This is a genomic window from Streptomyces sp. NPDC052107 (genome assembly GCF_040680215.1).
Lineage (GTDB): Bacteria > Actinomycetota > Actinomycetes > Streptomycetales > Streptomycetaceae > Streptomyces.
Genome location: NZ_JBFAWG010000049.1, coordinates 1 through 53,703, shown reverse-complemented (window position 1 = coordinate 53,703; position 53,703 = coordinate 1). Strand labels below are relative to the sequence as shown.

At 68.1% G+C, this 53,703-nt stretch carries 61 protein-coding genes, 3 tRNA genes and 2 pseudogenes (1 of these 66 only partly in view); 58 read left to right on the top strand and 8 right to left on the bottom strand.

The genetic code is table 11. From position 1 onward, the window contains the following. Both AB0M27_RS33445 and AB0M27_RS33440 read right to left on the bottom strand, forming a co-directional pair. Positions 1–574, bottom strand: the 5' portion of a protein-coding gene (locus tag AB0M27_RS33445; protein WP_365727314.1) for an SDR family oxidoreductase. Its footprint begins 83 nt before the window's first position; only the first 574 of its 657 coding nucleotides appear in the window; it begins with the start codon at positions 572–574; the stop codon falls past the left edge of the window. A gap of 181 nt (positions 575–755) precedes the next feature. Next, positions 756–2,021 carry an amidohydrolase family protein gene (locus tag AB0M27_RS33440; protein WP_365727312.1) on the bottom strand — a complete coding sequence of 422 codons (1,266 nt, stop codon included), beginning with the start codon at positions 2,019–2,021 and terminating at the stop codon, positions 756–758. A gap of 506 nt (positions 2,022–2,527) precedes the next feature. Here AB0M27_RS33440 and AB0M27_RS33435 point away from each other — a divergent pair. The 9 genes and pseudogenes from AB0M27_RS33435 (at position 2,528) to AB0M27_RS33395 (ending at position 8,011) form a co-directional block, all read left to right on the top strand. Continuing rightward, positions 2,528–2,600: transfer RNA gene (locus AB0M27_RS33435), tRNA-Thr, on the top strand. A gap of 46 nt (positions 2,601–2,646) precedes the next feature. Then, positions 2,647–2,719: transfer RNA gene (locus AB0M27_RS33430), tRNA-Met, on the top strand. Positions 2,720–2,809: 90 nt separating this feature from the next. Continuing rightward, positions 2,810–2,974: a 50S ribosomal protein L33 gene (gene rpmG, locus AB0M27_RS33425; RefSeq protein WP_003948671.1), complete on the top strand. Its 165-nt coding sequence runs from the start codon at positions 2,810–2,812 to the stop codon at positions 2,972–2,974. Between the two features lie 220 nt (positions 2,975–3,194). After that, a complete protein-coding gene (locus AB0M27_RS33420; protein WP_351802237.1) occupies positions 3,195–3,647 on the top strand; it encodes a MaoC family dehydratase N-terminal domain-containing protein in 453 nt (150 codons plus the stop codon). A 7-nt stretch (positions 3,648–3,654) separates the two neighbouring features. Next, positions 3,655–4,083: a MaoC family dehydratase gene (locus tag AB0M27_RS33415; protein ID WP_365727311.1), complete on the top strand. Its 429-nt coding sequence runs from the start codon at positions 3,655–3,657 to the stop codon at positions 4,081–4,083. 114 nt (positions 4,084–4,197) lie between these two features. Next, entirely contained in the window at positions 4,198–4,767 is a 570-nt protein-coding gene (locus AB0M27_RS33410; protein ID WP_365727309.1) for a helix-turn-helix domain-containing protein, read from the top strand. A gap of 84 nt (positions 4,768–4,851) precedes the next feature. Further along, a complete protein-coding gene (locus AB0M27_RS33405; RefSeq protein WP_365727307.1) occupies positions 4,852–6,348 on the top strand; it encodes a DHA2 family efflux MFS transporter permease subunit in 1,497 nt (498 codons plus the stop codon). 44 nt (positions 6,349–6,392) lie between these two features. Continuing rightward, positions 6,393–6,783: pseudogene (locus tag AB0M27_RS33400) on the top strand (DUF3291 domain-containing protein). Positions 6,784–6,925: 142 nt separating this feature from the next. Next, a complete protein-coding gene (locus AB0M27_RS33395; protein WP_365727320.1) occupies positions 6,926–8,011 on the top strand; it encodes a UDP-N-acetylmuramate dehydrogenase in 1,086 nt (361 codons plus the stop codon). 40 nt (positions 8,012–8,051) lie between these two features. On the opposite strand, the gene AB0M27_RS33390 is transcribed toward AB0M27_RS33395, so the two are convergent. Continuing rightward, complete coding sequence (locus tag AB0M27_RS33390) at positions 8,052–8,684, bottom strand: NAD(P)H-binding protein (protein WP_365727305.1); 633 nt, start codon at positions 8,682–8,684, stop codon at positions 8,052–8,054. A 103-nt stretch (positions 8,685–8,787) separates the two neighbouring features. On the opposite strand from AB0M27_RS33390, the gene AB0M27_RS33385 reads away from it, so the two are divergent. Together AB0M27_RS33385 and AB0M27_RS33380 are read left to right on the top strand one after the other, a co-directional pair. Beyond that, on the top strand, positions 8,788–9,399 hold the full coding sequence (locus tag AB0M27_RS33385; RefSeq protein WP_365727303.1) for a helix-turn-helix domain-containing protein: 612 nt from the start codon (positions 8,788–8,790) through the stop codon (positions 9,397–9,399). 45 nt (positions 9,400–9,444) lie between these two features. After that, on the top strand, positions 9,445–10,182 hold the full coding sequence (locus AB0M27_RS33380; protein ID WP_365727300.1) for a hypothetical protein: 738 nt from the start codon (positions 9,445–9,447) through the stop codon (positions 10,180–10,182). On the opposite strand, the gene AB0M27_RS33375 is transcribed toward AB0M27_RS33380, so the two are convergent. Further along, on the bottom strand, positions 10,127–11,167 hold the full coding sequence (locus tag AB0M27_RS33375) for an adenosine deaminase (RefSeq protein WP_365727298.1): 1,041 nt from the start codon (positions 11,165–11,167) through the stop codon (positions 10,127–10,129). The genes AB0M27_RS33380 and AB0M27_RS33375 overlap by 56 nt on opposite strands. Positions 11,168–11,314: 147 nt before the next feature. Continuing rightward, positions 11,315–12,541, bottom strand: coding sequence for a pyridoxal phosphate-dependent aminotransferase (locus AB0M27_RS33370; RefSeq protein WP_365727296.1), 1,227 nt, complete (start codon positions 12,539–12,541; stop codon positions 11,315–11,317). Between the two features lie 262 nt (positions 12,542–12,803). Between AB0M27_RS33370 and AB0M27_RS33365 the strand changes: the two genes are divergently transcribed. From AB0M27_RS33365 to AB0M27_RS33320, 10 genes are all read left to right on the top strand, one after another. Next, positions 12,804–12,876 (top strand) — tRNA-Trp (locus AB0M27_RS33365). Positions 12,877–12,982: 106 nt separating this feature from the next. After that, entirely contained in the window at positions 12,983–13,270 is a 288-nt protein-coding gene (gene secE, locus AB0M27_RS33360) for a preprotein translocase subunit SecE (RefSeq protein WP_023547417.1), read from the top strand. A gap of 80 nt (positions 13,271–13,350) precedes the next feature. Then, on the top strand, positions 13,351–14,205 hold the full coding sequence (nusG, locus tag AB0M27_RS33355) for a transcription termination/antitermination protein NusG (RefSeq protein ID WP_365727293.1): 855 nt from the start codon (positions 13,351–13,353) through the stop codon (positions 14,203–14,205). Positions 14,206–14,375: 170 nt separating this feature from the next. Then, positions 14,376–14,810, top strand: a complete 435-nt coding sequence (gene rplK, locus AB0M27_RS33350; RefSeq protein ID WP_023547415.1) for a 50S ribosomal protein L11 — start codon at positions 14,376–14,378, stop codon at positions 14,808–14,810. 102 nt (positions 14,811–14,912) lie between these two features. Next, entirely contained in the window at positions 14,913–15,638 is a 726-nt protein-coding gene (gene rplA, locus AB0M27_RS33345; RefSeq protein WP_365727291.1) for a 50S ribosomal protein L1, read from the top strand. 180 nt (positions 15,639–15,818) lie between these two features. Beyond that, positions 15,819–16,763, top strand: a complete 945-nt coding sequence (locus AB0M27_RS33340; RefSeq protein ID WP_365727290.1) for a hypothetical protein — start codon at positions 15,819–15,821, stop codon at positions 16,761–16,763. A 308-nt stretch (positions 16,764–17,071) separates the two neighbouring features. After that, positions 17,072–17,602 (top strand): 50S ribosomal protein L10, encoded by a 531-nt coding sequence (rplJ, locus tag AB0M27_RS33335; protein WP_055706208.1) that lies wholly within the window; start codon positions 17,072–17,074, stop codon positions 17,600–17,602. Between the two features lie 112 nt (positions 17,603–17,714). Next, entirely contained in the window at positions 17,715–18,101 is a 387-nt protein-coding gene (gene rplL / locus AB0M27_RS33330; protein ID WP_055706209.1) for a 50S ribosomal protein L7/L12, read from the top strand. Between the two features lie 569 nt (positions 18,102–18,670). Next, on the top strand, positions 18,671–22,156 hold the full coding sequence (gene rpoB / locus AB0M27_RS33325) for a DNA-directed RNA polymerase subunit beta (RefSeq protein ID WP_365727288.1): 3,486 nt from the start codon (positions 18,671–18,673) through the stop codon (positions 22,154–22,156). A 98-nt stretch (positions 22,157–22,254) separates the two neighbouring features. Further along, positions 22,255–26,154, top strand: a complete 3,900-nt coding sequence (locus AB0M27_RS33320; RefSeq protein ID WP_365727286.1) for a DNA-directed RNA polymerase subunit beta' — start codon at positions 22,255–22,257, stop codon at positions 26,152–26,154. 1,053 nt (positions 26,155–27,207) lie between these two features. On the opposite strand, the gene AB0M27_RS33315 is transcribed toward AB0M27_RS33320, so the two are convergent. Continuing rightward, a complete protein-coding gene (locus tag AB0M27_RS33315; protein WP_365727285.1) occupies positions 27,208–27,480 on the bottom strand; it encodes a hypothetical protein in 273 nt (90 codons plus the stop codon). A 570-nt stretch (positions 27,481–28,050) separates the two neighbouring features. Here AB0M27_RS33315 and rpsL point away from each other — a divergent pair. The 4 genes from rpsL (at position 28,051) to tuf (ending at position 32,411) form a co-directional block, all read left to right on the top strand. Beyond that, entirely contained in the window at positions 28,051–28,422 is a 372-nt protein-coding gene (rpsL, locus tag AB0M27_RS33310) for a 30S ribosomal protein S12 (protein WP_003948652.1), read from the top strand. Between the two features lie 2 nt (positions 28,423–28,424). Continuing rightward, a complete protein-coding gene (gene rpsG / locus AB0M27_RS33305; RefSeq protein ID WP_365727283.1) occupies positions 28,425–28,895 on the top strand; it encodes a 30S ribosomal protein S7 in 471 nt (156 codons plus the stop codon). Between the two features lie 39 nt (positions 28,896–28,934). After that, positions 28,935–31,061, top strand: a complete 2,127-nt coding sequence (gene fusA, locus AB0M27_RS33300) for an elongation factor G (RefSeq protein ID WP_365727281.1) — start codon at positions 28,935–28,937, stop codon at positions 31,059–31,061. A gap of 156 nt (positions 31,062–31,217) precedes the next feature. Next, positions 31,218–32,411 carry an elongation factor Tu gene (tuf, locus tag AB0M27_RS33295; RefSeq protein WP_225824999.1) on the top strand — a complete coding sequence of 398 codons (1,194 nt, stop codon included), beginning with the start codon at positions 31,218–31,220 and terminating at the stop codon, positions 32,409–32,411. Positions 32,412–32,500: 89 nt separating this feature from the next. Here tuf and AB0M27_RS33290 read toward each other — a convergent pair whose 3' ends face one another. Together AB0M27_RS33290 and AB0M27_RS33285 are read right to left on the bottom strand one after the other, a co-directional pair. Continuing rightward, positions 32,501–33,508 (bottom strand): hypothetical protein, encoded by a 1,008-nt coding sequence (locus AB0M27_RS33290; protein WP_365727279.1) that lies wholly within the window; start codon positions 33,506–33,508, stop codon positions 32,501–32,503. Between the two features lie 67 nt (positions 33,509–33,575). Further along, a complete protein-coding gene (locus AB0M27_RS33285; RefSeq protein WP_365727278.1) occupies positions 33,576–34,997 on the bottom strand; it encodes a cellulose binding domain-containing protein in 1,422 nt (473 codons plus the stop codon). Between the two features lie 387 nt (positions 34,998–35,384). Between AB0M27_RS33285 and AB0M27_RS33280 the strand changes: the two genes are divergently transcribed. The 33 genes and pseudogenes from AB0M27_RS33280 to AB0M27_RS33120 all read left to right on the top strand — a co-directional run. Next, positions 35,385–36,584 (top strand): glycosyltransferase family 2 protein, encoded by a 1,200-nt coding sequence (locus AB0M27_RS33280; RefSeq protein WP_365727276.1) that lies wholly within the window; start codon positions 35,385–35,387, stop codon positions 36,582–36,584. Positions 36,585–36,618: 34 nt separating this feature from the next. Beyond that, positions 36,619–36,834 carry a hypothetical protein gene (locus AB0M27_RS33275; protein WP_365727274.1) on the top strand — a complete coding sequence of 72 codons (216 nt, stop codon included), beginning with the start codon at positions 36,619–36,621 and terminating at the stop codon, positions 36,832–36,834. A 47-nt stretch (positions 36,835–36,881) separates the two neighbouring features. Further along, a complete protein-coding gene (locus AB0M27_RS33270) occupies positions 36,882–37,565 on the top strand; it encodes a serine/arginine repetitive matrix protein 2 (protein ID WP_365727273.1) in 684 nt (227 codons plus the stop codon). Positions 37,566–37,650: 85 nt separating this feature from the next. Continuing rightward, positions 37,651–38,412, top strand: coding sequence for a hypothetical protein (locus tag AB0M27_RS33265; RefSeq protein ID WP_365727271.1), 762 nt, complete (start codon positions 37,651–37,653; stop codon positions 38,410–38,412). A 465-nt stretch (positions 38,413–38,877) separates the two neighbouring features. Next, complete coding sequence (gene rpsJ, locus AB0M27_RS33260) at positions 38,878–39,186, top strand: 30S ribosomal protein S10 (RefSeq protein ID WP_003948644.1); 309 nt, start codon at positions 38,878–38,880, stop codon at positions 39,184–39,186. A gap of 16 nt (positions 39,187–39,202) precedes the next feature. Further along, positions 39,203–39,847 carry a 50S ribosomal protein L3 gene (rplC, locus tag AB0M27_RS33255; RefSeq protein WP_020135811.1) on the top strand — a complete coding sequence of 215 codons (645 nt, stop codon included), beginning with the start codon at positions 39,203–39,205 and terminating at the stop codon, positions 39,845–39,847. Between the two features lie 8 nt (positions 39,848–39,855). After that, entirely contained in the window at positions 39,856–40,509 is a 654-nt protein-coding gene (rplD, locus tag AB0M27_RS33250; RefSeq protein ID WP_030641187.1) for a 50S ribosomal protein L4, read from the top strand. Beyond that, complete coding sequence (gene rplW / locus AB0M27_RS33245) at positions 40,509–40,928, top strand: 50S ribosomal protein L23 (RefSeq protein ID WP_103812796.1); 420 nt, start codon at positions 40,509–40,511, stop codon at positions 40,926–40,928. Before rplD ends, rplW begins: the two co-directional genes overlap by 1 nt. Before the next feature lie 38 nt (positions 40,929–40,966). Next, positions 40,967–41,803, top strand: a complete 837-nt coding sequence (gene rplB / locus AB0M27_RS33240) for a 50S ribosomal protein L2 (RefSeq protein WP_153539282.1) — start codon at positions 40,967–40,969, stop codon at positions 41,801–41,803. A 12-nt stretch (positions 41,804–41,815) separates the two neighbouring features. Then, complete coding sequence (gene rpsS / locus AB0M27_RS33235; protein WP_009190133.1) at positions 41,816–42,097, top strand: 30S ribosomal protein S19; 282 nt, start codon at positions 41,816–41,818, stop codon at positions 42,095–42,097. A 43-nt stretch (positions 42,098–42,140) separates the two neighbouring features. Then, on the top strand, positions 42,141–42,488 hold the full coding sequence (rplV, locus tag AB0M27_RS33230; protein WP_019329637.1) for a 50S ribosomal protein L22: 348 nt from the start codon (positions 42,141–42,143) through the stop codon (positions 42,486–42,488). Next, complete coding sequence (gene rpsC, locus AB0M27_RS33225) at positions 42,488–43,306, top strand: 30S ribosomal protein S3 (RefSeq protein WP_055706471.1); 819 nt, start codon at positions 42,488–42,490, stop codon at positions 43,304–43,306. The genes rplV and rpsC overlap by 1 nt, the downstream gene beginning before the upstream one ends. A gap of 5 nt (positions 43,307–43,311) precedes the next feature. After that, a complete protein-coding gene (gene rplP / locus AB0M27_RS33220) occupies positions 43,312–43,731 on the top strand; it encodes a 50S ribosomal protein L16 (protein ID WP_004927269.1) in 420 nt (139 codons plus the stop codon). Beyond that, positions 43,731–43,955, top strand: a complete 225-nt coding sequence (rpmC, locus tag AB0M27_RS33215) for a 50S ribosomal protein L29 (protein WP_007494763.1) — start codon at positions 43,731–43,733, stop codon at positions 43,953–43,955. The genes rplP and rpmC overlap by 1 nt, the downstream gene beginning before the upstream one ends. Further along, a complete protein-coding gene (gene rpsQ, locus AB0M27_RS33210; protein WP_153539280.1) occupies positions 43,955–44,239 on the top strand; it encodes a 30S ribosomal protein S17 in 285 nt (94 codons plus the stop codon). The genes rpmC and rpsQ overlap by 1 nt, the downstream gene beginning before the upstream one ends. 98 nt (positions 44,240–44,337) lie before the next feature. Then, positions 44,338–44,706, top strand: coding sequence for a 50S ribosomal protein L14 (gene rplN / locus AB0M27_RS33205; RefSeq protein ID WP_003998823.1), 369 nt, complete (start codon positions 44,338–44,340; stop codon positions 44,704–44,706). 2 nt (positions 44,707–44,708) lie between these two features. Further along, positions 44,709–45,032 (top strand): 50S ribosomal protein L24, encoded by a 324-nt coding sequence (gene rplX / locus AB0M27_RS33200; RefSeq protein WP_153539278.1) that lies wholly within the window; start codon positions 44,709–44,711, stop codon positions 45,030–45,032. After that, positions 45,032–45,589 (top strand): 50S ribosomal protein L5, encoded by a 558-nt coding sequence (rplE, locus tag AB0M27_RS33195; RefSeq protein WP_061920719.1) that lies wholly within the window; start codon positions 45,032–45,034, stop codon positions 45,587–45,589. The genes rplX and rplE overlap by 1 nt, the downstream gene beginning before the upstream one ends. A gap of 5 nt (positions 45,590–45,594) precedes the next feature. After that, positions 45,595–45,780 (top strand): type Z 30S ribosomal protein S14, encoded by a 186-nt coding sequence (locus AB0M27_RS33190; RefSeq protein ID WP_003948630.1) that lies wholly within the window; start codon positions 45,595–45,597, stop codon positions 45,778–45,780. Positions 45,781–45,996: 216 nt separating this feature from the next. Continuing rightward, a complete protein-coding gene (gene rpsH, locus AB0M27_RS33185; protein ID WP_007384075.1) occupies positions 45,997–46,395 on the top strand; it encodes a 30S ribosomal protein S8 in 399 nt (132 codons plus the stop codon). Between the two features lie 24 nt (positions 46,396–46,419). Next, entirely contained in the window at positions 46,420–46,959 is a 540-nt protein-coding gene (gene rplF, locus AB0M27_RS33180) for a 50S ribosomal protein L6 (protein ID WP_153539274.1), read from the top strand. 3 nt (positions 46,960–46,962) lie between these two features. Continuing rightward, complete coding sequence (rplR, locus tag AB0M27_RS33175; RefSeq protein ID WP_365727266.1) at positions 46,963–47,346, top strand: 50S ribosomal protein L18; 384 nt, start codon at positions 46,963–46,965, stop codon at positions 47,344–47,346. 37 nt (positions 47,347–47,383) lie between these two features. After that, positions 47,384–47,989: a 30S ribosomal protein S5 gene (gene rpsE / locus AB0M27_RS33170; protein WP_009190144.1), complete on the top strand. Its 606-nt coding sequence runs from the start codon at positions 47,384–47,386 to the stop codon at positions 47,987–47,989. Continuing rightward, on the top strand, positions 47,989–48,171 hold the full coding sequence (gene rpmD / locus AB0M27_RS33165; RefSeq protein ID WP_003974250.1) for a 50S ribosomal protein L30: 183 nt from the start codon (positions 47,989–47,991) through the stop codon (positions 48,169–48,171). The genes rpsE and rpmD overlap by 1 nt, the downstream gene beginning before the upstream one ends. Positions 48,172–48,173: 2 nt before the next feature. Further along, on the top strand, positions 48,174–48,629 hold the full coding sequence (rplO, locus tag AB0M27_RS33160) for a 50S ribosomal protein L15 (RefSeq protein ID WP_365332544.1): 456 nt from the start codon (positions 48,174–48,176) through the stop codon (positions 48,627–48,629). A gap of 243 nt (positions 48,630–48,872) precedes the next feature. Next, positions 48,873–50,186 carry a preprotein translocase subunit SecY gene (gene secY, locus AB0M27_RS33155; RefSeq protein ID WP_365727264.1) on the top strand — a complete coding sequence of 438 codons (1,314 nt, stop codon included), beginning with the start codon at positions 48,873–48,875 and terminating at the stop codon, positions 50,184–50,186. After that, positions 50,186–50,848: an adenylate kinase gene (locus AB0M27_RS33150; protein ID WP_365727262.1), complete on the top strand. Its 663-nt coding sequence runs from the start codon at positions 50,186–50,188 to the stop codon at positions 50,846–50,848. Before secY ends, AB0M27_RS33150 begins: the two co-directional genes overlap by 1 nt. A 101-nt stretch (positions 50,849–50,949) precedes the next feature. Further along, positions 50,950–51,786: a type I methionyl aminopeptidase gene (gene map, locus AB0M27_RS33145; RefSeq protein ID WP_365727261.1), complete on the top strand. Its 837-nt coding sequence runs from the start codon at positions 50,950–50,952 to the stop codon at positions 51,784–51,786. Between the two features lie 147 nt (positions 51,787–51,933). Next, on the top strand, positions 51,934–52,155 hold the full coding sequence (gene infA / locus AB0M27_RS33140) for a translation initiation factor IF-1 (RefSeq protein WP_003948620.1): 222 nt from the start codon (positions 51,934–51,936) through the stop codon (positions 52,153–52,155). Positions 52,156–52,214: 59 nt separating this feature from the next. Then, positions 52,215–52,328 (top strand): 50S ribosomal protein L36, encoded by a 114-nt coding sequence (gene rpmJ / locus AB0M27_RS33135; RefSeq protein ID WP_003998809.1) that lies wholly within the window; start codon positions 52,215–52,217, stop codon positions 52,326–52,328. 188 nt (positions 52,329–52,516) lie between these two features. Then, positions 52,517–52,897, top strand: coding sequence for a 30S ribosomal protein S13 (gene rpsM / locus AB0M27_RS33130; RefSeq protein WP_023547369.1), 381 nt, complete (start codon positions 52,517–52,519; stop codon positions 52,895–52,897). Positions 52,898–52,962: 65 nt separating this feature from the next. After that, positions 52,963–53,367, top strand: a complete 405-nt coding sequence (gene rpsK, locus AB0M27_RS33125; protein ID WP_003956432.1) for a 30S ribosomal protein S11 — start codon at positions 52,963–52,965, stop codon at positions 53,365–53,367. 154 nt (positions 53,368–53,521) lie between these two features. Continuing rightward, positions 53,522–53,703: pseudogene (locus AB0M27_RS33120) on the top strand (DNA-directed RNA polymerase subunit alpha); the annotation flags it as partial.

The window sequence follows — 53,703 nt, the reverse complement described above, 5'->3', positions numbered from 1 at the left end:
GGGTGTCCACCAACTCCGCGAGTACGGCGGCCACATCGTCCCGGGGAATCGCGCCGCGCCCAGTGTGCGCCTCCAGCCGGACCTGACCGGTACCGGCGTCGTCCGTCAGCGAGCCGGGGCGCAGGATCGTCCAGTCCAGGGCCTCCTGGCGGGTGACGTACGCGTCCGCCTCGCCCTTGGCGCGCAGGTACACGTCGAAGACGTCGTCGCCCTGGTGCGCGGGATCCGCGCCCATCGAGGACACGACCAGGAAACGGCGCACCCCCGCGCGAACGGCCGCGTCCGCGAACAGCACCGCCGCGCCCCTGTCCACCGTGTCCTTGCGGGCCGCCCCGCTGCCCGGGCCCGCGCCGGCCGCGAAGACCGCCGCATCGGCGCCCTGCAGGTGCGCCGCGACCTCCTCCACCGAGGTGGACTCCAGGTCGAGCAGCATCGGTTCGGCACCGGCCGCCCGCAGATCGTCGCCCTGTTCCGCCTTGCGGATGATCCCCGCGACCTCGTCCCCGCGCGCGGAGAGCAGGCGCTCCAACCGCAGCGCGATCTGTCCATGACCACCAGCGATGACAATGCGCATGATTCCGACCGTACGCCGGAAGGGGTGCATCCGCCGCACGAGTTAACCGGTGTGGCGGGACCGCGCCGGGCTCACGCCCACCGGCCCGCGCCGGGCGCGCACGAGTACGCGCCCGGCACGCACACCCACCCGCGCGCCCCAGGCGGCCCCCACCCCGGACCGCACCCGGAACCATGCCCGGTCACGACAACTCGCCCCGCCCCTGCCGCGGCAACCCGGGTTCCGCCGCGGCCGCCGAGTTGCAGTACTCCCGTACCGCGCTCGTGCGGGCCACCACCCGGCCCCGGTGGACCACGATCCGGCTGTAGGCCAGGGACAGGGCGCCGGCCAGGCGGTTGCCGCGTACGGCGAGCAGGTCGGCGGGGAAGCCGGCCTCCACGCGTACCTCCGGCAGGCCCAGCATCACGCGGGCCGAAGTGCTGACGGCGTCGTAGGCGTCCTCCGGGCGCAGGCCGTGGGTGGAGGCCAGGAGGTAGGCCGCCTCCAGGGGATCACCGCGGCCGACGGGGTTGGAGGCGTCGCGCAGGGCGCCGCTGCCGGCCGACACGCGCACCCCGGCCGCGCGCAGCAGCCGTACCGGAGCGGCGCTCCGGCGGTCGGTTCCGCAGCAGCCACCCTGGGGCAGGCACACGACCGTCACACCGGCGGCCGCGAGCTGGTCGGCGGCGCGGGAGGCGGCCTCGGTGGGGAGGCGAGCGAGACCGGCGCACGGCCCGATCGTCACGCCGGGGCGTAGGCCCCCGGCCATGGCCGCGAGCCGGGACAACCGGGCCGGATCGGAGGCGTCCGTGTGCAGATCCACCGCGCAGCCGTGCTCGGAGGCCACGTCCAGGACGGTCTCCACATAGCCCGTGGGATCGGGGTCCAGGTCGGGGCAGCCGCCCACCACGGAGGCGCCCATCTTGAGCGCGTCGCGCAGTATCGCCAGCCCGTCTGCCCCGGCCACCCCGGTCAGCAGCCGCGGCATCGCCACCGTCGTCAGTTCGGCGAGCCCCCGTAGCGAGCGCCGCGCCTGCAGAACGGCGCCCAGCGCACCGAGCCCTTGTACGTCGCCAACGCGCACGTGCGTGCGTGCCGCCGTGGCCCCGTGGCCGAGCTGCAGCAGGGCCGCCTCCGTCGCCCGGCGCTGGACGTCCTCGGGGGCGTACGACACGGGGCCGGGGTGCTCGGCGGACAGCGCGGTGTCACCGTGGGCGTGCGGTTCGGCCGGGGCCGGGAGGAGCAGGTAGCCGCTCAGGTCCACGCGCGTGGGGCCCGTCCGGGCGGGGCCCGGCGCCAGACTGCCGGCCGTGCCCACCGCCTCGATGCGCCCGCGGCCCAGCCGTACGTCCACCGTCCGGCCGTCGGTGAGCCGCGCCCCGCACAGCAGCAGGGCGGCCGGGTCGGACTGGCCCGAGGATCCCGAGGAGTTCGACGGCGGATGGGGCTGCGGCTGGCTGTCGGGCATCGCGCTCCAGGATGGGGGCCGGGGGCTCGGGCGGGGCTGCGTGAGACACCGGGGCCTGGGCCCAAGATCACGCAGGGCGAGTCGAGCCTAGGGTGGCGAACGGCGCCGGTCGCGCAGGAGCGCAATAGTCGTACCGGTGTGGTCCACCCTTGGCAGTACACGCATCGCCCACCCGCGTGGCCTCCGGCTCTCCCCGACGACGGCCACGACAGTCCACGCGCGTGGCCCCGCCTCTCCCGGCGACGCCCACGCGCGCGTGGCTCGCTTTCCGTGCCGCCCGTGCTCGGCGCCCGACGACGTCCACGCGCGCGTGCCACCACTCCCGCTCCGTGTGGCACCCGCCGATCGGCCCCCACGCGTACGGCCCATGAGCACTCACCCGCTACCCGTGGGCCCCCGCCCAGCGACTCATGAGGTCACTGCGAGCCCTGGGATGAGGGGTGTCGCGGGCTGCCGGATACGGATTTGGGTGAACGGCGGCGGACCGTGTAATGTCTTCATCGCTCGCCCCAATAGCTCAGTCGGCAGAGCGTCTCCATGGTAAGGAGAAGGTCAACGGTTCGATTCCGTTTTGGGGCTCTGGTGTGAGAGGTTCCCGTCGAAAGGCGGGGCCCGATCGCATCGCAGCGGTGTAGCTCAGTCGGTAGAGCAAGCGGCTCATAATCGCTGTGTCACCGGTTCAAGTCCGGTCACCGCTACTGACAGTAGCCGATTGCGGGGTCGGTCCTTCGATCGGCTACTCTTTCTTGCGTTGAATTAGTCCACCCGTTCGTCTTAGGAGCACTCACGTGGCTGCCACCGACGTCCGCCCGAAGATCACGCTGGCCTGCGTGGAGTGCAAGGAGCGGAACTACATCACCAAGAAGAACCGGCGTAACAACCCGGATCGTCTTGAGATGAAGAAGCACTGCCCGCGTTGCAACGCGCACACCGCGCACCGCGAAACGCGATAAAACAGGCTCGTCCGCGAGGCCGTCCCCTTCCGAGGGGGCGGCCTCGCGGCGTTTCACCGCTTCACCGGCGCTCCGGGCAGCACCGGCACTCCGGCGCCAGCGGCGCTTCGGCTTCACCCGCGCTTCAGCGGCCCGAGGCTGACCCGTCCCCCCGCACATTCCCCGGCGGGATTCCGGCTAATTTGGGGCCATCACAGCAGACATCAGGAGGTGCCGGGCCATGGCGCTCGACCAGTCCTTCGTTGGACGGACCTACCCACCCACCGCGCCCTATGAGGTGGGCCGGGAGAAGATCCGCGAGTTCGCCGAGGCGGTGGGCGAGACCAACCCGGTCTACACGGACCCGGAGGCCGCGAAGGCGTTCGGTCATTCCGATGTGATCGCCCCGCCGACGTTCGTGTTCGCCATCACCTTCCCGGCCGCGGGGCAGATCGTCGAGGACCCGCAGCTCGGTCTCGACTACAGCCGCGTGGTGCACGGCGACCAGAAGTTCGCCTACAGCCGCCCGGTGCGCGCCGGCGACCGGCTCAGCGTCACCTCCACCATCGAGGGGATCAAGTCCCTCGCGGGCAACGACATCCTGGACATCCGCGGTGAGGTGCACGACGAGGCGGGCGAGCACGTCGTGACCGCCTGGACCAAGCTCGTGGCCCGCGCGGCCGAGGAGGCGTGAGGACCTGATGACGGCGAAGATCGCGTATGACGACGTCGAGGTCGGCACCGAACTGCCGGCGCAGACCTTTCCCGTGACCCGCGCCACGCTCGTGCGCTACGCGGGTGCCTCCGGGGACTTCAACCCGATCCACTGGAACGAGAAGTTCGCCAAGGAGGTCGGCCTGCCGGACGTCATCGCGCACGGCATGTTCACCATGGCCGAGGCGATCCGCGTGGTCACCGACTGGACCGGGGACCCGGGCGCGGTCGTGGAGTACGGCGTCCGGTTCACCAAGCCCGTCGTCGTGCCGAACGACGACCAGGGCGCGCTGATCGAGGTCGGCGGCAAGGTCGCGGCCAAGCTGGACGACAACACGGTGCGCGTGGACCTGACGGCGACCAGCGACGGCCAGAAGGTGCTGGGCATGTCCCGTGCGGTCGTACGGCTGGCCTGACGGAGCCACCGGAAGCAGTGATGTAAGGGGCGTCCTCTCTGGTGGGGCGCCCCTTACGTGCGTCCGGGGACGAGGGGCTTGCCAAGTTAGTGATTGAGTACTAACTTACTTCTCATGCCCAGGATGAGTGCAGAAGAGCGACGCGAGAGTGTCATTCGCGCGGCGATCGCGGAGTTCGCCCAGAAGGGCTACTACGGCACCTCCACGGAGGCGATCGCGACCCGCGTGGGTGTGTCGCAGCCGTACCTCTTCCGGCTCTTCACGGGCAAGAAGGCGATCTTCGCCGCCGCGTCGCTCCGGTGCGTGGAGGACACCTGTCGGGTCTTCGAGGAGGCGGCCAAGGGGCTGGAGGGCGAGGATGCCCTGCACGCCATGGCGAACGCTTATGTGCGGCTGATCACGGAGCAACCCGAGAAGCTCCAGATGCAGATGCAGACGTACATCACGGTCGCGGCCGCCGAGGCGGAGGGCGACCGCGAGTTCGGTGAGGCCGTACGGTCGGCCTGGATGAAGCTCTGGGACACCGTGCACCTGCCGCTCGGGGCGGACGACAACGAGACCACGACGTTTCTGGCGTACGGGATGCTCATCAACACCCTCACGGCCATGGGGTTTCCGCCCGAACACCGGGTCTGGCAGGGGATGTATCCGTCGGCCCAGGTCACCGGCCGGCTGGAGAAGTAGCGGAACGAGGTGGATCGCCCGCCTCTTTTCCTGCCCATAAAAGTTAGTCATCAATAACTAACTAGATCGCTCTCTGGGGGAGAGATGTCACAGGAGAACGCAACGAAGGGCGGCCGCGGAAGCGCCGCCTGGGCCCTCGTCATCACCAGCGTCGCCGGCTTCATGGCGGCCCTCGACAACCTCGTCGTCACCACCGCCCTGCCCTCCATCCGCAAGGACCTCGGCGGCGCCCTGGACGACCTCGAGTGGACCGTGAGCGCCTACACGCTCACCTTCGCCGTCCTGCTGATGTTCGGCGCGGCGCTCGGCGACCGCTTCGGGCGCCGCCGGCTCTTCATCGCCGGACTCGCCGTCTTCACCGGGGCCTCCGCCGCCGCGGCCATGGCCCCCGGCATCGGCTCCCTGATCGCCGCCCGCGCGGTCCAGGGCGTCGGCGCGGCCGTGATGATGCCGCTCACGCTGACCCTGCTGACCGCGGCCGTACCCGCCGCCAAGCGCGGGATGATGTACGGCATCTGGGGGGCGGTCAACGGACTCGCCGTCGCTTCCGGACCGCTCATCGGCGGCAGCCTCACCGAGCACGTCTCCTGGCACTGGATCTTCTGGCTGAACGTGCCGCTCGGCCTGATCACGCTGCCGCTCGCCCGGCTGCGCCTCGCCGAGTCCCACGGCACCGGCGCCCGGCTCGACGTCCCCGGCACCCTGCTCGCCAGCGGCGGCCTCTTCGGGATCGTCTACGGCCTGGTCCGCGGCCCCGCCGACGGCTGGACCGACACCGTGGTCATGACCGCGCTGTTCGCGGGCGGCGCGCTGCTGGCCGGGTTCGTCCTCTACAGCTCCCGCGCGGCCCACCCCATGCTGCCGATGCGGCTGTTCCGGTCCCGCGCCTTCTCCGGCATCAACGCCGCCAGCCTGCTGATGTTCGTCGGCATGTTCGGCTCGATCTTCCTGCTCAGCCAGTACATGCAGGGCGTGCTCGGCTACTCGCCCACCGAGGCGGGCCTCAGGATGCTGCCGTGGACCGGCATGCCGATGCTCGTCGCGCCGATCGCCGGAATCCTCTCCGACCGCATCGGCGGCCGCCCGGTCGTCGCCGCGGGCCTGTTCCTGCAGGCCGTCGGTCTCGGCTACATGGCCGCCGTGGCCACCACGGACGCCTCCTACGCCGCCCAGCTGCCCGCCCTGGTCATCAGCGGGATCGGCATGGCCCTGTACTTCGCGCCGGCCGCCAATCTGGTGATGTCCAGCGTCCGCCCGCAGGAGCAGGGCATCGCCTCCGGCGCCAACAACGCGCTGCGCGAGGTGGGCGGCGCGCTCGGCATCGCGGTGATGTCGTCGATCTTCTCCGCGCAGGGCGGCTACGAGAGCGCGCAGAGCTTCGTGGACGGCCTGCGGCCCGCCCTGGTCACCGGCTCGGCGGTGGTCGCCCTCGCCGCGGTCGCGGCCCTGGCGATCCCGGCCCGGCGCAGCGCCGCCCGCCGCGCCGCGGGGGACGGGCGGACGCCCGCGACCGCCCCGGAGGCCGCTGCCGCCGAGGCTCCCGCCCCGGAGGCCGCCGCCCTGGAGAGCACCGCCCGCTGAGACCCGGACCGGAACCTCGCCATCCTCGTCACAAGGAGTTCGCGATGCCCGCTCTCCCCGCTCTGCCCTGGATCGTGCCGAACACCCCGCCACAGGGCACCGAGGTGCCACGTCTTCGCCTCGCGCTTCGAGACGCGTTCCCTGTGGGGCGCCCTCCGCTTCCTCGCCCGCACCCCGGCCGTGTGGCGGCAGGTAGGCAAGGCACCCGGCGCCTACGGAGCCTCCCTCAAGGCACAGCCACTGCGGCGGACCTTCTGGACGCTGTCCGCCTGGGAGTCCGCCGACGCCCTGAAGGGATTCGCCCGCTCCGGTGCCCACCGGCCCACCTCCCGCGGGCTGGCGTCCCAGATGCGTGACGTCGCCGTCGCCACCTGGCAGACCTCCGGCGACGAGTTGCCGGTGAGCCGGGAGGAGACCGAGCGGCGGCTCAGGTAGCCCGCCGGCCGGCAGTCGCGGTACGTCGCCCATGCGCGCGTGGCCTTCGAGAGGAGACCACGCGCGCGTACCCGTGCGCCAGGCGTGGTGCGGAACCGCCTTCCGTCACCGCTCGGCGGCCGCCGCCCGCGTGGATGCGGTGCTGTCGGAGGCGTCTCGTAGTCTTGGGCCCGTGCAGGTACTCCACGACGCCCCTCTTGCCCCGCTGACCACCTTCCGGCTGGGCGGTCCCGCGACGCGGCTGGCCACTGCGGTGACCGACGCCGAGGTGATCGCCGCCGTCCGTGAGGCCGACGACAGCGGGACGCCGCTGCTGGTCATCGGCGGTGGATCGAACCTGGTCATCGGCGACAAGGGCTTCGACGGCACCGCCCTGCGCATCGCCACGCGTGGTGTCGAGCTGCGCGGTACGACGCTGGAGCTCGCGGCCGGCGAGGTGTGGACCGACGCCGTCGCCCGCACGGTCGAGGCAGGGCTCGCCGGCATCGAGTGCCTGGCCGGCATCCCCGGGTCCGCGGGCGCCACGCCGATCCAGAACGTGGGCGCCTACGGCCAGGAGGTCTCCTCCACCATCACCGAGGTCATCGCCTACGACCGGCGCGCCGGCGAGACCGTCACGCTGACGAACGAGGAGTGTGCCTTCTCGTACCGCCACAGCCGCTTCAAGGCAGACCCCGAGCGCCATGTCGTGCTGCGCGTCCGCTTCGAGCTGGAGGACGCGGGCGGGCTCTCCGCGCCCGTGAAGTACGCCGAGGCGGCCCGCGCGCTCGGCGTCGAGCCGGGAGACCGGGTGCCGCTGGCCGCAGCCCGCGAGACCGTGCTGAAGCTGCGTGCCGGGAAAGGCATGGTGCTCGACGCCGAGGACCACGACACCTGGTCCGCCGGGTCCTTCTTCACCAACCCGATCCTCACCGACGAGCAGTTCGCCGCGTTCCACGCGCGCGTGCGCGAGCGGCTGGGCGACGGCGTCGAGCCGCCCGCCTACCCGGTGGGGGAGGGCCGTACGAAGACCTCCGCGGCCTGGCTGATCGACAAGGCTGGCTTCACCAAGGGCTACGGCACCGGACCGGCCCGCATCTCCACCAAGCACACCCTCGCCCTCACCAATCGGGGCGCCGCCACCACCGAGGACCTGCTGGCCCTGGCCCGCGAGGTGGTCGCCGGCGTCCGCGAGGCCTTCGGGATCACCCTCGTCAACGAGCCGGTGACGGTCGGCGTCGGCCTGTAGGGCCGACAGGATCCCGAAGACACCGCGGCCTCCGCGCGGTCTAGTACGCCACCCCCACCCCCTGTTTCACCGTTCCCTCGTCGTCGATCATCGCCAGCATCGCGTGCGCGACGTCGGCGCGCGCGATGAAGCGGCCCTTGCGCGGGAAGCCGCCGACGACCGTGCGGTAGCGGCCGGTGAGCGGCTTGTTCTGCAGGCGAGGCGGCCGTACGGACGTCCAGTCCGTGCCGCTGCGGGCCAGCTCGGCCTCCATCCCGCGCAGGTCGGTGTAGACGTCCTTCAGGACGGCCGACACCAGACCGCGCATCGCCCGATCCAGCGCGCCGTCGCCCTCGGGGTCGGGGCCGACGGGACCGGCGCTGACCACGAGCAGCCGTCGTACACCCTCCGTCTCCATGGCACGCAGGACCGTACGGGTCAGCCGGGTGGCGACCCCGGCGTCATTGCGGCTGCGTGCGCCCAGGCCGGAGAGGACCGCGTCCCGGCCCCTGACGGCGGTGCGCAGTTCCTCGGGGTCCGTGAGGTCGGCGCGGAACACCTCCAGCGCGTTCCCCGTGACGTCGAGCCGCGCCGGATCGCGGACCACGGCCGTCACCCGGTGGCCGGCGCCGAGGGCCTGACGCACGATCTCCCGGCCGATGCCGCCGGTGGCGCCGAAAACGGTGAGGTTCATGTGTGCTCCCGTACTCGGGATGGGTGGGTGAGTATTCACTCACTCCTGCTGACATCTAGAGTGGGTAAGCACTCACCCATCCGTCAAGCCCGATTGGACGCCCATGGAGCCGAAGCCGGCGCGTGTCCGCATCCTCGACGCCGCCCACGAGCTCATGCTCACCGTCGGACTCGCCCGCGCCACCACCAAGGAGATCGCCCGCGCGGCCGGCTGCTCCGAAGCGGCCCTCTACAAGTACTTCGACAGCAAGGAGGAGCTGTTCGTGCGCGTGCTCGCCGAGCGGCTGCCCCGGCTCACCCCTCTGCTCAACAGCCTCGCCGCCGAACCGGGACAGGCCACCCTGGAGGGCAACCTCACCGAGATCGCCCGCCAGGCCGCCCTCTTCTACGAGCAGAGCTTCCCGATCGCCGCCTCCCTGTACGCCGAGACCCAGCTCAAGCGCCGCCACGACGACGCCCTGCGCACGCTCGGCTCCGGCCCGCACCGGCCCATCCAGGACCTGGACGCCTACCTGCGCGCCGAACAGGCCGTCGGCCGCGTCCGCGCCGACGCCGACACCTTCGCGGCCGCCTCCCTGCTGCTGGGCGCCTGCGCCCAGCGTGCGTTCGCCTACGACGCGACCGGCACGGGGGAGCGGCCGTCGGTCGACGAGTTCGCCGCGCGGCTCGCGCGGACGCTGCTGGGCGGAATCTCCGTTGCGCCGGCCTCGGCGTGAACTTCACGCTGAGGGCATGACAAACGCCTCCGGAATCACGGACGTATGCGGCTGAGGCTGCGCGAGTTCGGGCCCCGCACCGGCCCGCACGAACACCGGGTCGTCCAGCCCCGGCAGCCCCTGCGCCACACCTCGCTGCGCGCCCCCGAGCCCATCGGGCTGCTGCTCGGCGACCACGACGGACTGAGCCGGCTGGCAGGCCTGTTCTCCCTCGCCGCCTACTCCCGGCACACGATCGTCCACGTGCCGCTGCGCGATGGCGTCCCGCCCGACGAGGGCATGGGCGAGCTGGTCGACCTCGTCCTGGCCCACCACTCGCTCGGGCTGCGCGCCGGCCAGTGGCCCGAGCTGCGCCGGAAGCTGCGCGCGGGCACCCCGCTGACCGTCCGGACGGACGAGGCGCGCACCGCGCGGGACGCCGCCGTCTGGCGCGAGCACTGTGAGCGGCCCGGCTTCCGGGACGTGCTGCGGCACGACACGCACGCGCGTACGTTCTTTCTCTTCGGCAGCCGGGACGTGTTCGCCGAGACGGCCACCTGGTTCGCGCACGCCGCGGGCAACGGGCCGTACCAGAAGAACGTCGCCAGGGGACACGCCACGCTGATGGCCGAGCTCCCGGCACTGGTCCAGCCGCCCGGCGGCGGGCACCCGATCGACGTACTGGTCTGCTTCAAGCCCTATCCGCCCTACGCCCACTTCAGACGGCCGGGCGAGCCCGCCGCCCGGCTCAGGCGGCCGGGCGGGCCAGCCAGTCGTCCACGCCGGCCAGCAGCCGTGCCCTGACGTCCTCCGGGGCGGCCGAGCCCCGCACCGACTGGCGGGCCAGCTCGGCGAGTTCGGCGTCCGAGAAGCCGTGCGCGTGCCGGGCGATCTCGTACTGGGTGGCCAGCCGGGAGCCGAACAGCAGCGGGTCGTCGGCGCCGAGCGCCATGGGCACGCCGGCGTCGAAGAGCGTCCGCAGCGGCACGTCCTCGGGCTTCTCGTACACGCCGAGCGCCACGTTCGAGGCCGGGCACACCTCGCAGGTCACGCCCCTGTCGGCCAGCCGCTTCAGCAGCCGCGGGTCCTCCGCCGCGCGCACCCCGTGCCCGATCCGCGAGGCGTGCAGGTCGTCCAGGCAGTCGCGCACCGAGGCCGGGCCGGTCAGCTCGCCGCCGTGCGGGGCCGACAGCAGACCGCCCTCGCGCGCGATGTGGAAGGCCCGGTCGAAGTCCCGCGCCAGGCCCCGCCGCTCGTCGTTGGAGAGCCCGAAACCGACCACGCCCCGGTCCGCGTACCGCACCGCGAGGCGGGCCAGCGTCCGGGCGTCCAGGGGGTGCTTCATGCGGTTGGCGGCGACCAGCACGCGCATGCCGAGCCCGGTCTCCCGGGATGTCGTGTCCACCGCGTCCAGGATGATCTCCAGCGCGGGGATCAGACCGCCCAGCCGGGGCGCGTACGACGTCGGGTCCACCTGGATCTCCAGCCAGCCCGAGCCGTCCTTCAGGTCCTCCTCGGCGGCCTCCCGGACCAGGCGCTGGATGTCCTCCGGTCGGCGCAGGCAGGAGCGCGCCGCGTCGTACAGCCGCTGGAAACGGAACCAGCCCCGCTCGTCCGTGGCCCGCAGCTTGGGCGGTTCGCCGCTGATCAGTGCTTCCGTCAGGGCGTCGGGCAGATGCACGCCGTACTTGTCGGCCAGTTCCAGGACGGTCCCCGGTCGCATCGAACCGGTGAAGTGCAGGTGCAGATGGGCTTTCGGCAGCTCAGAGACATCACGTACACGCTCCATCCCAGGATCCTGCCGTACACACCTGTCACATCGGTAGCCGTTTCCCCGTACGTGGTCTTGCTCGCACAAACGAACAGGAGCATCCGGGAACGTTCCCGGATGCTCCTGTTCAGAAATGGACCGCTCGGTTGTCCAAAGATGGACTGCTCAGGCCTTGGCCTCCGCCAGCAGCTTCTGGATGCGGCTCACGCCCTCGACGAGGTCCTCGTCGCCCAGCGCGTACGACAGCCGCAGATAGCCCGGCGTGCCGAAGGCCTCGCCCGGGACGACCGCGACCTCGGCCTCCTCCAGGATCAGCGCGGCCAGCTCGACCGTGTCCTGCGGGCGCTTGCCGCGGATCTCCTTGCCGAGCAGGGCCTTGACCGACGGGTAGGCGTAGAACGCGCCCTCGGGCTCGGGGCACACCACGCCGTCGATCTCGTTGAGCATCCGCACGATGGTCTTGCGGCGCCGGTCGAAGGCCTCGCGCATCCTCGCCACGGCCTGAAGGTCCCCGGAGACGGCGGCGAGGGCGGCCACCTGGGCCACGTTGGAGACGTTCGAGGTGGCGTGCGACTGCAGGTTCGTCGCGGCCTTGACGACGTCCTTCGGGCCGATGACCCAGCCCACGCGCCAGCCGGTCATGGCGTACGTCTTCGCCACACCGTTGACGACGACGCACTTGTCGCGCAGCTCGGGCAGCAGCGCCGGCAGGGACACCGCGGCGGCCTCGCCGTAGACCAGGTGCTCGTAGATCTCGTCGGTGAGCACCCACAGGCCGTGCTCCAGGGCCCAGCGGCCGATCGCCTCGGTCTCGGCCTCGGAGTACACCGCGCCGGTCGGGTTGGACGGGGAGACGAAGAGCACGACCTTCGTCTTCTCCGTGCGCGCCGCCTCCAGCTGCTCGACCGAGACGCGGTAGCCGGTCGACTCGTCGGCCACGACCTCCACCGGGACACCGCCGGCCAGGCGGATCGACTCCGGGTACGTCGTCCAATAAGGGGCCGGGACGATGACCTCGTCGCCCGGGTCGAGGATCGCGGCGAAGGCCTCGTAGATGGCCTGCTTGCCGCCGTTGGTGACGAGGATCTGCGAGACGTCGGGCTCCCAGCCGGAGTCGCGCAAGGTCTTCGCGGCGATCGCGGCCTTCAGCTCGGGCAGGCCGCCGGCCGGCGTGTAGCGGTGGTACTTCGGGTTCTTGCAGGCCTCTACGGCCGCCTCGACGATGTAGTCCGGGGTCGGGAAGTCGGGCTCACCGGCGCCGAAGCCGATCACCGGACGCCCGGCGGCCTTCAGGGCCTTGGCCTTGGCGTCCACGGCGAGGGTGGCGGACTCGGAGATCGCGCCGACTCGGGCGGAGACCCGGCGCTCGGTGGGTGGGGTTGCAGCGCTCATGGAGCCCATCGTTCCAGACCGGAAATCCCCCCGGCACATGGGTTTCACAGACTGAACAGCAACGGGTCGAGACGTGAACACGGGTCTGAATCCGGCCTCCGGCCAGGACGATCTTTGGTCACCTGGCCCCGGACGGGCACTTTCTGTTCGACGCCGGGCCCCGGACCACGTACACTCTCACCTCGTTGGCCTCCAGAAGCCGCCACCGAAACCGGTGCACACCGCGCACCCGTCCGGATGCGGTACGTTGGGGGACACACAAAGGGTCGTAGCTCAATTGGTAGAGCACCGGTCTCCAAAACCGGCGGTTGGGGGTTCAAGTCCCTCCGGCCCTGCTACACACACCGCCAGGATGTGTGCGCTTGTACGTACAGCAATGCACCGCCGTGCGGCTCAGAAACCGGGCGCGGCACGGCCACGACCCGGGACCAGGTGAGGACAATGACGGACGCCGTGGGCTCCATCGACACGCCTGATGCCCAGGACGAGGCACTCGAGTCGAAGAAGAAGGCCCGCAAGGGCGGCAAGCGCGCCAAGAAGGGCCCGCTGAAGCGCCTCGCCACCTTCTACCGCCAGATCATCGCGGAGCTCCGCAAGGTCGTCTGGCCGACGCGGAACCAGCTGACGTCGTACACCACCGTGGTGATCTTCTTCGTCGCCATCATGATCGCGCTGGTGACCGTGATTGACTATGGGCTCAACCACGCGGCCAAGTACGTCTTCGGCTGAGCCAAGAGCGAAGGGCGCCGTGGCACCGGCGCCCGTTTTCGCATGTTCCACCCCTATGTATCCAGGAAGAAGCAGCCATCGTGTCTGACCCGAACCTGAACGACGACGCCATCGAGCCTCGCGGGACCGCTGCCGAGATGGTGGACGACGAGCGCGACATCGTCGAGGGCGCGGACGAGCAGGACGAGTTCGAGGCTGCCGAGGCCGAGGCGGGGGAGCCGGCCGAAGAGGCTGCCCTGAACGTCAAGGACGAGGAAGACGAGGAAGAGGCCGAGGAGGCTGCCGTCGAGGCCGCCGAGGAGGAGCCGGCCGAACCTGTCGACCCCGTCGAGGCCCTGCGCGAGGAACTGCGCTCGCTGCCCGGCGAGTGGTACGTCATCCACACCTACGCCGGTTACGAGAACCGCGTGAAGACCAACCTGGAGCAGCGTGCCGTCTCGCTGAACGTCGAGGACTACATCTTCCAGGCCGAGGTGCCGCAGGAAGAGGTCGTCCAGATCAAGAACGGCGACCGCAAGACGATCAAGCAGAACAAGCTGCCGGGTTACGTCCTGGTCCGCATGGACCTGACCAACGAGTCCTGGGGTGTCGTCCGCAATACCCCGGGTGTCACCGGCTTCGTCGGCAACGCCTACGACCCGTACCCGCTGACCCTGGACGAGATCGTCAAGATGCTCGCCCCGGAGGCCGAGGAGAAGGCCGCCCGCGAGGCCGCCGAGGCCGAGGGCAAGCCCGCCCCGCAGCGCAAGGTCGAGGTCCAGGTGCTGGACTTCGAGGTCGGCGACTCGGTCACCGTCACCGACGGCCCGTTCGCCACGCTGCAGGCGACCATCAACGAGATCAACCCCGACTCGAAGAAGGTCAAGGGCCTGGTGGAGATCTTCGGCCGTGAGACGCCGGTCGAGCTGTCCTTCGACCAGATCCAGAAGAACTAGTCCATTTCTGGACGTCGCTCTTCCGCGCAGGTCAGGCGGGCTGTCTCAGCCGGTCTGACCTGCTCGGTTTTTGGCCGCGCATCTATACCCGTTATCGTTGTGCGGTATGCCTGCGTCAGGATCGCGATCCTCGCGCGGGCATGGACCCGAATGAAAGGACCCGGAGAGCTATGCCTCCCAAGAAGAAGAAGGTCACGGGGCTCATCAAGCTCCAGATCCAGGCCGGTGCCGCCAACCCGGCCCCGCCGGTCGGCCCCGCGCTGGGTCAGCACGGCGTGAACATCATGGAGTTCTGCAAGGCCTACAACGCCGCGACCGAGTCGCAGCGCGGTTGGGTCATCCCGGTGGAGATCACGGTCTACGAGGACCGCTCCTTCACCTTCGTCACCAAGACGCCGCCGGCCGCGAAGATGATCCTCAAGGCCGCGGGCATCGAGAAGGGCTCCGGCGAGCCGCACAAGACCAAGGTCGCCAAGATCACCGAGGCGCAGGTCCGCGAGATCGCCCAGACCAAGATGCCCGACCTGAACGCGAACGACCTGGACGCCGCCGCGAAGATCATCGCCGGTACCGCGCGTTCCATGGGCGTCACGGTCGAAGGCTGACCTCAACCCACCTAGCAGTCATGCGGCCGTGGCCGGTCGCACGTGGCAGGGCCTGCTCGGCCCAGGGACCACGACTCCTTTCAGAACACACAGGAGCAAGTTGTGAGCAAGCGCAGCAAGGCTCTCCGCGCTGCGGACGCCAAGATCGACCGGGAGAAGCTGTACGCCCCGCTCGAGGCCGTCCGTCTCGCCAAGGAGACCACCACGACCAAGTTCGACGCCACCGTCGAGGTCGCCTTCCGTCTGGGTGTCGACCCGCGCAAGGCCGACCAGATGGTCCGTGGCACCGTGAACCTTCCGCACGGCACCGGTAAGACCGCCCGGGTCCTGGTCTTCGCGACCGGCGACCGTGCCGAGGCCGCGCGTGCCGCGGGCGCCGACATCGTCGGTGCCGACGAGCTGATCGACGAGGTCTCGAAGGGCCGCCTGGACTTCGACGCCGTCGTCGCCACCCCGGACCTCATGGGCAAGGTCGGCCGCCTCGGCCGCGTCCTCGGCCCGCGTGGTCTGATGCCGAACCCGAAGACCGGCACCGTCACCCCCGACGTCGCCAAGGCCGTCACCGACATCAAGGGCGGCAAGATCGAGTTCCGCGTCGACAAGCACTCGAACCTGCACTTCATCATCGGCAAGGCGTCCTTCGACGACTCCAAGCTGGTGGAGAACTACGGCGCCGCGCTGGAGGAGATCCTCCGTCTGAAGCCGTCCGCCGCCAAGGGTCGCTACATCAAGAAGGCCGCCATCACCACCACGATGGGCCCCGGCATCCCGGTCGACCCGAACCGCACCCGCAACCTCCTCGTCGAGGAGGACCCGGCCGCCGTCTGAGCCGTCCGCTCATCCCGGTAGCCGCGTCAGGTACGTGTGAGTAAAGGGCGGGCCCCGCAACCTTCCAGGTGCGGGGCCCGTCCTTTCTTCGTACGGCCTTTTCTTTGTACGGCCTGTCGGACGACTGTCAGTGGCCTGGGCTACGGTGCAGGCACTCGACTTGCATGGGGGTAGGACAAGATGAAGAGCACGACGGCGCGCCGGATGACCCTTTCCGTGGCCGTGGTGGCCGCACTGACCGGGGTGGCCGCCTGCGGCTCCTCGAAGGGCGACAAGGCGGCCGGCGACGGCACGATCCACGTCAGCCCCATCGCAGCCCTCCGCACCGCCGAGCAGTCCACCGACAAGGCGGACTCGGCGAAGGTGCGCTCCACCATGTCCATGGGCAACCTGATGTCGGCGACCGGGAACGGCGCCCTCGCCTGGGGCCACGGCCTCAAGGGCAACCTCACCATCACGTACACCGGCGGCCAGATGGCCGAGATGATGCGCAAGGCCGGCACCACCTCGATGCAGGCCCGCTATCTGCCGGATGCCTACTACGTGAAGATGGGCGCCGCGTTCGCCCGGCAGACGGGCGGCAAGCACTGGGTCAGGTACGGGTACGACGACCTCGCCAAGTTCGGCGGCGCCTCCGGCTCGTACCTGAAGGACCAGGCCCAGACCTCCACGCCGAACCAGGCCGTGAAGATGCTGCTGGCCTCCGGTGACGTGAAGAAGGTCGGCCAGGAGACGGTCTCCGGCGTCCACACCACGCACTACGCCGGCACGGTGAACGTCGCCGACCTCGCGGGCAAGAGCAGCAACCTCAGCGCGGACCAGCTGTCGGCCCTGCGGAAGCAGCTCGACCAGACCGGCATCACCACGGACACCATCGACCTCTGGATCAACGACCAGAACCTGCTGGTGAAGAAGACCGAGAAGGCCGACACCGCCAAGGGCACCCTGGCCAGCACCGCCTACTACAGCGACTACGGCGTGCAGGTCTCCGCCGAGGCCCCGCCGGCCGGCGACACCAAGGACTTCAAGGACCTGATGAAGTCCCTCGGCGTCCCCGGCAGCGGGAACACCGCGAACGGCTCGGCCACCGGCACTTCCGGGTCCGGCACCGGCATCAGCTCCTGACCGCACCGCGGGCCGGGGCGCCGTGGAGCCCGATTTGCTCGACGGTGCCCCGGTCCGGTACTCTCTTCCAGAAGCCAAAGACCGCTGGTCGTTGCCGTGCACTCGTACGAGGGTGCGGTGGCCGAAGGATCCGCTGAAAAGTGGGCGACCCGCGCAGGTGACAGTGGAAGAACTCCCGGAGTGCGCGCGCCGAGCGCGTGTGCGGCCGGTCGAGTCCGCCCCGAGCGCCTGCGCCGGGGCGTTTCGTTTTACCCAGTCCTCCTTCGGGTCCGCGCGGTCCGAATCACCCGGAAGGAGGCCGAGGCTCTATGGCGAGGCCCGACAAGGCTGCCGCGGTTGCGGAGCTGACGGACAAGTTCCGCAGCTCCAACGCCGCCGTGCTGACCGAGTACCGCGGTCTCACCGTGGCGCAGCTCAAGACGCTGCGCCGGTCGCTCGGTGAGAACGCCCAGTACGCCGTGGTGAAGAACACGCTGACCAAGATTGCGGCCAAGGAGGCCGGGATCACGCTGGAGGACCAGCTCTTCGCTGGCCCGACGGCCGTCGCCTTCGTCACCGGTGACCCGGTGGAGTCGGCGAAGGGTCTGCGTGACTTCGCCAAGGACAACCCCAATCTCGTCATCAAGGGCGGTGTCCTTGAGGGCAAGGCCCTCTCCGCCGACGAGATCAAGAAGCTTGCGGACCTCGAGTCCCGCGAGGTTCTGCTCAGCAAGCTGGCGGGTGCCATGAAGGGCAAGCAGTCCCAGGCTGCCGCGCTCTTCCAGGCGCTCCCGTCGAAGCTCGTCCGCACCGTGGACGCGCTTCGCGCCAAGCAGGCCGAGCAGGGCGGTGCCGAGTAATTCGGCTCGCTTTCTGACCCGCGCCGACGGCACGGGTCGCAGCGGGCCGACGTACGCCCGCCACACCCAGTACATCCGGCACCTGCCGATTTGAGTGGAAGGATCGCCCATCATGGCGAAGCTCAGCCAGGAAGACCTGCTCGCGCAGTTCGAGGAGATGACCCTCATCGAGCTCTCCGAGTTCGTGAAGGCCTTCGAGGAGAAGTTCGACGTCACTGCCGCCGCCCCGGTCGCCGTGGCCGCCGCCGGCGCCCCGGGTGCCCCGGCCGCCGAGGCCGTCGAGGAGAAGGACGAGTTCGACGTCATCCTCACCGGCGCCGGCGACAAGAAGATCCAGGTCATCAAGGTCGTGCGCGAGCTGACCTCCCTGGGTCTGAAGGAGGCCAAGGACCTCGTCGACGGCACCCCGAAGCCGGTCCTCGAGAAGGTCAACAAGGAAGCCGCCGACAAGGCTGCCGAGGCCCTCAAGGGCGCCGGTGCCTCCGTCGAGGTCAAGTAAGACCTTCCGGGTCCCCAGGACTCGACTGCGCGCCGAAATCAGTCTCGTAGGGCTGTAACGCGAACGCACCGAAGGGCGATCATCCATCTGGGTGGTCGCCCTTCGGCGTTCCCCGGGGTGCGGCCCGGCCTGCCTTGCACCTGTGTTCGTGAGGGGTAAGGTGATCTTCGTCGTGTCTCCGGACGGCGGTGTTCCGGCTGGGAGCCCTTGACGAACCGCACGCAGCGCGCAATTCTCAGGACGCGTCGTCACAAGGATCCGAATCCGAGGCATGGATCGACGACGAAGAGGGCAGTATCAACGTGCGTTGAGGGCAGGCATGCCGAGGGCGTTGACAAGAGCGGTGAGGACAGCGAGGGTCTCGACAAACCCGCACTGGACATCAGTGTGCCAAGTGGCTACACTGACCCTTTGCGCTGCCTGTTAGCTGTCCCCTGCCCGTCACCAGGGGTCTGCCCTCACTCGAGCACTGACGACAAAAGCCACCTTGACCTGGGCTTTCTGTCTCTGTGTACGGGAGAGGGGCCGGTACGCGCGTAGTGAGTCCGAGCCCTCGGAAGGACCCCCTCTTGGCCGCCTCGCGCAATGCCTCGACCGCGAATATGAACAACGGCGCCAGCACTGCCCCGCTGCGCATCTCCTTTGCAAAGATCAAGGAGCCTCTCGAGGTTCCGAACCTGCTCGCGCTGCAGACCGAGAGCTTCGACTGGCTGCTCGGCAACACCGCCTGGCAGAGTCGGGTCGAGGAGGCTCTGGAGAACGGTCAGGACGTCCCCACCAAGTCCGGTCTGGAGGAGATCTTCGAGGAGATCTCCCCGATCGAGGACTTCTCCGGGTCGATGTCCCTGACGTTCCGGGACCACCGCTTCGAGCCGCCGAAGAACTCCATCGACGAGTGCAAGGAGCGCGACTTCACGTACGCGGCCCCGCTCTTCGTCACCGCGGAGTTCACCAACAACGAGACCGGTGAGATCAAGTCCCAGACGGTCTTCATGGGCGACTTCCCGCTCATGACGAACAAGGGCACCTTCGTCATCAACGGCACCGAGCGTGTCGTTGTGTCTCAGCTGGTCCGTTCCCCCGGTGTCTACTTCGACTCCACCATCGACAAGACGTCCGACAAGGACATCTTCTCCGCCAAGATCATCCCGTCCCGGGGTGCCTGGCTGGAGATGGAGATCGACAAGCGCGACATGGTCGGTGTCCGCATCGACCGCAAGCGCAAGCAGTCGGTCACCGTGCTGCTGAAGGCGCTCGGCTGGACGACCGAGCAGATCCTCGAGGAGTTCGGCGAGTACGAGTCGATGCGCGCCACCCTGGAGAAGGACCACACCCAGGGCCAGGACGACGCGCTGCTCGACATCTACCGCAAGCTGCGTCCGGGCGAGCCCCCCACGCGTGAGGCCGCGCAGACGCTGCTGGAGAACCTCTACTTCAACCCGAAGCGCTACGACCTCGCCAAGGTCGGCCGCTACAAGGTCAACAAGAAGCTCGGTGCGGACGAGCCGCTGGACGCCGGCGTGCTCACCACCGACGACGTCATCGCCACCATCAAGTACCTGGTGAAGCTGCACGCCGGTGAGACCGAGACGGTGGCCGAGTCCGGCCGCACGATCATGGTCGAGACCGACGACATCGACCACTTCGGCAACCGCCGTATCCGCAGCGTCGGTGAGCTGATCCAGAACCAGGTCCGTACGGGTCTCGCCCGTATGGAGCGTGTCGTGCGCGAGCGCATGACCACCCAGGACGTCGAGGCGATCACGCCGCAGACCCTGATCAACATCCGCCCGGTCGTGGCGTCGATCAAGGAGTTCTTCGGCACCTCGCAGCTGTCCCAGTTCATGGACCAGAACAACCCGCTGTCGGGGCTGACGCACAAGCGTCGTCTGAACGCCCTCGGCCCGGGTGGTCTCTCCCGTGAGCGGGCCGGCTTCGAGGTCCGTGACGTGCACCCCTCGCACTACGGCCGCATGTGCCCGATCGAGACGCCGGAAGGCCCGAACATCGGTCTGATCGGCTCGCTCGCCTCCTACGGCCGGGTCAACGCGTTCGGTTTCATCGAGACCCCGTACCGCAAGGTCGTCGAGGGCCAGGTCACCGACGAGGTCGACTACCTGACCGCCGACGAGGAGGACCGCTTCGTCATCGCGCAGGCCAACGCGCCGCTGAACGACGAGATGCGGTTCGCCGAGGCCCGTGTGCTGGTCCGCCGCCGTGGCGGCGAGGTCGACTACGTCGGCCCCGAGGACGTGGACTACATGGACGTCTCGCCGCGCCAGATGGTGTCGGTCGCGACCGCCATGATCCCCTTCCTCGAGCACGACGACGCCAACCGTGCCCTCATGGGCGCGAACATGATGCGTCAGGCCGTGCCGCTGATTAAGTCGGAGGCGCCGCTCGTCGGCACCGGCATGGAGTACCGCTCCGCGGTCGACGCCGGCGACGTGGTCAAGGCCGAGAAGGACGGTGTGGTCCAGGAGGTCTCCGCGGACTACATCACCACCACCAACGACGACGGCACGTACATCACGTACCGCCTGGCCAAGTTCTCCCGGTCCAACCAGGGCACCTCGGTCAACCAGAAGGTCATCGTCAACGAGGGCGACCGCGTGGTCACCGGCCAGGTGCTGGCCGATGGCCCGGCCACCCAGAACGGCGAGATGGCCCTCGGCAAGAACCTGCTCGTGGCGTTCATGCCGTGGGAGGGTCACAACTACGAGGACGCGATCATCCTGTCGCAGCGCCTCGTGCAGGACGACGTCCTCTCCTCGATCCACATCGAGGAGCACGAGGTCGACGCCCGTGACACCAAGCTCGGCCCCGAGGAGATCACCCGGGACATCCCGAACGTCTCCGAGGAGGTTCTCGCCGACCTCGACGAGCGTGGCATCATCCGTATCGGTGCCGAGGTCATCGCCGGTGACATCCTCGTCGGCAAGGTCACCCCGAAGGGTGAGACCGAGCTGACCCCCGAGGAGCGCCTGCTGCGCGCGATCTTCGGCGAGAAGGCCCGTGAGGTCCGTGACACCTCGCTGAAGGTGCCGCACGGCGAGACCGGCAAGGTCATCGGTGTGCGCGTCTTCGACCGCGAGGAGGGCGACGAGCTGCCGCCGGGCGTGAACCAACTGGTCCGCGTCTACGTCGCGCAGAAGCGCAAGATCACCGACGGTGACAAGCTCGCCGGCCGGCACGGCAACAAGGGTGTCATCTCGAAGATCCTGCCGATCGAGGACATGCCGTTCCTGGAGGACGGCACCCCGGTCGACATCATCCTCAACCCGCTGGGTGTGCCGTCCCGAATGAACCCGGGACAGGTCCTGGAGATCCACCTCGGCTGGCTCGCCAGCCGCGGCTGGGACGTCTCCGGCCTCGCCGACGAGTGGGCGCAGCGCCTGCAGGCCATCGGCGCCGACCAGGTCGACCCGCGCACCAACGTCGCGACCCCGGTGTTCGACGGTGCCCGCGAGGACGAGCTGGCGGGTCTGCTGCAGCACACCATCCCGAACCGCGACGGCGAGCGCATGGTGCTCCCGTCCGGCAAGGCGCGGCTGTTCGACGGCCGCTCCGGTGAGCCGTTCCCGGACCCGATCTCGGTCGGCTACATGTACATCCTGAAGCTGCACCACCTGGTCGACGACAAGCTGCACGCCCGCTCGACCGGTCCGTACTCGATGATCACCCAGCAGCCGCTGGGTGGTAAGGCGCAGTTCGGTGGCCAGCGGTTCGGCGAGATGGAGGTGTGGGCCCTCGAGGCCTACGGCGCCGCGTACGCCCTCCAGGAGCTGCTGACCATCAAGTCCGACGACGTCACCGGCCGCGTGAAGGTCTACGAGGCCATCGTCAAGGGCGAGAACATCCCCGAGCCCGGCATCCCCGAGTCCTTCAAGGTCCTCATCAAGGAGATGCAGTCGCTCTGCCTGAACGTGGAGGTGCTGTCCAGCGACGGTATGTCCATCGAGATGCGTGACACCGACGAGGACGTCTTCCGCGCTGCGGAGGAGCTCGGCATCGACCTGTCCCGGCGCGAGCCGAGCAGCGTCGAAGAGGTCTGACGGGAGTCCGGCGGGGCCCTGACCCACAAGGGCCCCGCCGACCCCCAGGCCCCCGTTTCAGACCACAGACTTACGACCCTGAGAGGGATTGACGCATAGTGCTCGACGTCAACTTCTTCGACGAGCTCCGGATCGGCCTGGCCACCGCTGACGACATCCGTCAGTGGAGCCACGGCGAGGTCAAGAAGCCCGAGACCATCAACTACCGCACCCTGAAGCCCGAGAAGGACGGACTCTTCTGCGAGAAGATCTTCGGTCCGACCCGGGACTGGGAGTGCTACTGCGGCAAGTACAAGCGCGTCCGCTTCAAGGGCATCATCTGCGAGCGCTGTGGTGTCGAGGTCACGCGCGCCAAGGTGCGCCGTGAGCGGATGGGCCACATCGAGCTGGCCGCGCCCGTCACGCACATCTGGTACTTCAAGGGTGTCCCCTCGCGCCTCGGCTACCTGCTCGACCTGGCGCCCAAGGACCTCGAGAAGGTCATCTACTTCGCCGCGTACATGATCACGTACGTCGACGAGGAGCGCCGTACCCGCGACCTGCCCTCCCTGGAGGCGCACGTCTCGGTCGAGCGCCAGCAGATCGAGAACCGCCGCGACGCCGACCTGGAGGCCCGCGCCAAGAAGCTCGAGGCCGACCTGGCCGAGCTGGAGGCCGAGGGTGCCAAGGCCGACGTGCGCCGCAAGGTGCGCGAAGGTGCCGAGCGCGAGATGAAGCAGCTGCGCGACCGCGCGCAGCGCGAGATCGACCGCCTCGACGAGGTGTGGAACCGGTTCAAGAACCTCAAGGTCCAGGACCTGGAGGGCGACGAGCTGCTCTACCGCGAGCTGCGGGACCGCTTCGGCACGTACTTCGACGGCTCGATGGGTGCCGCGGCGCTGCAGAAGCGCCTGGAGTCCTTCGACCTCGAGGAGGAGGCCGAGAGGCTCCGCGAGATCATCCGGACCGGCAAGGGCCAGAAGAAGACCCGTGCCCTCAAGCGCCTGAAGGTCGTCTCCGCGTTCCTGCAGACGTCCAACAGCCCCAAGGGCATGGTCCTGGACTGCGTCCCGGTCATCCCGCCGGACCTGCGCCCGATGGTGCAGCTGGACGGTGGCCGCTTCGCGACCTCCGACCTGAACGACCTGTACCGCCGTGTCATCAACCGCAACAACCGTCTGAAGAGGCTCCTGGACCTCGGTGCCCCGGAGATCATCGTCAACAACGAGAAGCGCATGCTTCAGGAGGCTGTTGACGCCCTCTTCGACAACGGTCGTCGCGGCCGTCCGGTGACCGGCCCCGGTAACCGCCCGCTGAAGTCCCTCAGCGACATGCTGAAGGGTAAGCAGGGTCGATTCCGTCAGAACCTGCTCGGTAAGCGAGTCGACTACTCGGCGCGTTCCGTCATCGTCGTCGGCCCGCAGCTGAAGCTGCACCAGTGCGGTCTGCCCAAGGCCATGGCGCTGGAGCTGTTCAAGCCGTTCGTGATGAAGCGCCTGGTCGACCTGAACCACGCGCAGAACATCAAGAGCGCCAAGCGCATGGTGGAGCGCGGCCGTACGGTCGTGTACGACGTCCTCGAAGAGGTCATCGCCGAGCACCCGGTTCTGCTGAACCGTGCTCCCACCCTGCACCGCCTCGGGATCCAGGCCTTCGAGCCGCAGCTGGTCGAGGGCAAGGCCATCCAGATCCACCCGCTCGTCTGCACCGCGTTCAACGCGGACTTCGACGGTGACCAGATGGCCGTGCACCTGCCGCTGTCCGCGGAGGCGCAGGCCGAGGCCCGCATCCTGATGCTGTCCTCGAACAACATCCTCAAGCCGGCCGACGGCCGTCCGGTGACGATGCCGACCCAGGACATGGTCCTCGGTCTGTTCTTCCTCACCACCGACGGCGAGATGCGTGACGTCAAGGGCGAGGGCCGCTCGTTCGCGTCCGTGGCCGAGGCGATCATGGCGTTCGACGCCGGCGAGCTCTCGCTGCAGTCGCGCGTGGACATCCGCTTCCCGGTGGGCACCATCCCGCCGCGCGGCTGGACCCCGCCGGCGCGCGAGGAGGGCGAGCCGGAGTGGCAGCAGGGTGACAGCTTCCGGCTGAACACCACGCTGGGCCGTGCGCTCTTCAACGAGCTGCTGCCCGAGGACTACCCGTTCGTCGACTACGAGGTCGGCAAGAAGCAGCTCTCCGAGATCGTCAACGACCTCGCCGAGCGCTACCCGAAGGTCATCGTGGCGGCGACGCTCGACAACCTGAAGGCGGCCGGCTTCTACTGGGCCACCCGTTCCGGCGTCACCGTCGCCATCTCCGACGTCGTCGTTCCCGAGGCGAAGAAGGAGATCGTCAAGGGCTACGAGGCGCAGGACGAGAAGGTCCAGAAGCAGTACGAGCGCGGTCTGATCACCAAGGACGAGCGCACGCAGGAGCTCATCGCGATCTGGACCAAGGCGACCAACGAGGTCGCCGAGGCGATGAACGAGAACTTCCCGAAGACCAACCCGATCTTCATGATGGTGAACTCGGGTGCACGAGGCAACATGATGCAGATGCGTCAGATTGCCGGTATGCGTGGTCTGGTGTCGAACGCGAAGAACGAGACGATCCCGCGTCCGATCAAGGCGTCGTTCCGTGAGGGTCTGTCCGTGCTGGAGTACTTCATCTCCACGCACGGTGCCCGTAAGGGTCTTGCGGACACCGCTCTTCGTACCGCCGACTCGGGTTACCTCACCCGTCGTCTGGTCGACGTCTCCCAGGACGTCATCATCCGCGAGGAGGACTGCGGCACCGAGCGTGGCCTCAAGCTCCACATCGCGGAGCGGGGTGCGGACGGCGTGCTGCGCAAGGCGAACGACGTCGAGACGTCCGTGTACGCGCGCTGCCTCGCCGAGGACATCGTCGTCGACGGCAAGGTGCTGGCCCCGGCCGGTACCGACCTCGGTGACGTGCTCATCGACGAGCTGGTCAAGCACGGCGTCGAGGAGGTCAAGACCCGCTCGGTCCTGACCTGCGAGTCCGCCGTCGGCACCTGCGCGATGTGCTACGGCCGTTCGCTCGCCACGGGCAAGCTGGTCGACATCGGTGAGGCGGTCGGCATCATCGCCGCCCAGTCCATCGGTGAGCCCGGTACCCAGCTGACGATGCGTACCTTCCACACCGGTGGTGTGGCCGGTGACGACATCACCCAGGGTCTGCCGCGTGTCGTCGAGCTCTTCGAGGCCCGTACTCCGAAGGGTGTCGCCCCGATCTCCGAGGCCTCCGGGCGCGTGCGGATCGAGGAGACCGAGAAGACCAAGAAGCTCATCGTCACCCCGGACGACGGCAGCGACGAGACGGCCTACCCGATCTCGAAGCGTGCCAAGGTCCTGGTCAGCGAGGGCGAGCACGTCGAGGTGGGCCAGCAGCTCACCGTGGGTGCCACCAACCCGCACGACGTGCTGCGCATCCTGGGCCAGCGTGCCGTTCAGGTCCACCTGGTCGGCGAGGTCCAGAAGGTCTACAACTCGCAGGGTGTGTCCATCCACGACAAGCACATCGAGATCATCATCCGGCAGATGCTGCGCCGCGTGACGATCATCGAGTCCGGCGACGCCGAGCTGCTGCCCGGCGAGCTGGTCGAGCGTTCCCGCTTCGAGCAGGAGAACCGTCGTGTGGTGCAGGAGGGCGGTCACCCGGCCTCCGGTCGTCCGCAGCTGATGGGTATCACCAAGGCCTCGCTGGCGACGGAATCCTGGCTGTCGGCCGCCTCCTTCCAGGAGACGACCCGAGTCCTGACGGACGCGGCGATCAACGCCAAGTCCGACAGCCTCATCGGCCTCAAGGAGAACGTCATCATCGGTAAGCTCATCCCGGCCGGTACGGGCCTGTCCCGCTACCGCAACATCCGGGTCGAGCCGACCGAGGAGGCCAAGGCCGCGATGTACTCGGCCGTCGGCTACGACGACATCGACTACTCGCCGTTCGGCACCGGCTCCGGCCAGGCCGTCCCGCTGGAGGACTACGACTACGGTCCGTACAACCAGTAAGCGAGCAGCATGAAGGGCGGTCACCCCTCGGGGTGGCCGCCCTTCGGCGTTCTCTCGATGCACAGCCTGCTGAGCCGGCGGTCGTGGGGGCAGGGACGCCACCGGGGAGGGGCTCACCCGCAGGACCGTGTACGACCGCCGGGAACCTGCCGGATCCGCGCCCTCCCCGCCGAGATACGCCGCCTGGCTCCAGGCGGCGTATCTCGACGTCGGCCGCAGAGCGAGCCGCCACCGGCCGCTCGCGCGGCCGCTGAGGAACAGCTCGCCACCGGCCCGGACCAGCACCCGGCCGCGCAGCGGGGTGGTACGGGACCAGCCCCAGCACAGACGGCGGCCCGAGGTGCCGGGCGGATCCCGGGTGCTCGCGAAAGTCGCGTACGGTTCCAGCTGGAACACTGGCAGCGCGGATGCCCCCGGCGAGTCCGGGAAGCAGAGACGGCGGCCCGGCGTGCCGGGCGGATCCCGGGTGCTCGCGAAGGTCGCGTGCGGCTCCGGCTGGAACACTGGCAGCGCGGATGCCCCCGGCGAGTCCGGGAAGCAGAGACGGCGGCCCGGCGTGCCGGGCGGATCCCGGGTGCTCGCGAAGGTCGCGTGCGGCTCCGGCTGGAACACTGGCAGCGCGGATGCCCCCGGCGAGTCCGGGAAGCAGAGACGGCGACCTGGCGTGCCGGGCGGATCCCGGGTGCTCGCGAAGGTCGCGTGCGGCTCCGGCTGGAACACCAGCAGCGCTGTGCCACCTCCGGTGGCGCGGGAAAGCACCGACAGCGGCCCGGGGTGCCGGGCGGATCCCGGGTGCTCGCGAAGGTCGTGTGCGGCTCCGGCTCGGACACCAGCAGCGCGGAGCCACCTCCGGTGGGCCCGGGAAGCAGTACTCAAGCGTCTCCCGGAGCCGTGCGTCGCCGGTGCGCGTGGCCGGCTCCAGTCGCTCCAAGGCCGCGCAACCGCGCTCCAGTAGGGCCGGGACGCGCGCCGGTGCGCTTCGCCGGGACTTCTCGTACGCCTCCGCCTCGGCGTGAAGGTCCGCGAGGTCGTCAGGCCCAATCGTCCGGCCGCCTACGGGTCGCAGGCGCAGCAGCCGTAGGACGTGACGGCCTGCTCGGCGCCTTCCGCGCCCTCTTCGCGCCTTGGCCGGTGCTGCGGCCAGGGCCGCCCGGGCGTGTCCCCCACGGCCGAGCGGAGCGCCTCGGCGCCGTGCGGCCCGTCGCCCGGCCGGCCCGGGTGTGTCGTCCACGGCCGGCCGAAGCCCAGGCGCCGTATGACCCGGGCCGCCGAATGCCAGCGGGCTGTGGGCGTGGGCACCAGCACCAGGACGTGCACCACAGGCACGCCGTCACCCCTGCGGAGAGCAGGTTCCGGCGGCATACAGCTGCGCGACGTCGCGCCTGCCCGTAGCGGGCATACCCAACCGTGGCGGGCGGTCGGAAGTGCCCGGTGCCTGGGTCGGCGCTTTGCCGCCGCTCCCGTGCGGCTTCCCCGTGACCGACCCTGCAAGCCCGCGTGCTCCTGCCCCGTGGATTCGTGGCGAGAATGCGTCGGCCGGGCGGTGCGGGCAGTGGTCTGACTCGGTTGTGTTTGAGTCGTTTCGGGTGCTGGTACCCGTTGGACAGCGGGGCGTAGCGCGGCGTAAGGGCTTGACAGCGCGGCCGACGTGATAGAGGCAGGGTTCATTTGTTTTGACCACAGCGAATGAGGTAGGTACGCTCAGACCTTGTGCCTGGGGTGTGCCCTGGCTCTCGTGCGTGCCTTCAGACCGCATGGCGAGCTGTGAGCGGCCACCGTAATCTGTGCTCTTTTCGCCTTGCGGCGGGAGTCCGCCGGATTCGACACACCCGACCGCGTGGGTCGGCGAAGTTCCAGGTTAGCTGTACCCATCGGCACACAGAAACCGGAGAAGTAGTGCCTACGATCCAGCAGCTGGTCCGCAAGGGCCGGCAGGACAAGGTCGAGAAGAACAAGACGCCCGCACTCGAGGGTTCCCCTCAGCGTCGTGGCGTCTGCACGCGTGTGTTCACGACCACCCCGAAGAAGCCGAACTCGGCCCTCCGCAAGGTCGCGCGTGTGCGTCTGACCAGCGGCATCGAGGTCACCGCTTACATTCCGGGTGAGGGACACAACCTGCAGGAGCACTCCATCGTGCTCGTGCGCGGCGGCCGTGTGAAGGACCTGCCGGGTGTTCGCTACAAGATCATCCGCGGTTCGCTCGACACCCAGGGTGTCAAGAACCGCAAGCAGGCTCGCAGCCGTTACGGCGCCAAGAAGGAGAAGTAAGAATGCCTCGTAAGGGCCCCGCCCCGAAGCGCCCGGTCATCATCGACCCGGTCTACGGTTCTCCTCTGGTGACCTCCCTGATCAACAAGGTGCTGCTGAACGGCAAGCGCTCCACCGCCGAGCGCATCGTCTACGGCGCCATGGAGGGCCTGCGCGACAAGACCGGCAACGACCCGGTCGTCACGCTCAAGCGCGCTCTCGAGAACATCAAGCCGACCCTCGAGGTCAAGTCCCGCCGTGTCGGTGGTGCCACCTACCAGGTCCCGGTCGAGGTCAAGCCCGGCCGTGCCAACACCCTGGCGCTGCGCTGGCTGGTCGGTTACTCCCGCGCCCGTCGCGAGAAGACCATGACCGAGCGTCTGCTCAACGAACTCCTCGACGCCTCCAACGGCCTCGGTGCCGCGGTGAAGAAGCGCGAGGACACGCACAAGATGGCCGAGTCCAACAAGGCCTTCGCGCACTACCGCTGGTAGTCGCTACCCACATCGAGACCGAGAGAAGACTGAAGCCTTATGGCTACCACTTCACTTGACCTGGCCAAGGTCCGCAACATCGGGATCATGGCCCACATCGACGCGGGCAAGACGACCACCACCGAGCGGATCCTGTTCTACACCGGTGTGTCGTACAAGATCGGTGAGGTCCACGACGGCGCTGCCACCATGGACTGGATGGAGCAGGAGCAGGAGCGTGGCATCACGATCACCTCTGCTGCCACCACCTGCCACTGGCCGCTGGAAGACGTCGACCACACCATCAACATCATCGACACGCCGGGCCACGTCGACTTCACCGTCGAGGTGGAGCGTTCCCTGCGCGTGCTCGACGGTGCCGTGACGGTGTTCGACGGCGTCGCCGGCGTTGAGCCCCAGTCCGAGACCGTGTGGCGTCAGGCGGACCGCTACGGCGTTCCGCGTATCTGCTTCGTCAACAAGCTCGACCGCACCGGTGCCGAGTTCCACCGCTGTGTCGACATGATCAGCGACCGCCTGGGCGCTCAGCCGATCGTGATGCAGCTGCCGATCGGTGCCGAGGCCGACTTCAAGGGCGTCGTGGACCTGGTCCGCATGAAGGCGCTCGTGTGGTCCGCCGAGGCCACCAAGGGCGAGATGTACGACGTCGTCGACATCCCGGACACCCACACCGAGGCTGCCGAGGAGTACCGCGGCAAGCTGGTCGAGGCCGTGGCCGAGAACGACGAAGAGATCATGGAGCTGTACCTGGAGGGCGAGGAGCCCACCGAGGAGCAGCTGTACGCCGCGATCCGTCGTATCACCATCGCGTCCGGCAAGAGCAAGGGCACCACGGTCACCCCGGTGTTCTGTGGCACCGCGTTCAAGAACAAGGGCGTCCAGCCCCTGCTCGACGCGGTCGTGCGCTACCTGCCCTCCCCGGTTGACATCGAGGCCATCGAGGGCCACGACGTCAAGGACCCGGAGATGGTCGTCAAGCGCAAGCCGTCCGACGACGAGCCGCTGTCCGCGCTGGCGTTCAAGATCATGAGCGACCCGCACCTCGGCAAGCTCACCTTCGTCCGGGTTTACTCGGGCCGCCTGGAGTCCGGCTCTTCGGTGCTGAACTCCGTCAAGGGCAAGAAGGAGCGCATCGGCAAGATCTACCGCATGCACGCCAACAAGCGTGAGGAGATCGAGTCGGTGGGCGCCGGCGACATCGTCGCCGTCATGGGCCTGAAGCAGACCACCACCGGTGAGACGCTGGCCGACGACAAGAACCCGGTCATCCTGGAGTCCATGGACTTCCCGGCGCCGGTCATCCAGGTCGCCATCGAGCCCAAGTCGAAGGGCGACCAGGAGAAGCTGGGCGTCGCGATCCAGCGCCTGGCCGAGGAGGACCCGTCCTTCCAGGTCCACTCGGACGAGGAGACCGGCCAGACCATCATCGGCGGTATGGGCGAGCTGCACCTCGAGGTGCTGGTCGACCGTATGCGCCGTGAGTTCAAGGTCGAGGCCAACGTCGGCAAGCCGCAGGTCGCGTACCGCGAGACGATCCGCAAGGCCGTCGAGCGCGTCGACTACACCCACAAGAAGCAGACCGGTGGTACCGGTCAGTTCGCCAAGGTGCAGATCGCGATCGAGCCGATCGAGGGCGGCGACGCCTCGTACGAGTTCGTGAACAAGGTGACCGGCGGTCGTATCCCGAAGGAGTACATCCCTTCGGTCGACGCCGGTGCGCAGGAGGCCATGCAGTTCGGCATCCTCGCCGGTTACGAGATGACCGGCGTGCGCGTCATCCTGATCGACGGTGGCTACCACGAGGTCGACTCCTCCGAGCTCGCCTTCAAGATCGCCGGTTCGCAGGCCTTCAAGGAGGCCGCGCGCAAGGCTTCGCCCGTGCTGCTCGAGCCGATGATGGCCGTCGAGGTCACCACGCCCGAGGACTACATGGGTGAGGTCATCGGCGACATCAACTCCCGCCGTGGCCAGATCCAGGCCATGGAGGAGCGGGCCGGTGCCCGCGTCGTGAAGGGCCTCGTGCCCCTTTCGGAGATGTTCGGCTACGTCGGCGACCTGCGCAGCAAGACGTCCGGCCGCGCCAGCTACTCCATGCAGTTCGACTCCTACGCCGAGGTTCCGCGGAACGTCGCCGAGGAGATCATCGCGAAGGCCAAGGGCGAGTAACGCACCGCGTTCACACGCCGTAGGCTTGACTCCGGAGCCTCAAGGGGCAAACAGCCGTCAACCCGGATGTTTGCCCCCGGTTCCGGGCCTTTACAGCAAAGATCACCTGGCGCCGATGAAGTAAGGCGTACAGAACCACTCCACAGGAGGACCCCAGTGGCGAAGGCGAAGTTCGAGCGGACTAAGCCGCACGTCAACATCGGCACCATCGGTCACATCGACCACGGTAAGACGACCCTCACGGCCGCCATTACCAAGGTGCTGCACGACGCGTACCCGGACCTGAACGAGGCCACCCCGTTCGACAACATCGACAAGGCGCCCGAGGAGCGCCAGCGCGGTATCACCATCTCCATCGCGCACGTCGAGTACCAGACCGAGGCGCGTCACTACGCCCACGTCGACTGCCCGGGTCACGCGGACTACATCAAGAACATGATCACCGGTGCCGCCCAGATGGACGGCGCGATCCTGGTGGTCGCCGCGACCGACGGCCCGATGCCGCAGACCAAGGAGCACGTGCTCCTGGCCCGCCAGGTCGGCGTTCCGTACATCGTGGTCGCCCTGAACAAGGCCGACATGGTGGACGACGAGGAGATCCTGGAGCTCGTCGAGCTCGAGGTCCGTGAGCTCCTCTCCGAGTACGAGTTCCCCGGCGACGACGTTCCGGTCGTCAAGGTCTCCGCTCTCAAGGCCCTCGAGGGCGAGAAGGAGTGGGTGGACTCCGTCCTCAACCTGATGAACGCCGTCGACGAGTCCATCCCGCAGCCGGAGCGCGACGTCGACAAGCCGTTCCTGATGCCGATCGAGGACGTCTTCACGATCACCGGTCGCGGTACGGTCGTCACCGGCCGTATCGAGCGTGGTGTCCTGAAGGTCAACGAGACCGTCGACATCATCGGCATCAAGACCGAGAAGACCTCCACCACGGTCACCGGCATCGAGATGTTCCGCAAGCTGCTCGACGAGGGCCAGGCCGGTGAGAACGTCGGTCTGCTGCTCCGCGGCATCAAGCGCGAGGACGTCGAGCGCGGCCAGGTCATCATCAAGCCGGGCTCGGTCACCCCGCACACCGAGTTCGAGGCCCAGGCCTACATCCTGTCCAAGGACGAGGGTGGCCGCCACACGCCGTTCTTCAACAACTACCGCCCGCAGTTCTACTTCCGTACGACGGACGTGACCGGCGTGGTGACCCTCCCCGAGGGCACCGAGATGGTCATGCCGGGTGACAACACCGAGATGAAGGTGGACCTCATCCAGCCCGTCGCCATGGAGGAGGGCCTGAAGTTCGCCATCCGTGAGGGTGGCCGTACCGTGGGCGCCGGCCAGGTCACCAAGATCGTCAAGTAAGTTCCGCTTGCTTGAAGGTCACTGACTGACCCAAGGGGAGGCCCGTACGACTTCGGTCGTACGGGCCTCTTCGGCTTTTCGGGGAACGGTCACTGCATGTTCTGCACCGGCGGATGGTCGTACGACGCCACGCACACGTACACCTGGAGGGTGTAGCCCCGGCCGATGGTGATCTCCGTGTCACACGCCGGTCCGAGGGAGTGATAGCCCGTGTACCCGGCGTCCTCCACCGGCCGCCAGCTGCCGCTGCCGCCGTCCCACTCGGTGCCGTCGACGGTGAGCAGGGGCCGTACCCCGGCGCCGCACTCGGCGCACGCCATCGGGAAGGGATCGGAGAAGCTCCAGGGCGCGTGCCCACCGAGCTTCCACCCTGGGGCGACGGCCAGGTCGTACTGATAACAGACCTCGGACTCCTCGCCCATCTCCTCCTCCCAGTCCTGGATCCGGTCCGCCAGCTCCTCCGGCAGCTCGTGCGGTGCGGGGTACTCGACGACGGTCTCCGGGTGCAGCACGCACGGCTCGGGCAGATAGTCGGCGCTGCCGATCACCGCGGGCCGTGGGGGAGTGGCGAGAGGGCTGACGACGTCGGCGGCCCGGCGCCAGCGCAACTCGACCCTCGGTACGTGCCCGTCCTCGGGATGGTCGAAGGCGCACCACAGCACCTGCAGCACATCGGTGCCGTCGGGCCGGGGCAGCGAGGGCACATCGGCGGCGCGTATCTGTGCGACCGGCACCAGCGGCACCGGCCCGTCCAGGGCGATCCGGGACCCCTTGGTCCCACGGTCGACCAGCGCGTGCTCCTCCTCGCTCAGCAGATCGGCACCCTCGGCACGCGGCCGGGCCCAGGCTTCGTGCAGGACACGCCGGGCGACATGCACGTCCTCCGGCACCACACCGTGCTGCCAGGGTCCGGCATGCTCGGGACAGGTCGGCCACGGCTCCCCGGCCGGCCACAGCAGGGGCCCGCCGACGGAGCTGTCCGCCGTGGTGGGCGCGCCGGCGCGGGGATGGAGGCGTACGGCGGAGCGGGCGAGCGGGGCGAGCTCGGGGAAGGCGGCGGTGACGTCGAGCGGCCGCGGCGGAGTCGTTCGGGTCATGCCCGGAGGCTACTGGGCCGTTCTGACCACACGACCGGGCCGGGGCGGTTTCGAGAGCGCCCGGCGTTCACCGGCTGGAGAGCGTGTTGACGTAAGGGACACCGGCGGCGGCGAAACCGGCCACGGCCTTCCGCGCGGTCCCCGCCGTGACGGTCTTGCCGGACTGGTAGTACAGCCAGTCGACCTGCATGTCCCAGGTGCGCGGCGCGCCCTTGAACGGGAGGTCGATGAACCAGGTGCTGAAGTTGACGGTCATGGGCTCGCGCGGGCCGTAGCGGCTGCCGCTCGTGAACAGCTCCTGGCCGTCAACCGAGTAGGTGGTCGCCCCGTCCACCGTGGTGATCACCATGGTGTGCCAGCCGTCGAGTTTCACCGGGTGGGAACTCGTGACGCGGTCTCCCTGCACACTGCTGCGCCAGCTCGTGGTGTCGAGCCGGGGACCGAACCGGCCCCATCCGCCGTTGGGTGTGTACTCGTAGTCGAGTTCGCTGTACTTCCGCGACGCGTGGTCCGGCGAGATCGTGAAGAACGACTGGGCGACATGGTCGCCGTCGCTGCCGCTCGTCGGTGTATCGCTGAAGTGCACCCGGGCGACGAGCGTGCCAGTGCGGACGGCCGGTTCGGTGCGGTGGAACTCGGCCTGCCGGGTGCCGTGCGCGGTCCCGTCCGTAGTGGCCTGCAGCTGGAGGGCCTGATTCCCCGCCCCGGCCCTGGCCGCGGGGAAGCTGACGCCCTGCGGCGACCATGAGTCCCGCACCCCCGGCCCGCCCTGGCCGCCGCGGGCTTCCCAGCCATGGGCGGCGAGCGCGGGATCGCGTGGCCCGGTGTACTGGAAGTCGTCGAAGAGAATGCCATCGGGCGGTGCGGGGGCGACGGAGGTCTGCCGGCCCCGCGCCTGGGTGTCGCCGCCCGGATCCTCGCCCCAGACGCGGTTGCCGCGGACGTATGCGGTCACGCGCGAGGAGGGCGTGTACGTGGTGTCCGTGGCGTCGAACGAGTGGTCGTTCCCCTGATGGAGCGCCTGGTGGTCGACGCGGTACAGCTGGAGCCCGATGCCCTGGGTGCTCTTGCCGGGGGCCAGGCTGCCGGCCGCGGCGGTGAAGCCGACCTGGAGGTAGTGGTCGGCGCCGGGTGCCCGGGCGTCGGCCGACCGCGTTCTCAGGGTGAGCCGCGAGCAACCGAGGGCGGTCTGGACGCAGTTCGAGGCGTAGGCGGAGCCGTCGGCGTCCGCGTAGTAGTACCTGAGCGTCACGTCGCGCAAGTCCACTGTCCTGCCTGATGTGTTGATGACTTCCAGCCACGGTCGGGCCACGTCGGTCGTCGCGCGGTCGCCGGTGCGGTAACGCACCGTCAGGACCGGGGAGTCGTGGCCGGAGGGTCGCCACAGCGAGTAGAGCGCGGTGCCGCCCGCAGCGAGGAGGCTCACCGAGAGCAGGGATACGACGGTGTTCCGTATGCGGTGGGAAGAGGTGCGACGACGACGGCTCACGAAGACTTCCCGGCGAGGCGTGAGCGACCGGTCGAGCCGACGCGATGCTCCCTGAATCTGTGGCTGAACATTATCGGCAGCCTAGCCAAGCTCTCTTAGACGCTCCATAGTCCGGCTCTGTTCATTCACCACCGTGTGGCGTTCCTCACTTCACTTCGTGTCGCATCACCTGCCCAATTGTCCCCAGTGTCCAACCTTGGTGCAGCTTTATCGGGCAAACCGGCCCGGCCAGGAGGGGCTGAGATCCATGCGCGGGTGCGGCGGGCAGGCGGCGATCACCTGATCGCCATGGGGCGAGCTGTCCCGCGTGCGCTATTTTCCAGAGGAGTTTTCAGCCATAGGCACAGCGGGGGGCGCTGTGTGCAGGCAAGGGGTGGGGATCAGCAAGTGGCCGGTACAACGGCGCGCCGTGCGCGCGTTGCATCGCGGGGTGCGCCGCGCAGCAGACACCGAAGAGGCCGCGTCTCGCGCGTCGAGTCGAACGGCGCCGAGTCGCCGAGCGGGCTGGTCTACGAGACCGTCGTCCTCGTCCCGGCGCGGAACGAGGAGGCCGGGGTTCTCACCTCCCTGGAGTCCCTGGCCGCGCAGACCCGGCGGCCCGACCTCATCGTCGTGGTGGTCAACAACTCGACCGACCGCACCGAGGAGTACGCGCGCCGGTTCGCCGACGACGAGGACACGCCGCTGACCGTCGTCCTGACCTTCGACAACAACCCGCACAAGAAGGCGGGCGCGCTGAACTTCGGCCTCCGTTGGCTGCGGGAGGCCGTCGGAGGCCGGCTGGACAACCGGGTCCGGCACGTGCTCGTCATGGACGCCGACACCGAACTGCACCCGAGGTTCATCGAGCGGGCCCGCAACGTCATCGCGTCCGACCCGGAACTCGGCGGCGTCAGCGCCGCCTGCCTCGGCCGCACCGACCTGTGGCGCAACCCGTGGCAGCGGTATCTGCTGGGCATGCAGATCATCGAATACGGCCGGGCCGCCAACGCGCGCTTCCGCAGGGACGTGCACACCATGTCGGGTGCCGGCTCCTTCTACCGGGCCGAGGCTCTGCAAGGCCTGGTCGACTGGCGGGGCGAGGTCTTCTGGGAGGACCACCGGAACCTGGTCGAGGACTACGAGACCACACTGGCCCTCAAGGAGTCCGGCTGGAAGGTCACCGCCAACCAGCTCTGCGTCGCCTACACCGACCTCATGCCGACGCTGCGCGAGCTGATCCAGCAGCGCGAGCGGTGGAGCCGGGGCACCGTGGACACCCTGCGCCGGCGGGGCTGGACGAAGTTCACCTGGCACTCCATCAGCACCATCGTCATGGGCCTGGTCGGCTTCGCGTACATCATCGGCTGGGGTTCGCGGCAACTCGTCCTGCTCGCCGAGTACGGCTTCTACCACCAGCCGCTCCTCTGGGCGCTCTTCGCCTTCTGGATCATCTATCCCGCCCTGCGGGTGCGGAACCTCGGCTGGAAGGCGATGCTCGTCGAGGCCGTGCTGATCCCCGAGCTGGTGTACACGATCGTGCGGGCCTACTGGCTCATCTCGTCCATCGTGAAGTCCTACGTGACCCGCGTTTCCGCATGGAAGTAGACCCGGGCTTCCGGGAAGCAGATCAGGGAGAGAGATGAACACCCTCAAGGGTCTGGGGGCGTGCGCGGTGCTCGCGGGCGTCGCCTACGCCGTGACCAAGGTGGCGACCCTCGACCAGGTGGTGCTGGCCATCACCGTCACGATCGTCGCCGTGTCGCTGGTCACCTACCTGGCGTCCGTCCGCCGTCGCCGCATGGACCGGCGGGCGGCCAACGGACGGATCCGCTCCCGGCGGGTCACCTCGGGCTGAGCCCGTGCTCCCGTGAGCCGGACGCGGCTGCCGTACGATGCGCCATCGTGGCGATACAGAATCCGTACCCGTGGGGACCCCCGTACGGCGGTCCGCCGCCTCCACCGCCGAACATTCCGGCGAAGGACCTGCGGCCTCGGCGCATCTGGTACGTGGTGGCCGGGCTGCTGGGGCTGGTACTGGCGGGTGTCGGCGTCGCCTTCATCGTGGTGACGGTGAAGGACACCGTGGACTCGATCGACACCGCCCACAGCTTCTCCAGCGGTGACTCGCGGACGTTCCACTTCGTCCAGGGGAAGACCAAGGCGATCTACGTCTCCCAGCCCGGTCCGGGCCATGTCGTCTGCCGGATCCCGGACATGCGGTCCGGGTCGATGACCCAGCCGAGCAGCACCTTCCGCATCACCGTCGGGACCCACACCTGGGACCGCGTCCTCGAGGTGCGCCCCGGCAGCACCGGCGACTACACGCTCACCTGCAACTCGGCGGCGCTGCCGGCCGAGTTCGCGCTGGGGGACAAGCCCCGGGTGGGGGCCACGATCGGCAGCATCGCGGCGGGGATCGCCTGCTTCCTCGCCGCGCTCGCCGTGTCCGCGACCATCGCCGTCGTCACCGGCGTACGACGCGGCCGCCACCGCCGCCGCCTGGCCGCCGCGTCGGCCCCTCCACCGCAGTGGGGCCCACCGCCTTCCGGGCCTGCACCGTGGCCCCCGGTCGGGCCGGTGGCCTAGCGCGTCTCGGAAGCCGTTGGCTCACCGCCCCAGGCAGGTGATCTGCACGACGTGGACGCGCTCGCCGCGCACGACGGTCTGATACGTGCCCCGTGGGGCTTGGCGGGGGTCCTCGGAGCACGCGGCGCCCCTCGGCCACGGCTGGTCCGGTGTCGTCAGGTACGAGGGCGGCACCTACCAGGTCATGGTCGCGCTGGACTGCATCAACCAGGAGAACAAGACCCTGGTCGCCTACGGGGATCTGCTCGGCACATCGAACGGCACGACCCTGACCGGTCTCGGCCGGGTGACCACCGAGACCGCCGAGAAGGCAGCCGAGAAGCACGGCTGCCAGGTGAAGGCCGGCAAGCAGCTCACCGGCCTGTCCACCGCACGGCTCGGCACGCCCGACACGGCGAAGCCGCTGCCGCAGGCTCAGGGATCACGCGCCGCGCTGCGTGGAACGGACGCGGTACAGAACGGCACGCCCGCGGTCATGGAGTACCCGGCGGACCCGGACGCACCGCAGACCAACTGCTATCTGGTCACGAAGGCGAAGAAGCCGGGCCATGGCCTTTACGCCTATTACGGCGCCGCTGCCAAGGACTTCCTGACCAGCGAGGGCGATCGGCTCAAGGAGGGCTACGGCCCCACCCACAGTGGCCGCGACTACGCCTGGGCCACCGCGACGTGCCCGCGGTCCGCGCAGCAGGCGGTGTTCGTGCTGTACCACCTGTACGACAGGGACACCGACACCTACCCGGTCCCGAACTACTCCGCCTCGTTCGCCCGCTCCGCCCTGCGGGCCTTCGCAGACCACGAGGCGGAACAGCGCGGCTGCAGCGACGTACGGATGATGACCCGGTAGTGAAGCCGGGCAGGCGGGGCGTCCTCGGGGAGGTCCCGCCCCCGGTTTGACCTACGTCACCCCCGGGGTATTCTCTCCGGCTCGATTGGCATCCGCCCGGCCCCATATGGCAGACTGTCCGAGTTGCTCGGTCGAGTGTTGATGCTGCGCGCCTCCCGCCGGGAGGACCGGAAGCGAGTCCCACAGTACTCGTCGCCCTAACTGCCACCACGGCAGCACTGGGGCGGACGTACGGGAATCTTCCGGGAAGTGTGGGCGCGGCACCGGCCAGGCGCCCGGTGGGCCCGAGGTCCCCGGTCCGCGGTTCCGGAAGGGCCGTGCGCATTCCCGCAGGGATGTTCGAACAAGGGACATCTGTGTCAGCGGGAGCGCGACACGCCCGACCGCGTGGGTCGGAGAAACGACGGCAGCAGAAGGAATCCGCCGGGTTCCAGAGCGTAAGAGAGACAGGACTACTGAGTAGCCATGGCGGGACAGAAGATCCGCATCCGGCTCAAGGCCTACGACCACGAGGTCATCGACTCCTCGGCGAAGAAGATCGTCGAGACGGTGACCCGCACTGGTGCGTCGGTCGCGGGCCCGGTGCCGCTGCCCACTGAGAAGAACGTGTACTGCGTCATCAAGTCGCCGCACAAGTACAAGGACTCGCGCGAGCACTTCGAGATGCGCACGCACAAGCGCCTGATCGACATTCTCGACCCGACCCCCAAGACCGTTGACTCTCTGATGCGACTCGACCTGCCGGCCGGTGTCGACATCGAGATCAAGCTCTGAGGCTGGTGGGCTGAGAATGGCTAAGCAGATCAAGGGCATCCTGGGCGAGAAGCTCGGCATGACGCAGGTGTGGGACGAGAACAACCGCGTTGTTCCGGTCACCGTCGTCAAGGCCGGCCCCAACGTCGTCACCCAGGTCCGTACGAACGATGTCGACGGCTACGAGTCCGTCCAGATCGCTTTCGGCGAGATCGACCCGCGCAAGGTGAACAAGCCCCTCAAGGGTCACTTCGCCAAGGCCGACGTCACCCCCCGTCGTCACCTCGTCGAGATCCGCACCGCGGACGCCTCCGAGTACACGCTCGGCCAGGAGATCACCGCTGAGGTGTTCGAGGCCGGCATCAAGGTCGACGTGACCGGCAAGAGCAAGGGCAAGGGCTTCGCCGGTGTCATGAAGCGTCACAACTTCAAGGGCCTCGGCGCCGGACACGGCACCCAGCGCAAGCACCGCTCGCCCGGTTCCATCGGTGGCTGCGCCACCCCGGGCCGCGTGTTCAAGGGCCTCCGCATGGCGGGTCGCATGGGCAACGAGCGGGTCACCACCCAGAACCTGACCGTCCACGCCGTTGACGCGGAGAAGGGTCTGCTGCTCATCAAGGGCGCGGTTCCCGGTCCGAACGGCGGCCTCGTCCTGGTCCGCACCGCGGCCAAGGGGGCCTGAGGTAACCGATGAGCACTGTTGACATCCTTTCGCCGGCGGGCGACAAGGCCGGTTCCGTCGAGCTCCCCGCGGAGATCTTCGACGCCAAGGTCAGCGTTCCGCTGATCCACCAGGTCGTCGTCGCGCAGCTGGCCGCTGCCCGCCAGGGCACGCACAAGACGAAGACCCGTGGCGAGGTCCGTGGTGGCGGCAAGAAGCCGTACCGCCAGAAGGGCACCGGTCGCGCCCGTCAGGGTTCGACCCGCGCGCCGCAGTTCGCCGGTGGTGGCGTCGTGCACGGTCCCGTGCCGCGCGACTACTCGCAGCGCACCCCGAAGAAGATGAAGGCCGCCGCCCTGCGCGGTGCCCTCACCGACCGGGCGCGTCACAACCGCATCCACGTCGTCTCCGGCGTGGTCGAGGGCGAGACCCCCAGCACCAAGGCCGCCAAGTCGCTGTTCGGCAAGATCTCGGAGCGCAAGAACCTGCTCCTGGTCGTCGACCGCGCCGACGAGGCCGCGTGGCTGTCCGCCCGCAACCTGCCCCAGGTCCACATCCTGGAGCCGGGCCAGCTGAACACGTACGACGTTCTCGTCTCGGACGACGTGGTCTTCACCCAGGCCGCTTTCGAGTCCTTCGTCGCCGGCCCGAAGGCCAACGACACCGAAGGGAGCGAGGTCTGATGGCCATCCGTCACCCCGCTATCGCCTCGAAGGCCGCCAAGGCCGCCAAGGCCGCGCGCGTCGCCAAGGCGCGCCGTCACGCCGCCGAGGGCAAGAACACCGTCGAGACCCCGCTGAGCAAGTCGTACACGGACCCCCGTGACGTCCTGCTGAAGCCGGTCGTCTCCGAGAAGAGCTACGCGCTCCTCGACGAGAACAAGTACACGTTCATCGTCGACCCGAACGCCAACAAGACCCAGATCAAGCAGGCCGTCCAGGCGGTCTTCGACGTCAAGGTCACCGGGGTCAACACGATCAACCGCCAGGGCAAGCGCAAGCGGACCCGCACCGGCTTCGGCCAGCGCGCGGGCACCAAGCGCGCGATCGTGACCCTCGCCGAGGGCGACCGTATCGACATCTTCGGCGGTCCGACCGCGTAAGCGGGTCGGATCGTCCGATATCGGACGAGGACTGAGAAATGGGAATCCGCAAGTACAAGCCGACTACGCCGGGCCGTCGTGGCGCCAGCGTCGCCGACTTCGTCGAGGTCACGCGGTCCACGCCGGAGAAGTCGCTGGTCCGCCCCCTGCACAGCAAGGGCGGCCGTAACAACGCCGGTCGTGTGACCGTTCGCCACCAGGGTGGCGGACACAAGCGCGCCTACCGTGTGATCGACTTCCGTCGTCACGACAAGGACGGCGTGCCGGCGAAGGTCGCGCACATCGAGTACGACCCCAACCGCACCGCGCGCATCGCGCTGCTGCACTACGCCGACGGCGAGAAGCGCTACATCCTCGCCCCGCGCAACCTGCAGCAGGGCGACACCGTGGAGAACGGTCCCGGGGCCGACATCAAGCCGGGCAACAACCTGGCCCTCCGCAACATCCCGGTCGGTACCACGATCCACGCGATCGAGCTCCGTCCCGGTGGCGGTGCCAAGTTCGCCCGCTCCGCCGGTGCCTCCGTGCAGCTGCTCGCGAAGGAGGGCTCCATGGCCCACCTCCGCATGCCGTCCGGAGAGATCCGCCTGGTCGACGTCCGCTGCCGCGCCACCGTCGGCGAGGTCGGCAACGCCGAGCAGAGCAACATCAACTGGGGTAAGGCCGGCCGTAAGCGGTGGCTGGGCGTCCGCCCGACCGTCCGTGGTGTCGTGATGAACCCGGTTGACCACCCGCACGGTGGTGGTGAGGGCCGGACCTCCGGTGGTCGCCACCCTGTGTCCCCGTGGGGCAAGAAGGAAGGCCGTACTCGTTCGCCCAAGAAGGCGTCGAACAAGTACATCGTCCGCCGCCGCAAGACGAACAAGAAGCGCTAAGGACGGGTTGAGATGCCTCGTAGCTTGAAGAAGGGACCCTTCGTCGACGACCACCTGATCAAGAAGGTGGACGTCCAGAACGAAGCCGGTACCAAGAACGTCATCAAGACCTGGTCCCGTCGCTCGATGATCGTCCCGGCCATGCTCGGCCACACGATCGCGGTGCACAACGGCAAGACCCACATCCCGGTGTTCGTCACCGAGTCGATGGTCGGCCACAAGCTCGGCGAGTTCTCGCCGACCCGCACCTTCCGGGGCCACGTCAAGGAAGACCGGAAGTCGAAGCGCCGCTAGTAGCGGATCGCATTCAGACACGTAAGTAACTGAAGGGACAACCATGGAAGCCAGGGCCCAGGCGCGGTACATCCGCGTCACGCCCATGAAGGCCCGCCGCGTGGTGGACCTCATCCGTGGCATGGACGCCACGGAGGCCCAGGCTGTTCTGCGATTCGCTCCGCAGGCAGCCTCCGTGCCGGTCGGCAAGGTGCTCGACAGCGCCATCGCCAACGCCGCGCACAACTACGACCACACCGACGCCGACAGCCTCTACATCTCCGAGGCGTACGTCGACGAGGGTCCGACCCTGAAGCGGTTCCGTCCGCGTGCTCAGGGCCGTGCCTACCGGATCCGCAAGCGGACCAGCCACATCACCGTGGTCGTCAGCAGCAAGGAAGGAACCCGGTAATGGGCCAGAAGGTTAACCCGCATGGGTTCCGGCTCGGTGTCACCACGGACTTCAAGTCCCGGTGGTACGCCGACAAGCTGTACAAGGACTACGTCAAGGAAGACGTCGCCATCCGTCGGATGATGACGTCCGGCATGGAGCGCGCCGGTATCTCGAAGGTTGAGATCGAGCGCACCCGTGACCGCGTCCGCGTGGACATCCACACCGCTCGCCCGGGCATCGTCATCGGCCGCCGTGGCGCCGAGGCCGACCGCATCCGCGGTGACCTGGAGAAGCTGACCGGCAAGCAGGTCCAGCTGAACATCCTCGAGGTCAAGAACCCGGAGACGGACGCTCAGCTGGTGGCCCAGGCCGTCGCCGAGCAGCTGTCCTCCCGCGTCTCCTTCCGCCGTGCCATGCGCAAGAGCATGCAGTCGGCGATGAAGGCCGGCGCCAAGGGCATCAAGATCCAGTGCGGTGGCCGCCTCGGCGGCGCCGAGATGTCCCGCTCGGAGTTCTACCGCGAGGGCCGCGTGCCCCTGCACACGCTCCGCGCGAACGTGGACTACGGCTTCTTCGAGGCCAAGACGACCTTCGGCCGCATCGGTGTGAAGGTCTGGATCTACAAGGGCGACGTGAAGAACATCGCCGAGGTCCGCGCCGAGAACGCTGCCGCCCGTGCGGGTAACCGCCCGGCCCGCGGTGGCGCCGACCGCCCGGCCCGTGGTGGCCGCGGTGGAGAGCGGCGCGGTCGCAAGCCGCAGCAGGCTGCCGGTGCCGAGGCCCCCAAGGCCGAGGCCCCCGCCGCTCCGGCTGAGAGCACCGGAACGGAGGCCTGACCGACATGCTGATCCCCCGTAGGGTCAAGCACCGCAAGCAGCACCACCCGAAGCGCCGTGGTCAGGCCAAGGGCGGCACGACGGTTGCGTTCGGCGAGTACGGCATCCAGGCCCTCACGCCGGCGTATGTGACCAACCGCCAGATCGAGGCGGCTCGTATCGCGATGACCCGTCACATCAAGCGTGGCGGCAAGGTCTGGATCAACATCTACCCGGACCGTCCCCTCACCAAGAAGCCTGCCGAGACCCGCATGGGTTCCGGTAAGGGTTCGCCGGAGTGGTGGATCGCGAACGTTCACCCGGGTCGGGTGATGTTCGAGCTGTCCTACCCCAACGAGAAGATCGCCCGTGAGGCGCTGACCCGTGCGGCCCACAAGCTGCCGATGAAGTGCCGGATCGTCAAGCGCGAGGCAGGTGAAGCGTGATGTCGGCCGGTACCAAGGCGTCCGAGCTGCGCGAGCTGGGCAACGAGGAGCTTCTGGCGAAGCTTCGCGAGGCCAAGGAAGAGCTGTTCAACCTCCGCTTCCAGGCGGCGACCGGGCAGCTCGAGAACCACGGCCGTCTCAAGGCGGTCCGCAAGGACATCGCCCGGATCTACACCCTCATGCGTGAGCGTGAGCTCGGCATCGAGACGGTGGAGAACGCCTGATGAGCGAGAAGAACGTGACTGAGAACACCGAGGCGCGCGGTTTCCGCAAGACCCGTGAGGGTCTCGTCGTCAGCGACAAGATGGACAAGACCGTCGTCGTCGCCGTCGAGGACCGCGTGAAGCACGCGCTGTACGGCAAGGTCATCCGCCGTACCAACAAGCTCAAGGCGCACGACGAGCAGAACGCCGCGGGTGTCGGCGACCGCGTCCTCCTCATGGAGACCCGGCCGCTGTCCGCGACGAAGCGCTGGCGCGTCGTCGAGATCCTCGAGAAGGCCAAGTAATTCCTGCGGGGCAAACCCGCAGGTCAGTTCCGCCAGGCTCGGCAGGGGTTCCGTAACGGAACCCCTGCCGGGAACCGGCAGACAAACAGGAGATAGACGTGATCCAGCAGGAGTCGCGGCTGCGTGTCGCCGACAACACTGGTGCGAAGGAGATCCTTTGCATCCGTGTGCTCGGTGGCTCCGGTCGCCGCTACGCGGGCATCGGTGACGTCATCGTCGCCACCGTCAAGGACGCGATCCCCGGTGGCAACGTGAAGAAGGGTGACGTCGTCAAGGCGGTCATCGTTCGCACCGTCAAGGAGCGCCGCCGTCCGGACGGCTCGTACATCCGTTTCGACGAGAACGCCGCCGTCATTCTGAAGAACGACGGCGACCCTCGCGGCACCCGCATCTTCGGCCCGGTCGGCCGTGAGCTGCGCGAGAAGAAGTTCATGAAGATCATCTCGCTCGCGCCGGAGGTGCTGTAAGCATGAAGATCAAGAAGGGCGACCTGGTCCAGGTCATCACCGGCAAGGACAAGGGCAAGCAGGGCAAGGTCATCGCGGCCTACCCCCGCGAGGACCGTGTTCTGGTCGAGGGTGTCAACCGGGTCAAGAAGCACACCAAGGCCGGCCCGACCGCCAGCGGTTCCCAGGCCGGCGGCATCGTGACCACCGAGGCCCCGATCCACGTGTCCAACGTTCAGCTGGTCGTGGAGAAGGACGGCAACAAGGTCGTCACGCGTGTCGGCTACCGCTTCGACGAAGAGGGCAACAAGATCCGCGTTGCCAAGCGGACGGGTGAGGACATCTGATGGCTACCACCACCACTCCGCGTCTGAAGCAGAAGTACCGCGAGGAGATCGCGGGCAAGCTGCGTGACGAGTTCAAGTACGAGAACGTCATGCAGGTTCCCGGCCTCGTCAAGATCGTGGTCAACATGGGTGTGGGCGACGCCGCCCGCGACTCCAAGCTGATCGAGGGCGCCATCCGCGACCTCACCACGATCACCGGTCAGAAGCCGGCCGTCACCAAGGCCCGCAAGTCCATCGCGCAGTTCAAGCTGCGTGAGGGTCAGCCGATCGGTGCCCACGTCACGCTCCGTGGCGACCGCATGTGGGAGTTCCTGGACCGCACCCTGTCGCTCGCGCTGCCGCGCATCCGCGACTTCCGTGGCCTGTCCCCCAAGCAGTTCGACGGCCGTGGCAACTACACCTTCGGTCTCACGGAGCAGGTCATGTTCCACGAGATCGACCAGGACAAGATCGACCGTACCCGGGGTATGGACATCACCGTGGTGACCACGGCGACCAACGACGCTGAGGGCCGCGCGCTCCTTCGTCACCTCGGCTTCCCGTTCAAGGAGGCGTGAGCGAGATGGCGAAGAAGGCTCTGATTGCCAAGGCTGCTCGCAAGCCCAAGTTCGGTGTGCGTGGCTACACGCGCTGCCAGCGCTGCGGCCGTCCGCACTCCGTGTACCGCAAGTTCGGCCTCTGCCGCGTGTGCCTTCGTGAGATGGCTCACCGTGGCGAGCTGCCGGGCGTGACCAAGAGCTCCTGGTAATCCCGGTAATTCGGGATTCCTGGACCTCTCGGTAAGCAACTGGGTCGGCGGAGGCCCACCTCCTCATGGCTTAGGCTAGGAGGGTTGGGCCTCTGCCGCCCTGGATCGACTTACTACGCCGTAGGTCCCCGCACCGCACCCGTCCCGTCTGCAGAAGTACGGGGAGAGGGATGGCGCATATAGGAAACCCCGGCGAGAAAGGCCACAGGCCAATTCATGACCATGACTGATCCGATCGCAGACATGCTGACGCGTCTGCGGAACGCGAACTCGGCGTACCACGACTCCGTGACGATGCCGGCGTCCAAGATCAAGTCGCACATCGCGGAGATCCTCCAGCAGGAGGGCTTCATCACGGGCTGGAAGGTCGAGGACGCCGAGGTCGGCAAGAACCTCGTTCTCGAGCTGAAGTTCGGCCCGAACCGTGAGCGCTCCATCGCGGGCATCAAGCGGATCTCCAAGCCCGGTCTCCGGGTGTACGCGAAGTCCACCAACCTGCCGAAGGTGCTGGGCGGCCTCGGCGTGGCGATCATCTCCACGTCGCACGGGCTCCTCACCGACAAGCAGGCCGGCAAGAAGGGCGTGGGTGGGGAAGTCCTCGCCTACGTCTGGTAGCAGAAGGGAACGGAGGAAACAGCTATGTCGCGCATCGGCAAGCTCCCCATCGCGGTTCCCGCCGGCGTGGACGTCACCATCGACGGCCGTACGGTCTCGGTCAAGGGCCCCAAGGGCTCGCTGACCCATACCGTCGCGGCTCCGATCGACATCGCTAAGGGCGAGGACGGCACCCTGCAGGTGACCCGCCCGAACGACGAGCGTCAGAGCAAGGCCCTGCACGGCCTCTCCCGCACGCTGGTGGCGAACATGATCACCGGCGTGACCCAGGGTTACGTGAAGAAGCTCGAGATCAGCGGTGTCGGTTACCGAGTGACCGCCAAGGGTTCGAACCTGGAGTTCGCTCTCGGTTACAGCCACCCGATCCTGGTCGAGGCCCCCGAGGGCATCTCCTTCAAGGTGGAGACCCCGACCCGTTTCTCGGTCGAGGGCATCGACAAGCAGAAGGTCGGCGAGGTTGCGGCCAACATCCGCAAGCTGCGCAAGCCCGACCCGTACAAGGCCAAGGGCGTCAAGTACGAGGGCGAAGTCATCCGCCGCAAGGTCGGAAAGGCGGGTAAGTAAGCCATGGCATACGGGCAGAAGATCCTCAAGGGCGACGCCTACAAGCGCGCCGCGATCAAGCGCCGTCACATCCGGATCCGCAAGACTCTTTCCGGTACGGCGGAGCGTCCCCGTCTGGTCGTGACCCGCTCCAACCGCCACATCGTGGCGCAGGTGATCGACGACTTGAAGGGCCACACCCTGGCGTCGGCGTCCACCCTGGACGCTTCGATCCGTGGTGGCGAGTCCGACAAGTCCGCGCAGGCCAAGCAGGTCGGCGCCCTGGTCGCCGAGCGTGCCAAGGCCGCCGGTGTCGAGGCCGTCGTGTTCGACCGTGGTGGCAACCAGTACGCCGGGCGCATCGCCGCCCTGGCGGACGCCGCCCGCGAGGCCGGGCTCAGGTTCTGAGCCGCCGTAGCTAGCGGAAAAGAGAGAGGTAAATCCAATGGCTGGACCCCAGCGCCGCGGTGGCGGTGCCGGTGGCGGCGAGCGGCGGGACCGGAAGGGCCGTGACGGCGGCGCTGCTGCCGCCGAGAAGACCGCGTACGTTGAGCGCGTCGTCGCGATCAACCGCGTCGCCAAGGTTGTGAAGGGTGGTCGTCGCTTCAGCTTCACCGCGCTGGTCGTGGTGGGCGACGGTGACGGCACCGTGGGTGTCGGATACGGCAAGGCCAAGGAGGTGCCGGCCGCCATCGCCAAGGGTGTTGAGGAGGCCAAGAAGCACTTCTTCAAGGTCCCCCGGATCCAGGGCACCATCCCCCACCCCATCCAGGGTGAGAAGGCTGCCGGCGTCGTGCTGCTCAAGCCCGCGTCCCCCGGTACCGGTGTTATCGCCGGTGGCCCGGTGCGTGCCGTGCTCGAGTGCGCCGGCATCCACGACGTGCTGTCGAAGTCGCTCGGCTCCGACAACGCCATCAACATCGTGCACGCGACCGTGGAGGCCCTGAAGGGTCTGCAGCGTCCCGAGGAGATCGCGGCCCGCCGTGGTCTGCCCCTGGAGGACGTCGCCCCCGCGGCTCTGCTGCGTGCTCGTGCCGGGGCGGGTGCGTGATGGCTCAGCTGAAGATCACGCAGGTCAAGTCCTACATCGGCAGCAAGCAGAACCACCGTGACACCCTGCGCTCCCTTGGTCTCAAGGGCATCAACACGCAGGTCGTCAAGGAGGACCGCCCCGAGTTCCGCGGCATGGTGCACACCGTCCGCCACCTCGTGACGGTCGAGGAGGTCGACTGATCATGGCGGAGCAGAACCCGCTGAAGATCCACAACCTCCGTCCCGCCCCGGGCGCCAAGACCGCCAAGACCCGTGTGGGTCGTGGTGAGGCGTCGAAGGGTAAGACGGCCGGTCGTGGTACCAAGGGCACCAAGGCCCGCTACCAGGTTCCGGAGCGCTTCGAGGGTGGCCAGATGCCGCTGCACATGCGCCTCCCGAAGCTGAAGGGCTTCAAGAACCCGTTCAAGACCGAGTACCAGGTCGTGAACCTCGACAAGCTGGCCGCGCTCTACCCCGAGGGTGGCGAGGTCACGGTCGAGGGCCTGGTGGCCAAGGGTGCCGTTCGCAAGAACAGCCTCGTCAAGGTCCTCGGCCAGGGCGAGGTCTCCGTGGCGCTGCAGGTGACGGTCGACGCCGTCTCCGGCTCCGCCAAGGAGAAGATCGCCGCCGCCGGCGGTACGGTCACCGAGCTGGTCTGAGTTCCTCAGGTCCCTCGATGACGTGAACGATCCCGACCGGGGATACTCCACAAAAGGGGTATCCCCGGTCGGTCGTTCCAAGGGCGGTGCTCTCGCCGGTAAGGTGGCCAGCACTGCCTACTTTCACGGGTGCTTCCCATGGGGCACTCTGATCGGCAGTTGACCGTTAGTAATTCGTCTGTATCCGTCGAACCTCAAGACCGTCACCCTTGACGCAGTTGCGCGGGGGTCGCAGGAGGCACCGTGCTCACCGCGTTCGCCCGGGCGTTCAAGACGCCCGACCTGCGCAAGAAGCTGCTCTTCACGCTGGCCATCATCGTGGTCTACCGGCTCGGTACCCACATCCCGATCCCCGGCGTCAACTACAAGGCCGTCCAGAAGTGTGTGACCGAGGCCGGGGCCAACCAGGGCCTGTTCGGCCTCGTGAACATGTTCAGCGGTGGTGCGCTGCTGCAGATCACGGTCTTCGCGCTCGGCATCATGCCCTACATCACGGCCAGCATCATCCTTCAGCTGCTGACCGTGGTCATCCCGCGCCTGGAAGCCCTCAAGAAGGAGGGTCAGGCCGGTACGGCGAAGATCACGCAGTACACCCGTTATCTGACGGTGGCCCTCGCCATCCTGCAGGGCACCGGCCTGGTCGCCACCGCCCGCACCGGACGGCTGTTCAGCGGCTGCTCGGAGGCCCAGAGCATCGTCTCGAACCAGGGGATCTTCACGACCATCACGATGGTCGTCTGCATGACCGCCGGTACCTGCGTCGTGATGTGGCTCGGTGAGCTGATCACCGACCGCGGCATCGGCAACGGCATGTCGATCCTGATGTTCATCTCGATCGCCGCGACCTTCCCGTCCGCGCTGTGGGCCATCAAGAAGCAGGGCACCCTGGCCGGCGGCTGGATCGAGTTCGGCACCGTCATCCTGGTCGGCCTGGTCATGGTCGCGCTCGTCGTCTTCGTCGAGCAGGCCCAGCGCCGCATCCCGGTGCAGTACGCGAAGCGCATGATCGGCCGCCGTTCCTACGGTGGTACGTCCACGTACATCCCGCTCAAGGTGAACCAGGCCGGTGTGATTCCGGTCATCTTCGCCTCCTCGCTGCTCTACATCCCGGCGCTCGTGGCGCAGTTCGCGGGGGGCAAGTCGGGCTGGAAGACCTGGGTCGAGCAGAACCTCACCAAGGGCGACCACCCGATTTACATCACTTCGTACTTCTTGCTCATCGTTTTCTTCGCGTTCTTCTACGTGGCGATCTCCTTCAACCCCGAGGAAGTCGCCGACAACATGAAGAAGTATGGTGGCTTCATCCCGGGCATCCGGGCTGGCCGACCGACCGCTGAGTACCTCAGCTACGTGCTCAACCGGATCACCTGGCCGGGTTCGCTGTATCTGGGTCTGATTGCTCTCGTGCCAACAATGGCGTTGGTCGGGTTCGGGGCGACGAACAACTTCCCGTTCGGCGGAACCAGCATCCTGATCATCGTGGGTGTCGGTCTCGAGACGGTGAAGCAGATCGAGAGCCAGCTCCAGCAGCGCAATTACGAAGGGTTCCTCCGCTGATGCGTATCGTCCTCGTCGGGCCGCCGGGTGCCGGTAAGGGAACGCAAGCCGTCCGCCTCGCCGAGAAGCTGGCCATCCCGCACATCTCCACGGGCGACCTGTTCCGGGCCAACATCAGCCAGCAGACCGAGCTGGGCAAGCTCGCGAAGTCCTACATGGACGCCGGCAACCTCGTACCCGACGAGGTCACCATCGCCATGGCCAAGGACCGCATGGAGCAGCCGGACGCCGAGAAGGGCTTCCTGCTGGACGGCTTCCCGCGCAACGTGTCGCAGGCCGAGGCGCTGGACCAGCTGCTGGAGACCGAGGACATCACCCTGGACGCCGTTTTGGACCTGGAGGTCCCGGAGGACGAGGTCGTCAAGCGGATCGCCGGCCGGCGCATCTGCCGCAACGACTCCTCGCACGTGTTCCACGTGACGTACAGCCCGCCGAAGAAGGACGGCGTGTGCGACGTCTGCGGCGGTGAGCTGTACCAGCGCGACGACGACTCAGAGGACACCGTCCGCACGCGGCTGGAGGTCTACCACACGCAGACCGAGCCGATCATCGACTACTACAAGGCGCAGGGCCTGGTCGTGACGATCTCCGCCCTGGGCCCCGTGGACGAGATCACGCAGCGGGCGCTGGAGGCTCTGAAGCGTGAGAAGGCCGAGAGCTAGGATCCCGGCTCCTCCGGCCGCGGTGCCCTCCCCGGGTGCCGCGGCCGTAGTGTTGTACAGATATCCCAGCCGATGTGAGTGACGGAGAGCGCAGGCCCCCCATGGTGCAGATCAAGACGCCCGAGCAGATCGCGAAGATGCGTGCGGCGGGCCTGGTCGTAGCCGCCATCCACGCGGCCACCCGTGAGGCCGCGGTGCCCGGAGCCTCCACCAAGGACCTGGACGAGGTCGCCCGCAAGGTCCTCGCCGAGCACGGCGCCAAGTCGAACTTCCTGGGGTACGGCGGTTTCCCCGCGACCATCTGCACGTCCGTGAACGACGTCGTCGTCCACGGCATCCCCTCCGACGAGGTCGTCCTCAAGGACGGCGACATCATCTCCATCGACTGCGGCGCGATCGTCGACGGCTGGCACGGCGACGCGGCCTACACGGCGTTCGTGGGCTCCGGTCACACTCCGGAGCTGATCGAGCTCTCCCGGGTGACGGAGGAGTCGATGTGGGCCGGCATCGCGGCCATGAAGCAGGGCAACCGGCTGGTGGACATCTCCCGCGCGGTCGAGACGTACATCCGCCGCCAGCCGAAGCCGGGCGGCGGCAAGTACGGGATCATCGAGGACTACGGCGGCCATGGCATCGGCACCGAGATGCACATGGACCCGCATCTGCTGAACTACGTGGACCGGCGCCGCGGCAAGGGCCCCAAGCTGGTGCCCGGCTTCTGCCTCGCGATCGAGCCGATGGTCTCCCTCGGCACCCCGCGCACCGAGGTCCTCTCCGACGACTGGACGGTCATCACGACCGACGGCACCTGGTCCTCGCACTGGGAGCACTCGGTCGCGCTGACGGCAAAGGGGCCCCTGGTCCTCACCGCCCCCGACGGCGGCAAGGCCAAGCTCGCCGAGTACGGCATCACCGCCGCACCCGATCCGCTGGCATAGTGATCTCCCGCGTGGGGCAGACTTTCTCGATTCGCCTTTCACGATGCGCCGACGTAGACTGACTCGTCGGCTCTTGTGCACCCTCATGCCTGCATGCGTGTGAGTGTGACGTGAGTCGATCAAGGTAGTCGATTCGAAGGGCGAAGCGTGGCCAAGAAGCAAGGTGCCATCGAGATCGAGGGCACTGTCGTCGAGTCTCTTCCGAACGCGATGTTCAAGGTCGAGCTCCAGAACGGCCACCAGGTCCTGGCACACATCAGCGGCAAGATGCGTATGCACTACATCCGCATCCTCCCTGACGACCGGGTCGTGGTGGAGCTGTCTCCTTACGACCTGACGCGTGGCCGGATCGTCTACCGGTACAAGTAGATCTTGCCCGCATCCCGTTTGCGCGGGGTGGTGGCACTGACCCGGAGAACCTCAATCCAATGAAGGTCAAGCCGAGCGTCAAGAAGATCTGCGACAAGTGCAGGGTGATCCGCCGTCACGGTCGGGTCATGGTCATCTGCGAGAACCCGCGCCACAAGCAGCGCCAGGGCTGACGCACGACCGATCCCTCTGCATTCATCGCAGAGTTTCGCGCGACGCGAGCTGAATATGTTCATACGCAGAACCCGAGCCATCCAGCTCGACACCCCCGGTTCGGAGGCCGGGGACCCGGTTCGTACCTCGTACGGCGACCGGGAGCCGGTTCTGCGGAAGACCTCCGAAGATCACCAGGAGCCATTGAATGGCACGCGTTTCCGGTGTTGACATCCCGCGCGAAAAGCGCGTGGAGGTCGCCCTCACCTACGTGTTCGGCATCGGCCGGACCCTCTCGAAGGAGACGCTGGCTGCGACCGGCGTCGACCCGAACACCCGCGTTCGTGACCTGACCGAAGAGCAGCTGGTCGCGATCCGCGAGTACGTCGACAACAACATCAAGACCGAGGGTGACCTCCGTCGCGAGATCCAGGCCGACATCCGCCGCAAGGTCGAGATCGGCTGCTACCAGGGTCTCCGTCACCGTCGCGGTCTGCCCGTCCGCGGTCAGCGCACCAGCACCAACGCCCGTACCCGCAAGGGCCCGCGTCGCGCCATCGCCGGCAAGAAGAAGCCGGGCAAGAAGTAGTCCGCAGCGGACACCTGTCCACGGTCTTCGCTGTAGGACCGACCACCTCCCGTAGGAGTTAGTAGATGCCCCCCAAGGGACGTCAGGGCGCTGCCAAGAAGGTGCGCCGCAAGGAAAAGAAGAACGTCGCTCACGGCCACGCGCACATCAAGAGCACGTTCAACAACACGATCGTCTCGATCACGGACCCGTCCGGCAACGTGATCTCCTGGGCCTCCGCCGGCCACGTCGGCTTCAAGGGCTCCCGGAAGTCCACGCCGTTCGCCGCGCAGATGGCCGCCGAGTCGGCCGCCCGCCGCGCCCAGGAGCACGGCATGCGCAAGGTCGACGTGTTCGTGAAGGGCCCGGGTTCCGGTCGTGAGACCGCGATCCGCTCCCTGCAGGCCACGGGCCTCGAGGTCGGCTCCATCCAGGACGTCACCCCGACCCCGCACAACGGCTGCCGTCCGCCGAAGCGCCGCCGCGTCTGACGCCTGGCAGCTTCGTCTGGTTGTAGGTTCCGGGCGGTACGGCTCCGTAAGGGTCGTACCGCCCGTACCCTTGCAGTACCCGCACTTTTCACGGGTGCGGTTTCCGTAGGACGTCAAATAGCGGGCGTCCACGAATGAAGGATCTGATCCACACATGCTGATCGCTCAGCGTCCCTCGTTGACCGAAGAGGTCGTCGACGAGTTCCGCTCCCGGTTCGTGATCGAGCCGCTGGAGCCGGGCTTCGGCTACACCCTCGGCAACTCCCTCCGCCGTACCCTCCTGTCCTCGATCCCGGGTGCCGCCGTCACCTCGATCCGGATCGACGGTGTCCTGCA

Excerpts from the sequence above, each read along its gene's own strand:
- rpsM (WP_023547369.1), top strand. The coding sequence starts at position 52,517 with ATGGCACGCGTTTCCGGTGTTGACATCCCGCGCGAAAAGCGCGTGGAG.
- rpsK (WP_003956432.1), top strand. The coding sequence starts at position 52,963 with ATGCCCCCCAAGGGACGTCAGGGCGCTGCCAAGAAGGTGCGCCGCAAG.
- AB0M27_RS33420 (WP_351802237.1), top strand. The coding sequence starts at position 3,195 with ATGGCGCTCGACCAGTCCTTCGTTGGACGGACCTACCCACCCACCGCG.
- fusA (WP_365727281.1), top strand. The coding sequence starts at position 28,935 with ATGGCTACCACTTCACTTGACCTGGCCAAGGTCCGCAACATCGGGATC.
- AB0M27_RS33385 (WP_365727303.1), top strand. The coding sequence starts at position 8,788 with ATGGAGCCGAAGCCGGCGCGTGTCCGCATCCTCGACGCCGCCCACGAG.
- rplL (WP_055706209.1), top strand. The coding sequence starts at position 17,715 with ATGGCGAAGCTCAGCCAGGAAGACCTGCTCGCGCAGTTCGAGGAGATG.
- secE (WP_023547417.1), top strand. The coding sequence starts at position 12,983 with ATGACGGACGCCGTGGGCTCCATCGACACGCCTGATGCCCAGGACGAG.
- rplW (WP_103812796.1), top strand. The coding sequence starts at position 40,509 with ATGGCCATCCGTCACCCCGCTATCGCCTCGAAGGCCGCCAAGGCCGCC.
- rplV (WP_019329637.1), top strand. The coding sequence starts at position 42,141 with ATGGAAGCCAGGGCCCAGGCGCGGTACATCCGCGTCACGCCCATGAAG.
- AB0M27_RS33190 (WP_003948630.1), top strand. The coding sequence starts at position 45,595 with ATGGCGAAGAAGGCTCTGATTGCCAAGGCTGCTCGCAAGCCCAAGTTC.
- AB0M27_RS33410 (WP_365727309.1), top strand. The coding sequence starts at position 4,198 with ATGCCCAGGATGAGTGCAGAAGAGCGACGCGAGAGTGTCATTCGCGCG.
- rplP (WP_004927269.1), top strand. The coding sequence starts at position 43,312 with ATGCTGATCCCCCGTAGGGTCAAGCACCGCAAGCAGCACCACCCGAAG.
- rplF (WP_153539274.1), top strand. The coding sequence starts at position 46,420 with ATGTCGCGCATCGGCAAGCTCCCCATCGCGGTTCCCGCCGGCGTGGAC.
- rplX (WP_153539278.1), top strand. The coding sequence starts at position 44,709 with ATGAAGATCAAGAAGGGCGACCTGGTCCAGGTCATCACCGGCAAGGAC.
- AB0M27_RS33290 (WP_365727279.1), bottom strand. The coding sequence starts at position 33,508 with ATGACCCGAACGACTCCGCCGCGGCCGCTCGACGTCACCGCCGCCTTC.
- AB0M27_RS33150 (WP_365727262.1), top strand. The coding sequence starts at position 50,186 with ATGCGTATCGTCCTCGTCGGGCCGCCGGGTGCCGGTAAGGGAACGCAA.
- rplJ (WP_055706208.1), top strand. The coding sequence starts at position 17,072 with ATGGCGAGGCCCGACAAGGCTGCCGCGGTTGCGGAGCTGACGGACAAG.
- rplB (WP_153539282.1), top strand. The coding sequence starts at position 40,967 with ATGGGAATCCGCAAGTACAAGCCGACTACGCCGGGCCGTCGTGGCGCC.
- rpsQ (WP_153539280.1), top strand. The coding sequence starts at position 43,955 with ATGAGCGAGAAGAACGTGACTGAGAACACCGAGGCGCGCGGTTTCCGC.
- map (WP_365727261.1), top strand. The coding sequence starts at position 50,950 with ATGGTGCAGATCAAGACGCCCGAGCAGATCGCGAAGATGCGTGCGGCG.
- rpmD (WP_003974250.1), top strand. The coding sequence starts at position 47,989 with ATGGCTCAGCTGAAGATCACGCAGGTCAAGTCCTACATCGGCAGCAAG.
- AB0M27_RS33380 (WP_365727300.1), top strand. The coding sequence starts at position 9,445 with ATGCGGCTGAGGCTGCGCGAGTTCGGGCCCCGCACCGGCCCGCACGAA.
- rpmC (WP_007494763.1), top strand. The coding sequence starts at position 43,731 with ATGTCGGCCGGTACCAAGGCGTCCGAGCTGCGCGAGCTGGGCAACGAG.
- rplE (WP_061920719.1), top strand. The coding sequence starts at position 45,032 with ATGGCTACCACCACCACTCCGCGTCTGAAGCAGAAGTACCGCGAGGAG.
- rplC (WP_020135811.1), top strand. The coding sequence starts at position 39,203 with ATGGCTAAGCAGATCAAGGGCATCCTGGGCGAGAAGCTCGGCATGACG.
- AB0M27_RS33440 (WP_365727312.1), bottom strand. The coding sequence starts at position 2,021 with ATGCCCGACAGCCAGCCGCAGCCCCATCCGCCGTCGAACTCCTCGGGA.
- rpsH (WP_007384075.1), top strand. The coding sequence starts at position 45,997 with ATGACCATGACTGATCCGATCGCAGACATGCTGACGCGTCTGCGGAAC.
- rpsJ (WP_003948644.1), top strand. The coding sequence starts at position 38,878 with ATGGCGGGACAGAAGATCCGCATCCGGCTCAAGGCCTACGACCACGAG.
- rpsG (WP_365727283.1), top strand. The coding sequence starts at position 28,425 with ATGCCTCGTAAGGGCCCCGCCCCGAAGCGCCCGGTCATCATCGACCCG.
- AB0M27_RS33415 (WP_365727311.1), top strand. The coding sequence starts at position 3,655 with ATGACGGCGAAGATCGCGTATGACGACGTCGAGGTCGGCACCGAACTG.
- rpsS (WP_009190133.1), top strand. The coding sequence starts at position 41,816 with ATGCCTCGTAGCTTGAAGAAGGGACCCTTCGTCGACGACCACCTGATC.
- rpsE (WP_009190144.1), top strand. The coding sequence starts at position 47,384 with ATGGCTGGACCCCAGCGCCGCGGTGGCGGTGCCGGTGGCGGCGAGCGG.
- AB0M27_RS33275 (WP_365727274.1), top strand. The coding sequence starts at position 36,619 with ATGAACACCCTCAAGGGTCTGGGGGCGTGCGCGGTGCTCGCGGGCGTC.
- rplK (WP_023547415.1), top strand. The coding sequence starts at position 14,376 with ATGCCTCCCAAGAAGAAGAAGGTCACGGGGCTCATCAAGCTCCAGATC.
- AB0M27_RS33375 (WP_365727298.1), bottom strand. The coding sequence starts at position 11,167 with ATGGAGCGTGTACGTGATGTCTCTGAGCTGCCGAAAGCCCATCTGCAC.
- AB0M27_RS33405 (WP_365727307.1), top strand. The coding sequence starts at position 4,852 with ATGTCACAGGAGAACGCAACGAAGGGCGGCCGCGGAAGCGCCGCCTGG.
- rpmJ (WP_003998809.1), top strand. The coding sequence starts at position 52,215 with ATGAAGGTCAAGCCGAGCGTCAAGAAGATCTGCGACAAGTGCAGGGTG.
- rplO (WP_365332544.1), top strand. The coding sequence starts at position 48,174 with ATGGCGGAGCAGAACCCGCTGAAGATCCACAACCTCCGTCCCGCCCCG.
- AB0M27_RS33370 (WP_365727296.1), bottom strand. The coding sequence starts at position 12,541 with ATGAGCGCTGCAACCCCACCCACCGAGCGCCGGGTCTCCGCCCGAGTC.
- AB0M27_RS33390 (WP_365727305.1), bottom strand. The coding sequence starts at position 8,684 with ATGAACCTCACCGTTTTCGGCGCCACCGGCGGCATCGGCCGGGAGATC.
- AB0M27_RS33340 (WP_365727290.1), top strand. The coding sequence starts at position 15,819 with ATGAAGAGCACGACGGCGCGCCGGATGACCCTTTCCGTGGCCGTGGTG.
- rplD (WP_030641187.1), top strand. The coding sequence starts at position 39,856 with ATGAGCACTGTTGACATCCTTTCGCCGGCGGGCGACAAGGCCGGTTCC.
- rplR (WP_365727266.1), top strand. The coding sequence starts at position 46,963 with ATGGCATACGGGCAGAAGATCCTCAAGGGCGACGCCTACAAGCGCGCC.
- rpsC (WP_055706471.1), top strand. The coding sequence starts at position 42,488 with ATGGGCCAGAAGGTTAACCCGCATGGGTTCCGGCTCGGTGTCACCACG.